Raw genomic sequence first — 57671 nt, 5'->3', positions numbered from 1 at the left:
AAAACTCTCCGGACGGTTCAGGTGTGGTGGTTGACCCCGAAGCTAAACTGGAAGAAGAGTTAATCGTTCGTCCTACCTCTGAAACCATCATTTGGAATACCTATAAAAACTGGATTCAATCCTACCGCGACCTTCCTATTCTTTGTAACCAATGGGCCAATGTGGTTCGCTGGGAAATGCGTACCCGCTTGTTCCTTCGTACCGCTGAGTTCTTGTGGCAGGAAGGTCACACGGCACATGCCACTCAGGAGGAGGCAGTAGCAGAGGCTCGTCAGATGCTTGAAGTGTATGCTAAATTCGCTGAAGAGTTTATGGCTGTACCTGTGCACAAAGGTGTAAAATCGGAAAGTGAACGTTTTGCCGGAGCAGTTGATACCTACACTATAGAAGCGATGATGCAGGATGGTAAAGCGCTTCAGTCGGGAACGTCACACTTCCTGGGGCAGAACTTTGCAAAAGCGTTTGATGTAACTTTTGCCTCTAAAGAGGGTAAACTAGACTATGTTTGGGCTACTTCATGGGGTGTTTCCACCCGTTTGATGGGTGCGTTGATTATGACACACTCGGATGATAACGGATTGGTGTTGCCTCCGAAACTCGCTCCGTTCCAGGTGGTAATTGTTCCTATCTACCGCAGTCAGGAGCAATTGGCTCAGATTGACGAGAAAGTGGTAGGCATTGTCGCTAAACTGAAAGCATTGGGTGTCAGCGTGAAATATGATAACTCTGATAATAAGAAGCCGGGCTGGAAATTTGCAGAATACGAATTGAAAGGTGTTCCGGTTCGTCTGGCAATGGGTGGCCGTGATCTGGAAAACAATACCGTAGAGGTGGCTCGTCGCGATACGCTGACCAAAGAGACCGTAACCTGCGATAATATTGAAAACTATATCAAGGATCTTTTGGTTGAAATTCAAAAGAACATTTATCAGAAAGCTTATGACTTCCGTGAAAAGACTACTCAAAAGGTAGAGACTTACGCTGAATTCAAAGAGAAGATTGAAGAAGGCGGATTCATCCTTGCACACTGGGACGGTACTGCCGAAACAGAAGCTTTGATTAAAGAAGAGACTAAAGCAACGATTCGTTGTATTCCTCTCGAAGGAGATAAAACTCCGGGCGTTTGTATGGTTACAGGTAAACCATCAGTACAACGCGTATTGTTTGCAAGAGCTTATTAATGCATAAAAGCGCATGTAGAGGAATCTATGTGCGCTTTTCCATTTGCCAACTAACAGAAAAATATTCACACACTACTAAATCACTATCTATTTATGAAAACAAAAATCTTGGTAACCGGTGGTACCGGGTACATTGGATCACACACAGTCGTTGAACTGCAAAATGCAGGTTACGATGTGGTAATCGTAGATAATCTATCCAACTCAAGCGCTGACGTGGTTGATGGAATTGAGCGCATTACCGGTATTCGTCCGGCTTTCGAGAAACTGGATTGTAATGATTTCGAAGGCATGAAAGCCATGTTTGCAAAATACGAAGGTATCAAAGGTATTATCCACTTTGCTGCAAGCAAAGCGGTAGGGGAGTCGGTGCAGAAACCGTTGCTGTACTACAGAAATAACTTTGTGTCATTGCTCAATCTGTTGGAGTTGATGCCTCAGTTTGGTGTGGAAGGTATCGTATTCTCTTCATCTTGTACTGTTTACGGTCAGCCTGATATTCTTCCTGTAACTGAGAACGCACCAATCAAACCGGCAATGTCTCCTTACGGAAATACCAAACAGGTTTGCGAGGAAATCATCAAAGATACCATCTACTCAGGAGTTCCTTACAAAAGCATCATCCTTCGTTACTTCAATCCGATCGGAGCGCACCCTTCAGTAGAAATCGGAGAGCTGCCTAACGGTGTGCCTCAAAACCTCATTCCTTTCGTAACCCAGACTGCAATCGGTGTACGTGAGAAACTGAGCGTTTACGGTGATGACTACAATACACCTGACGGTTCTTGTATCCGCGACTATATTAATGTGGTTGACTTGTCAAAAGCTCACGTAATTGCTGTTGACCGCATGTTGCAGGGTAAAACCAAACAAGACGTGGAAATCTTCAACCTGGGAACAGGTCGCGGATTGTCAGTATTGGAAATCCTAAAAACATTTGAACAGGTTAGCGGTGTTAAGCTGAACTACCAGGTCGTAGGCCGTCGTGACGGAGATATCGAACAGGTATGGGCTAACCCGGACTGGGCAAACAACGAACTGGGCTGGACTGCAAAAGAAACAGTGGAGGACACTCTGCTTTCTGCGTGGAAATGGCAATTGAAGCTCCGCGAAAAAGGAATCATGTAATTTGCCCCATTTTCTGTTATATACAAAGCTCCCGTTCATCAACTGATGTGCGGGCGTTTTTCTTTTCAGGCAACTTTATTCATCTTCAAGATGTTATAATAGAGTCATAATTTATGATAAATAGAGTTTCTACTAAATCTTTACCATTATGAAAAAGTTAAACATTACATGTCTCTTGTTATTGATTTGTGGATTTGCATTTGCTCAAAACCCATTATCCAAGGGTAAAAGCCAGCTTAATTTGGGGGTAGGGTTGTCGGAATGGAGTGTGCCTTTTTATATAGGTTTTGATTATGGAGTCGATAGAGATATTACCCTGGGGGCCGAATTGAGTTATCGACATTATGATAGATGGCCTGATAATTATTACAATCCTAATATCATTGGGATTTCAGGTAATGGAAACTATCACTTTAACCGTATTCTGAATATTCCGAGAAAGTGGGACTTATATGCCGGATTGAATCTGGGATTTTACATCTGGTCTTACCCTCATTATCATTATGCGGATAGTCATAGCTCAGGAGTGGGATTAGGTGCTCAGGTTGGCGGTAGATATTTTGTTTCTCAAAAAGTAGCTCTTAATCTTGAGTTTGGAGGCGGTAATGAGTTTAGTGGAGGTAAATTCGGCGTGACAATCAAGTTGTAATATAGGTTTGTTTTTATTGGTGAAAAATGCAAGTGTCGTCTGCTGAAACGTGGCGACACTTTTTTTATACTCCCGGAATTGAACTACTACCAGATCAAGTACCGTCCTTCCGTAAGAGTGATTAGCCTATAGCTGACAGAGGGGGGTAACAGAGTTGAAAAGAGCCTAATTAGATTAAACCCAGACAACTATTGCTGATCGGATTTGTTTAATGGTTGTTCGAAATTGAACGCAAAACAATTAACTTTGAAGGCCTATGAAAGTTACAAAAGTATGGCTCGATGAGAGTCTGGATAGTTGTATCGTGTGTGGGATGTGCGAATCTATTGCCCCCGAAGTATTTGAGGTGTCCGATAAAATGCATGTCATTGAAGGTGTTGATTACAGTTTGCATTCGGATGAAATAAAAGAGGCAGTAGATAGCTGTCCGACAAATGTAATTGCAATTGAAGAAGAGTAGGTTGAGATTCTGTTTGTGATTTAAATATATCCGACTTACTCTTTGTTGCTCGGATAAATAATATAAAAACGGTTGCGGAATCTTTATCCGCAACCGTTTTTATATTAATACGTTGCTCCTTTATGGATTAAAGATGAGGCTGGTCAACAGGATGATCATCTTCTTTCCCAAAGATATTTTCGGAGTTCAATAACAGGTCGACATATTGGGCCCTGCTGTAAACGACTGAATTATTTCCCATGGAGCTGTTCGACAGCTTACCTCTAAACTCATCAATGCTGTTGTAATTCTTTTCGTCCATCCACTCCTCCAGTTCTTTTTTGATTTTGCTGATTTGTTGGATGCCGCTTTTGTACAATGCACTTACCACCTGAATGCTGGATGCTCCGGATAAGATGAGTTTGATCATATCGGCACCAGAGAAAACTCCATGACTACAGCAAAGGTCGGCCTGGATATTATTGTACAGCAATCCTGCGAATCTTAAAGATTGTCGGTAATCACCCGTGTGGCTGAAATTAAATCTCTTGATATGCTTTTCGTTATGTATGTCAATATCAGGCTGAAAAAATGAATTGAAAAGGACAAAAGCATTTGCTCCGGCTTCGTCAAGTTTTCTGATAAAGTTTAATGCATTCGTGTAGTCCGGACTGAGTTTTACGCTCACGGGAATAGATATGTTTTGTTTGATTTTAGTAACGACCTCTATTTGTCCTTTTTCAATGTCATGGGCACTCTGGTCAAAATTACATGGTGTTTGATAGAAATCGAGTTCGATACCATCCACTCCGGTTTGAGCAATCAATTTAGCATATTCCACCCACGTAGCGGTATTTACGGCATTCAGGCTTGCAATGACAGGAATGGTTACTGCTTCTTTTGCTTTTCTCAGCATGAGCAGGTGCTCTTCCGCCCCGGCATGTTCTGCAAACGGATGAATAGTCAGCATTTCGGCATGAATGTCGTTGAATTCTGTCAGTTTCTCGTCCAGATCAAGACTTTCCAGTTGAATCTGTTCTTCAAACAGTGATTTGAAAACGATTGCTGCAGCACCTTGTTCTTCCGCTAATTTCAAATTGTCCGTTTGTAAAGACAAATTTGACGCACCTACGATTATGGGATTATTTACTTTGATCCCCATGAAATGTGTTTCCAGATTTTTCATACAAGTACGTTTAAGAAGTCCGGTAGTATAACTCATTTAAAATCATACCAATTAAACGGTTTTAGATATTCAATTGTTTTTGTGTTTTTTGTCATGCCGGATTATTTTATCACCGGATGTGACGGACGGATAGGTTTGCCGGAATCGCAGAATGATTATTAAGGGCTATTCGTAAGCAAACAAACGATACTGATCAAAACCGCTTGCAAGGTGTTTGTATGTTGTGAGAGGCTATTTATTCTTAGGCTATTGGTTTTATTGTTCAATTATGTATTTTTGCGAAAACTAATATATGTAGCGATATGAAATCTCTTTTTATACAGTATCCTAAATGCGGCACTTGCCAGAAAGCATCCAAATGGCTTAGAGCAAATCAGATTGACTTCGAACAAAGAGATATCACTGTTGAAAATCCGACCCGGGAAGAGTTGTCAACCTGGATTGATCAAAGCGGACTGCCCATTCAAAAATTCTTTAATACAAGTGGAGTGCTATACAAAGAGCTTAATCTGAAGGATAAAGTGAAAACGGCTTCGAAAGATGAACTACTTGATCTTTTGGCGTCTAATGGCAAGCTAGTTAAGCGTCCGGTGATGGTCAGGGACGATAAGGTTATTATCGGATTTAAGGAAGAGGATTGGAAAGCTTTCTTTGAATAATTCAAGCTCGGGGATATTCCCAAAGGCTGAATCTAACAGGTTTTAAAAACCTGTTAGGTTTATTATCAGCATCTTAAATGCGGGGTGATTAGTGTATCTAAAAGATCATCCTACAGTAAAAATCCGCGTCACAGCTGCATATTTTACTTCATGCGGCATTCCGTCGGCTCCAACATCTCCATAATTAAGAGTTACTGCGACCAGTAACGAATCGTTGTCACTCAGTTTACCTCCTGCTTTATCGGCCAGACATAATGTTATTTTCTGATCGGGAATAACACCTTTTGCCGGAATCCACTCTGATACAAAAGAGGTATTTAGTCCATGGCAAGATTCATTGAGAGGTACAGCTTTTTCACGTTGAGGGTCATACTTCATATCAGAAATTATCGTAAACTGCACTTTGTACTGCATCCAGCTCTTTCCGGAAAAATTATAGAGGTGATTTTCCCCGTCAGTCTCCGGTATATAGATTTGTGCGGTGACCTGCTCCCGATTCAGTTTTACTTCCGGGAGCTTTTTAACCACATTATTAAAATTATTCATCTTCCCAAAATCAAATCCGTCCAGCATTGTTCTGTTTTTTGATAAACAAATTCCCCGTTGCCCCCGATCATTCTGATCGTCTTTTTTGAGAATTTGCATCATTAACCCATTTAGCCGTCCGGAGCTATTGTAGTCCGAACTATTCGATGTGATTTGAAGGTGATAGCGGATTTCACTTCCCATTGAGCTACAGGTGGAAAATTCGGTGTTATTTTCCCGGATGCGGACGCAGCTCTCTGACTTTTTGATCATATTTTTGGTGGGACCACCTTTCCTTCGCACTATAATGTCGTCAACTCCACGCATTTTGTAGAGAGATAAATCCTCCAGTTTCCCGGTGATATTTAATATTCCTTTTAGTTTTGCCATGACCGATTATTTCTTTTTTGTAGTTATCTTCTTTCCCTGATTTCCCGTTCGGTAGTTCTTGACCAAAGGTATAGTAAAGGGTATGTAATTCATATTACAATATTACAAATAATAACGATCAAAGAGACATAAAACAGAGATAATACACATATATTGCTGTAATATCCCTGTTATATCTCTGTTTTATGTCTGTAATATCCCTGTTATATATAACCTTATCATACCCTCAGGGACTGATGTAGGTACCCTGTAAGAGGTCCTTATGCATAATCTGATAGATGTGCGAATAAAAACATCAGCCATCTAATCTCAAAAATAGCCGAAAACAACCTCTAGAGAACAAATTTTATCCCCAGACAAAACTTTTTTCCAATAACCCTTGTTTTAATTACGAAATATTCGTAATATTGCGATGTATTCGTAAATAGCTAACAGTCATGGAAAAACTAACACAACAGGAAGAAGAAGCAATGTTGATCATTTGGCAGGTGAAAGGTGGATTTATCAAGGATTTTCTTGAAAAATACGGAGATCCCCAACCTCCATATACCACATTAGCCTCAATTGTGAAGAATCTGGAACGGAAAGGTTACCTTTCGGCAAAACGGTACGGGAATACCTATGAATACACACCGATTATAGATGAGGAGGACTACAAAAAGACCTTCATGTCGGGTGTGGTGAGGAATTATTTTGCTGATTCCTACAAAGAACTGGTTTCTTTCTTTGCCCGCGAAAAGAAAATATCGAAGGAAGAACTTGAGGATATTATCCGTCTGATTGAAAAAGGGAAAGAGTAGAAGAGGCCTTTCCTCCTGCTCCCTCTCTGAAAGAGAGGGGAAAAGATAGCATGAATTACACTTGGTTTTAACTTTAATCTGACAACTTCATGACACCTTTATTCATCTATTACCTGAAAGCCACAATAGCCCTGACGCTCTTTTACGCCTTCTACAGGCTGATGTTTGACCGGGATACTTTTTTCGGTTGGAAGAGAGCGTTGCTGATAGGATGCATTGTGCTATCCATCGTCTATCCGTTCATTGATATTACCTCATGGCTCAATCATAACGAACCGGTCAAAGCGGCAGTTACCTATTATGTCAATACATTGCCGGCCTTTGTGGTAACTGCACCGCAGCAAAATAGCTGGTGGCACATTCCGGATCTGGCAACTGCCGTTTGGTTGGTCTATCTGGCCGGGGTGATCATTGCCTTGATCAGATTGCTAATACAGCTGTGTAGCATTCTCAATCTTCGGAGAAAAGGAACTGTTACTTCTATCCAGGGGATTCGGATAATAAGCTTACCGGAAAAGATAGCGCCATTCTCTTTCTTTAAATGGATATTTATTAATCCCAATCAGCATACTCCACACGAACTCAACGAGATTCTGGCACATGAGCAGGCCCACGTACGGGAAAGGCATTCGCTCGATGTCTTGTTTAGCCAATTGGCTAGTATCGCTTTTTGGTTCAATCCATTCGTATGGCTGATACAGCATGCCATACGGCAAAACCTGGAGTATCTGGCCGATCATCGCGTCATTCACTCCGGTTACGACAGCAAAGGGTACCAGTACCATTTGCTCCGACTCACACATCACACGGCTGCAGCAAACTTAGGTAATAATTTCAATGTTTCTGAACTTAAAAAACGCATTATTATGATGAACAAACAAAAGAGTACGTCACTCTCTTTGACGAAGTATATATTAGTGATTCCGTTAGTGGCTGTATTGGTAGTAACCAATCACGCGGAGGCTTTGGCGAAAAAGGTGGAAAAACTGGCTCCGGTCAACAACGTGATTCAGGCTTTAACCGAGCAGAGTGAGCTAAAAGACCGACCAGAACCTCTGGTTGCTCCTAAGCAAAAGCAAACGCAGGAAGTGATTCTGGCTTCAGTTGAAAAAGAAGCTCAAAAAACTGAATCAGAAAAGAAGAATATTGCAAATGATAATTCGGATGACGAGCCATTTGTAGTTGTTGAGCAAATGCCACAATATCCTGGTGGACAGGAAGCTATGTTTAAATTTCTGGCTCAGAATCTGAGATATCCGGTCAAGGCGCAACAGAATGGTGTTCAGGGAATGGTTATTCTCAGTTTTATCGTCACCAAAACCGGAGAAATCAACACTATTAAAATTGTACGGGGTGTTGATCCTGAATTGGATAATGAAGCTATGCGCGTGGTAAAAACAATGCCGATCTGGATTCCCGGAAAACAAAAGGGTGAAAATGTAAATGTGAAGTACACATTGCCGATCCGGTTTAATTTAACCGGAGACTCTAAAGGAAATGGTAAAGTAAGTTTGAAGATTGAGGATAATCAGCTCACTATTTCCGACAATTCAGGCTCTCTTAGTCTTCAGTTAAAGGATAAAAATTCAATGCCATTATTTATCTATGATGATGAAGTAGTAACATCAGACTTCATCGAGCAATTGAGTGCAAATTCAATAAATACAATGCAGGCTATACCACTTCCAAAAGCTATAAAACTATATGGCAAAAAGGGAGAGAATGGCGTTATAATACTTACCCCCAAAGAAGGGACTTCCAGAGCATTTAGTAAAAATGCAATGGTAATAATAGATGGAAAGGAGAGCTCTATGGAAATATTAAAAGGATTGAATCCTGATAAAATAATAAGTACGACTGTTTTGAAAGGGCAAAAGGCAATTGAATCATACGGCAATAAGGGATCAAATGGTGTCGTAATCGTTGAGCTTAAGAAAGAGTAGATCATCATCAAATTACCAATGCTGCCTCAAATCGGGGCAGCTCTTTTTTTATACGAACGAACAGATGATCATTGATTCGAAAAATAAAGATGTTTGATAATTAGTAACCTCTGATATTCCTGAATTGCTAATTATCAAACAACTAACAAGGATTTATTCCTCCTTGTTTTAAAGAGACTTATCTATACGCCACCTTCAGCACATCATCAAAATAATCGACAAAGTGAGGCGTAATGCCCTCTTTAAGATAATCGGGTAGCTCTTCGAAGTCTTTGCGATTATCAGCAGGGAATATCAGTTCAAAGACCTTTACACGTCGCGCCGCAATAGTTTTCTCGCGCAGGCCTCCAATCGGAAGAACCTTTCCGGTTAGGGAAAGTTCGCCGGTCATGGCTAGTCCTTTGCGGATCGGTTTCCCTTTAGCCAGTGAATAGAGAGCCAGGGCCATAGTGATTCCGGCAGACGGTCCATCCTTGGGAGTGGCACCGGCGGGCACGTGCAAATGGACAAAGTGCGTTTCAAAAAAGTCATTTTCAGGCTTTTCCTTCTCCATTAAAGAGCGGACATACGAATAGGCAATTTCGGAAGACTCCTGCATCACACTGCCCAACTGTCCGGTCAGTTTCAGGCCGGGTCCTTTCGAACGGATGCCTGATGCCTCAATATAGAGAGTAGCCCCACCCATCGCAGTCCAGGCAAGCCCCAGGGTAACGCCCGGGATCTGTTTTTGGTAGAGCTCTTCGGTAGAGAAGACAGGCTGACCCAGGTATTCGGTCAGGTTCTTATTGTTTACATTCACCTTCTCAATATTTTCCTCTGCAATCTTGAGCGTGGCCTTGCGCATGATTTTCTTGATCTGGTTTTCCAGCGAACGAACTCCGGCTTCACGGGCATATCCATCCACTATGGCAGTCAATGCAGAGTCGGTAATGGAAACTTCTGTTGCTTTAAGTCCGTGATCCTTGCGTTGTTTTGGCACCAGATAACGTTTCGCAATTTCCACTTTTTCCTCCAATACATAGCCGGAGAGCTTGATGATCTCCATCCGGTCAAGCAACGGGCTTGGGATGGTATCAAGCTGATTGGCGGTTGTTACGAATAATATGTTGGACAAATCAAAGCGCACATCGAGATAGTGATCAAGAAAATCCCGGTTTTGCTCCGGGTCGAGTACCTCGAGCAATGCCGATGCCGGATCGCCCTGATAGCTGGCTCCTATCTTGTCTATCTCGTCAATCATTATCACCGGATTGGCCACTTCGGTACGTTTGAGGCTTTGGATCAGTTTGCCCGGCATAGCACCGATATAAGTGCGTCGGTGACCTTTGATCTCAGCTTCGTCACGCATTCCCCCTACAGAGAAGCGAAAGAATTTGCGCCCCAGTGCATCAGCAATGGATTTTCCGATAGAGGTCTTTCCCACTCCAGGAGGGCCAACCAGACAGATGATGGAACCGGAAACTTTTCTCCGTTTGGCGATGGTACTGATAAATTCCAGAATGCGCCCTTTTACATCATCCAGCCCGTAATGCTGTTCGTCCAGTATTTTGCGGGCTTTTGCCAGATCGTAATTATCTTCGGAATAAATACCCCAGGGAAGATCGGTCAGCCAGTTGAGATATGAACGGGAAACCTGATATTCGGGCGAACCGGTTTCGAGAGTTTTGAGCTTTTCCAGCTCCTCTCTCACCACATCGGCAGCCTCTTTGGTCAGGGTCAGTTTTTTTAGTTTCTTCTGGATGGCTTCGATTTCGGAATCTTTATCTTCCTTCTCCAGTCCAAGTTCCTGTTTGATTACCTTGAGCTGTTCGCGCAGGAAAAACTCCCGCTGCTGCTTCGTAATCTTCTTCTCGATTTGCTTCTGGATATCTTTTTGCAGGCGGTTTCGTTCCACCTCCTCCTTTAGTAGAAGCAGCAGCTTCTCACTGCGCTGAAATAGATCCGAAGCATCGAGTACTTCTTGCAGGCGATGACCATCAGCAGTCAGGAAAGAGGCTACAAGGTCCATCAGCAGTCCCGGCTTGTCAATCCCCACTTGCGAAATGGCGAGCTTCATCTGCTCCTGAAACATCGGATTCAGTTTGATGAGATCTTTCACCGAATTGATGATGGCAAGGGTATAAGCCTTTAGCTCTTCGGTCAGCTCTGTCTTTTCCTCATAATCGTAGGTTACCTGCCAGTGAGGCAGATCGTATCTCATCGTCTCTTTGACAAAGTGGAAACGGGTCAGGGCCTGGGCAAAGAAGTTAATGCTATCCTCCTGTTTATCGATCACCTTGATGATCTTTACAAGTACCCCTGTATGATAGAGTCTGGAGCTCCAAAAGTCTTCCTGGTTTTGTTCCGAGATAAAGGAAACCCCAAGGAATCCGTTGTTTTTTTCTATTGTGTTTTCTACATAATCAATCGCTTTCCGGCCACCATACACTAAGGGCAATGCCAGTCCGGGGAAAATAGGACGGCTCTCCAATGGCAAAACAGCGATGTTGTCAGGGTAAATCTCCGAAACCAGTACCAGTCCGGGGATTTTGTCTTTATCATTTACAGCCATAACTATATGATTTGAAAATAAAACGTATGTAATTTGCCCAAATCACTTCAAATTGCATTCCTTTCCACTAAAAGTGGACTTTTTGGCAGGTATACTGACAATTTTACTCTTTAGGCCTAACGCTTTTATAACGCAACAAAGACTCTTTTGGATTAAATATCTCTACTTTTACTATAACAAGGAGTCACTTTGAAAGTCTCGGAGATCCGGAGGTGTTTCTCTTCTATTCAGCCTTTAATTTCAACAAATATAAAAAGTCAGACAGTCGTTCGGTGTTTTGCTGCTGCCTGCGTTGACGCTAAAAAATACAGAGACAAAAAAACTCCCGCAGAAATTTGTCCTGCGGGAGTTTTTAGATGTTATTTGATCAGATAAATGCCGTCTTCTTCGATGCGAATCAACTTCTGTTTGTAAAGAGCTCCGATGGCTTTTTTGAAAAGTTTCTTGCTCATACCCAGCTCCCGGTAGATTTGTTCCGGTTCACTTTTGTCTGATAGTGGAAGAAAGCCTTCTGCATCATTGAGCACTTCCAGTATTTTCTGCGCGTTAGGCTCTACGGCTTCATAACCGGGTTTCTCGAGGGATACATCCAATTGAAAATCTTCTCTGACCGTTTTGATGTAAGCCGTGCGTTTTTCCCCCTGGGATATATGGGTAAATATCTCGTTATGGTAAATCAGGCCTTTGTATTTATTATTGATAATTACTCTGACGCCGGGTTCGGCCACATCCCAAACCAGAATATCGACTTCTTCACCCTCTTTTAGTTTGTGGTTTGTATTGTCAAAGAATTTGTTGATTTTGCTTGAAGCAACCAGTCGGTCGGTGTTTTCGTCCAGATACATGTAAACGGTATAGAAGCGTCCGGCTTCCATCTTGCGCATTTGTTCGCGGAAAGGCACAAACAGGTCGCGCTCCATGCCCCAATCCAGAAAAGCCCCGATTTGTGTAACTTCTTTTGCTTGTAAATATCCAAACTGATTCAGTTGGATGAGAGGAGTTTCAGTAGAGGCTACCAGGCGGTCGTCGCTGTCACGATAGATAAATACATCTATATCATCACCCACGGAGATTGATTTACCGCGGACATATTTATTGGGTAGTAAGACTTCATTGCCTTCGGAATCGGCAAGATAGACTCCGTAATCCGATTCGCGGTTCACCTTTAACGTATTGAAAATACCAATTTGAATCATTATATGTACGTTTGAATAATAAGACGACAAAGGTAGCGATAATAATCGTCAATTGTTTTGAGCAAAAAAACTCAAATGCCGAAAGTCTGATAAGTAAAGTGATTTGAATAAAAGCGGATGAGAGGAGATGAACAAAAAAGAAAAGTCGCGTTGTGTGATGAAGAAACTCCGGTGACAGGTTTTGAGTGCTCGCCAACTTTGTAATCCACCGTCCGAAGGAACCCCGAAGGGTTGTGGCCCGCCATTGTCGGCTGAAGCAATGTCTCGGAATAAAGTAAAATGTTGAGTTTACCAATCAAATCCAACGCGACTAATTCCTTTTCTAAAGCAAATATACAACGCAATTTGACAAAAACCTAATTTTCGGTTCAAGATTTTTTGGCTTTAACACTCGGAATTTAGCACTGGGCCGGACTTGCGGTGGGTAAAGGGCTGGGAAGCAGGGAATGAGGGATTGAAGGATTGAGGGAGTGAGGGAAATGAATTAAAGGAATGAAGGGAATGAAAGAAATGAAGGGGGCGGTGATTAATTGACATAAAGATAAAGCCGCAAAATCAAAACGTAGGAGAAAATCGTTTATATTTGAAGTAGAAATACAAAATCAAAAAGCTATGGAAATATTTCCTTTGGTAGATGAGGATGGATACGTGATTGGCAAAGCTGACCGCGCCACTTGCCACAACGGTTCAAAATTGCTGCACCCCGTAGTGCATCTGCATATATTCAATAGTAAGGGCGAATTATATCTTCAAAAGCGTCCGATGCACAAAGATATTCAACCCGGGAAATGGGATACGGCTGTCGGCGGGCATATCGATTACGGGGAGTCGGTGGCTGATGCTCTTTTTCGTGAGGTGAAGGAGGAGCTGGGAATTACGAATTTTGCCCCTGAGTTTTTGACGAAATATATCTTTGAGTCGGATGTGGAACGTGAGTTTGTCAACTCCTATTCGACGGTGTATGATGGTGAAATTACCCCGGATGAACATGAACTGGATGGCGGACGCTTTTGGTCTATTGACGAAATCCGAAGCCAGATAGGGAAAGATGTATTTACCCCAAACTTTGAGGGTGAATTTTTGAAGATTGAGAAAATATTAAAGCTATAGGCTCCTGACCATGAATGCACAAAGAATAGAGAGCTTACACCGGGAGATTACTGAATTAATCGACCGGAAAGAGTTGAAAAAAGCCATTGCCCGTTTATTGTCCATGATTCGTCAGGGACAAGACTGGCTGGCGGATGAGGAGTTGAAGCGCTGGGAGACGACATACAAATATATGTTGCTTTACTTTGCGCAGGGAAATCCAGACCCGGAGCGGGAAAAGGTGTATGATGACCTGATTGCCCACCTCTACAGACTCGTAGATATAACGGCGGATGCCATGCTGCTGAAGGAATCACCATCCTATTTCTTTGATCGGAAACGTTATCTGAGTTATTCGGTGCAGATTTCACCCGAACAGTTGCAGAAGCAGATAGAGAAGCTGGTGAGTGATATGGCATTGACCGAACTGATTGATGACGATAAAGCCAAAGCGCAAAAGGTGAGTACCATTTCCCATTCGTTTGACAATGATTTGTCGGTGCTTTTCCTGCAAGTCTGGTTGGCTGATAGGTTTAAAGAGTCGGATATAGAGCATTATCGCAAACAGATTGAATCGGATATTTTTCCTGTCGAAGGGCTTTGTCTGTTGGTTTCGTCGCTTACTCTCAGCCTATTCCGTCGTTTTGATGAATCCAAATGTATTCTATTGATTGATGCGTGTCAGCACAATGATGAGGATGTGCGTCAGCGGGCTTTGGTGGGACTATTGCTGGTATTATATATTCACCAGAAACGTATCAGTAGTTTCCCGGAGTTAGAGCATCATTTTGAAGTGTTGGCAGAACGTCCAGGGCTGATTACTGATTTGCGGAATATTATCCTGCACTTTATCCGGAGCCGGGAGACGGAGAAGATTTCCCGGAAAATGACTGATGAAATTCTGCCGGAAATGATGAAAATCAGTCCGATCCTTCGTAAGAAAATGAATCTGGAAGAGTGGAAGCAGGATGGAAGTGATGAGGATAAAAACCCAGATTGGCAGGAGGTTTTTGAGCAAACCGGCCTTGAAGAGAAGATGAAAGAGATGGGGCGCCTGCAAATGGAGGGCTCGGATATTTTCATGACCACATTTGCCGGACTGAAGAGCTTTCCCTTCTTTTACAACATCAGCAACTGGTTTTTGCCGTTCAATACCCATCATTCCGCCTTTCTGGATATGTTTTCACAACATTCGGGAGTCGATACCGGAATGCTGGGGATTATCATGAAGTCCGGTATTCTTTGTAATTCAGATAAATACTCTCTGTGTCTGAGTCTGATGCAGATGCCGGCTGCCCAGCGGGATATGGTGGCGAATCAGTTCCTGAGCGAAAATCAGGAGATTGACCAGATGCAGGCCGAGGAGGCATTGTTGCAGGATAACAAGAAAGGCGATACTATTGCCAAACAGTATATTCAGGATTTGTACCGTTTCTTCAAACTGCACCCGCATCGTTCCGATTTCTTTGATGTGTTTAGTCAACCGATGCATTTGCATAAATTACCATTGATAAAGCCACTGCTTTCCGATACAGAGAGTCTGCGCATCATAGCTGAATTCTTTTTCCGGAAAGAGTTTTACGCTGATGCCGTTGAGGTGTTTGGTGAGTTGGCCGAATCGGATGCCGAGAATAGCGAGATTTACCAGAAAATCGGCTATTGCCACCAAATGATGGACGATGATAAATCGGCATTGATGGCCTATCTACGTGCAGATATGATTTTCCCGGACAGTGCGTGGACCATTCGTCGTATTGCCCAGTGTTACCGCCGGTTGAAACAACCGGAACTGGCTTTGGAATATTACATGCGATTCGATAAAATGAGTCCGGATAATCTGAATGTGATTCTCAATATTGGCCATTGCTATCTGGAGAAGAAAGATTACAACGAAGCGCTGAAGTATTATTTCAAGGCGGACTATATCGATAACAGTACTTCGAAATCGTGGCGACCGATTGCCTGGTGTTCGTTCCTTGCCGGAAAATTCGAACAGGCGGAACGTTATTATCAGAAGATAGTGGAGCAATCGCCTTCCGCTCAGGACTGGATGAATACGGGTCACGTGGCCTGGTGTCTTCAACAGCCGGCAAACGCATTGGAACATTACCTGAAAAGCCTTAACCTGATTCAAGGTGGCTGGGAAAAATTTCGGGAGAACTTTGCTGAAGATGAAGATGAACTGGAGATGGCGGGTATATCTTTACAAGACCAGCATATGATGTTGGACCAGATTCAATACCGTTTAGAAGGGGAATCCTGACCTGAATCGAGGAGAAATAACAACAGAAAATGGTTTGTGCCTTAATTGTAATTTACAGTTATGCACAAATCATTTTCGTTTTTGATAGATACAACGATTTAAGCCGCGTTGATTTTTATACTTGTCAGGAAATCAATGGTTTTTAATGATTTTGGAGCACCGGGTTGCGTGCGAAAGGATAGAAACACGCTCATTTATACAGGCGCACCGCGATTTTTTTTGTACTTTTGCCGAGTTTTGAATTATTTCGAATAATATGAGCATATTAGAACTAAGCGAACAGGAAATTATCAGACGAAACAGTTTGGCCGAGTTGAGAAATCTGGGTATTGACCCTTACCCGGCTGAAGAGTATGTTGTAACCGGATATACCAACGAGATAAAGGAGAATTTTAAGGACGACGCAGCAGAGACTCGTCAGGTGTCAATCGCGGGGCGTATCATGAGCCGCCGCATCATGGGTAAAGCCTCTTTTGTTGAGTTGAAGGACTCTGTTGGCCGTATTCAGGTGTATCTTAACCGTGACGAAATATGTCCGGGTGAGGATAAAGAACTGTACAATACTGTTTTCAAACGCCTGCTCGATATTGGTGACTTCATCGGTGTGAAAGGATATGTATTTCGTACTCAAACCGGTGAGATTTCTGTACATGCTCAGGAATTTATCGTTCTTTCCAAATCGCTTCGTCCCCTTCCAATCGTGAAAGTGAAAGACGGAGTAACCTACGATGCATTTACTGACCCCGAATTGCGCTATCGTCAACGTTATGTTGACCTTGTGGTTAACGAAGATGTAAAAGAAATTTTCGTGAAACGTACCAAGGTGTTTAACACCATGCGTGACTATATCAACTCATTCGGTTATCTGGAGGTAGATACCCCTGTCCTTCAGTCCATCCCAGGTGGAGCGGCGGCTCGTCCGTTTATCACTCACCACAATGCCCTGGATATGCCTTTGTATCTGCGTATCGCGAATGAGCTTTACCTGAAACGCCTTATTGTTGGTGGTTTCGAAGGTGTTTACGAGTTTTCCCGTAACTTCCGTAACGAAGGTATGGATCGTACGCACAATCCGGAATTTACCGTAATGGAGCTGTATGTTTCCTATAAGGACTACAACTGGATGATGACCTTTACCGAAAACATGATCGAAAAGATCTGTCTGGCTACCAACGGTACTACAGATGTAAAGGTCGGTGAAAATACCATCAGCTTTAAAGCTCCTTACAAACGTATCTCTATCCTTGACTCTATCAAAGAATTTACCGGTTTTGACCTGCATGGAATGTCGGAAGAAGAAATTCGTGAAGTTTGTAAAAAACTGGAGATCGAAGCTGATGAGACCATGGGTAAGGGTAAAATGATTGATGAAATCTTCGGCGAAAAGTGCGAAGGAAACTATATTCAGCCAACATTTATCACAGACTATCCTGTGGAAATGTCTCCACTGACTAAAAAACACAGAAGCAAAGAGGGATTGACCGAGCGTTTCGAGTTGATGATTAACGGTAAAGAGATCGCAAACTCTTACTCAGAGTTGAACGATCCGATTGACCAGCGTGAACGTTTCGAAGAACAGCTTCGTCTTTCAGAAAAAGGAGACGATGAGGCGATGTTCATCGACCAGGACTTCCTTCGTGCCATGGAGTACGGTATGCCTCCAATGGGTGGTATCGGTATCGGTATGGACCGCTTGGTGATGCTGATGACAAACCAGACTACCATTCAGGAAGTGTTGCTGTTTCCACAAATGAAACTGGAAAAAACACAGAAGAAAGATTCTGTATCAAAATATACCGCACTCGAAATCTCTGAAGAGTGGGTACCAGCCATTCAAAAAGCAGGTTACCTGACTATTGAAGACTTGAGTGAAGCAAATCCCGGCAAATTGCATCAGGAACTTTGCGGCCTAAACAAAAAGTACAAACTTGAATTGCAAAATCCGACCGGAGATTTAGTATCTACCTGGATTACCAATGCTCAAAATTCATTGAAATAACCTATGAATTTCCAGGGGAAAGTTGCTATCATGGGCGGTGGTAGTTGGGCGACAGCTATTGCCAAGATGGTGCTGAATAATACAAAGGAGATCAACTGGTATATGCGCCGGAAAGACCGTATCGAGGATTTTAAACGCCTTGGTCACAATCCGGCTTATCTTACCGGGATTAACTTTGATATTAACCGGATTAATTTTTATTCCAATATCAATGCGGCAATAAAAAATTCGGACGTCATCATCTTCGTTACGCCTTCGCCATACATGAAGCAGCATTTGAAGAAGTTGAAAACAGATATGTCGGGAAAATTGGTGGTGTCAGCCATCAAAGGGATTGTTCCGGATGAAAACCTGATTGTCTCTGAGTATTTTTCTAAATTCTATAACGTTCCGTTTGACCAGATTGCGGTGATTGGCGGTCCTTGTCACGCTGAAGAGGTGGCATTGGAGAGGCTTTCTTATCTGACCATTGCCTGTAACAATATTGATCGCGCCCAGCAGGTGGCACATTTATTGGCTTGCCGCTATGTTAAGACGACTACTTCAAACGATGTATTCGGACTTGAATATTCTTCCGTGTTGAAGAACGTTTATGCCATTGCATCCGGTATTTGTTACGGATTAAAATATGGTGATAACTTCCAGGCAGTATTGGTATCCAATGCTATTCAGGAGATGGCGCGCTTTGTTGAGGCGGTTAGTCCTGACCACCGTAGCATTTGCGACTCGGCTTATCTGGGTGACCTGTTGGTGACGGCCTATTCGCATTTTAGTCGTAACCATACTTTCGGAACCATGATTGGAAAAGGTTATTCAGTCAAATCGGCCCAGATTGAAATGGAAATGGTGGCAGAAGGCTTTTATGGAACCAAGTGTATCCATGAAATCAATCAGCGCTACAAAGTGAACATGCCGATACTGGATGCGGTTTATAATATCCTGTATGACAAGAAAATGCCTTTGATTGAGATTCGAAATCTTAAGGATACATTCAGATAAATAAATTTGTGGGTTAAAAACACGAATCAGATAACTACTTTACATACACTACTATACACACTTTATTATGGAAAATATTTCATTGCAAATTGAAAAAGCTTTAGGCTTTGTTGCTGCTGAAAAAGTGGCTGCTTACGAAGCTGATGTAAAAAAGTACAGCCAGGATCTGCACAACGGTACCGGTAAAGGAAACGACTTTTTGGGTTGGTTGAATTTACCATCTTCTATTACCGATGCGGTTTTGTCTGAAATCGAAGAGACAGCTCAGAAACTTCGTGCACGTTGCGAAGTGGTTGTGGTTGTCGGAATCGGTGGAAGCTACCTCGGTGCAAAAGCGGTTATCGATGCTGTCTCAAACACATTCGATTGGTTGCAAACCGAGCGTAAAAATCCGGTAGTTGTATATGCCGGACAAAATATCGGTGAAGACTATTTATATGAATTGAGCCAGTTCCTGAACGGCAAACAATTCGGTATCATCAATATCTCTAAATCAGGTACTACTACCGAGCCTGCATTGGCTTTCCGCATTTTGAAAAAACAACTTGAAGATGCTGTGGGTAAAGCGGAAGCGAAAGAGCGTATCGTGGCTGTAACTGATGCTGCCCGTGGAGCATTGCGTACCCTGGCTAATCAGGAAGGATACAAAACATTTGTAATTCCTGACAACGTTGGCGGTCGTTTCTCTGTATTGACTCCGGTAGGTTTGTTGCCAATTGCAGTTGCAGGATGTGACATTCGTCAGTTGGTAGCCGGTGCTGTGAAAATGGAAGGCGTTTGCGGATTGGATACAGCTTATGCTGAAAACCCTGCTGCACAATACGCTGCTGTTCGTAACGAACTTTACAAAAGCGGTAAGAAAACTGAAATCCTCGTAAACTACCACCCTAAACTTCACTTCTTTGCTGAATGGTGGAAACAACTTTACGGAGAAAGCGAAGGTAAAGAAGGTAAAGGTATTTTCCCGGCTGCGGTTGACTTTACTACTGACCTGCACTCTATGGGACAATGGATTCAGGAAGGTGAGCGCACCATTTTCGAAACTGTAATCTCTGTAAAAACGCCAAACTACCAAGTAGAAGTTCCTGCTGATGCAGCTGACCTCGACGGTTTGAACTTCTTAGCCGGTAAACGTGTGGATTACGTAAATAAAATGGCTGAATTGGGAACTCAAATCGCGCACATTGACGGTGGCGTTCCTAACCTCAAAATCGAAGTACCTCAATTGAACGAATACTACCTCGGCCAGTTGATCTATTTCTTCGAAAAAGCTTGCGGTATCAGCGGTTATATCCTAGAGGTGAATCCGTTCGACCAACCGGGTGTTGAGGCTTACAAAAAGAATATGTTTGCATTGCTGGAGAAACCGGGCTTCGAAGAAGCAACCAAGGCTATCAAAGCAAGACTGTAATTAAAACGGTAATCCCGAAATATTCGAAACGCTGATATACTTCGTATATTAGCGTTTCTTTTTGAAGACCTCCCCTCCCGATAATTATCGGGACCCTCCAAAGGAGGGGCTTTAGGGCTTCTTTATTGATAACTAAATATAACTCAGCCTACATGGCACTTCTTTTCCCTCCCCTTCGGGGAGGATTAGGGAGGGGTTTCTGATATTATGATAAAAAACGCAATAGAAAAGTACCAGCAGGAAAAAGGCAAGAAGATTCAGCTGAAAGCAGTCCTGTTTGATATGGACGGTGTCCTGTTTGATTCCATGCCCAATCATACGCAGGCCTGGCACCAGACCATGACGGAGCTGGGTTTCCGTTGTTCGCGCGATGAGTTTTACCTTTACGAAGGTGCGACAAGCAGTTATACCATCAACCGATACTATCATCGAGTGCATGGTCGCAATGTTTCGGAAGAGGAGCGTAAAACCATCTATCACCGCAAAACGCTTCACTTTAATGCATTGCCCATTGCAGATCCCATGCCTTATGCGTTGGAGGTATTGAACAGTGTCAAAGCAGCCGGTTTGATTCCGGTATTGGTCACCGGATCCGGGCAAAAGAGTTTGCTTGACCGGTTAAATAAGCATTTCCCCGGCATATTTGAGCAGGAATTAATGGTGACGGCTTATGACGTTCATCACGGAAAACCGCATCCCGAACCGTATCTTCTGGGCTTAAAGAAAGCGGGCGTGGAGCCGCACGAAGCGATTGTGGTGGAGAATGCTCCCCTGGGAGTACAGGCTGCCGTAGCGGCCGGTATTTTTACCGTTGCAGTAAATACCGGACCGATTGAAGATGCTATTTTGTTGAAAGATGGAGCCAATCTGTTGTTGCAGTCGATGGAGGAGTTGTATCGGAATTGGGAAGATATATTTAGTACCATCAAATAGAAATACAAAAACGGGGTTCAGTATCAATGTGTACCGAACCCCGTTTTTGAATTATATAGAAATAGAATTCTATCCAATAATCGCTTCAATTACCTCTTCCAGCGTACTCAGTTTCTGTTCGCCGGTAATCATATTCTTGAGCATGATTTTATTTTCGTTCATTTCGTTTCCACCGACAAGGGCAACGAAAGGAATCTTTTTAGAATCGGCATAACTCATCTGCTTTTTCATTTTAGCCGATTCCGGATAAATCTCGGCTCGGATGTTTTGCTTGCGGAGTCGAGATAACAATTGCAGGCAGTGTGACTCTTCGTTCTCTCCGAAGTTTACAAACATGACCTGAGTAGCCTGGATTGAATCTTGCGGGTAGAGGTTAAGTTGATTCAGAACATCATAAATACGGTCAGCTCCGAAAGAGATACCGACTCCGGATACTCCCGGTAGGCCAAATACTCCGGTCAGATTGTCGTAACGGCCACCGCCTGTAATACTGCCAATTTCCACATCCAACGCTTTTACTTCAAAAATAGCACCGGTATAGTAGTTGAGACCACGAGCCAGTGTCAGATCAAGGTCTAGTTGGCAACGGATACCGAGCATGTCTGTTTTCCGGAGGATATATTCGAGCTCTTCCACGCCTTTGAGTCCTTCTTCCGAAGCTTCCAATACGTTTTTCAGTACGCCGATTTTTTCATAATTAGTACCTTCCAACTGGATAATCGGTTGTATCAGGGCAATCGCCTCCGCAGGAATACCTTTTGACGCTAACTCTTCGTTCACCTTTTCCAATCCGATTTTATCCAGTTTGTCGATGGCAACGGTAATATCAACGATCTTATCGTGAGCGCCAATCACATCGGCGATACCGCTCAGGATTTTACGGTTATTGATTTTGATGGCCACATTGATGCCAAAGCGGCTGTACACCTCGTCCATGATTTGGATCAGTTCGACTTCGTTCAATAACGAGTCAGAACCTACCACATCCGCATCGCACTGGAAAAATTCACGGTAACGACCTTTCTGTGGACGGTCAGCGCGCCATACCGGCTGGATTTGGTAACGTTTAAAAGGGAAGCTCAGGCTGTTGCGATTCATCACCACGAAGCGAGCAAAAGGAACGGTCAGGTCATAACGAAGCCCTTTTTCGCACATCTGCATCGCCAGTTTGTTACTGCCGGTCGAAAGGTCGGTTTCTTTTACATCCGACATAAAGTTACCGGAGTTCAATATTTTGAAAAGGAGTTTATCTCCCTCTTCGCCGTATTTCCCCATCAATGTGGAAAGATTTTCCATGGCAGGAGTCTCAATCTGCTGGAATCCAAATAAATGGTAAACGTCCCGGATCGTGTTGAAGATATAATTCCGTTTCGCCATTTCTTCCGGAGTGAAATCGCGCGTGCCCTTGGGTATGGATGGTTTTTGCATTCTGTTTGTAAGTTGAAATTCAGGGTGCAAAAGTATAAATAAACGGCGAAAGAGACAAATGAAGGTTCTGTAGTTTCGGGCGTTTGTCGCTATATCTCAACGCTTTCTTATAGATGAATTTAAGGACGTAAACTGAACAGCCTTTAGTGGGAGACTGTTTATATTGATAGAGAACATTATTCAATTCATAACTTTAAAATCTTACTACTATGCTTAAAAAGAGAGTCGAAAAGGCGTTGAATACACAAGCCAATGCCGAATTGTGGTCAGCACATCTATATCTTTCCATGTCACTCCAGTTTTCATCAGAAGGATTAAATGGTTTTGCTGCATGGATGCGTGGTCAGTATTCGGAAGAGGTTCAACATGCCTTCAAAATCATGCGTTTTATGGTAGAACGCGGAGCCAAACCGACATTGTCTGAAATCAAAGATATTCCCGTTGATTTTGGTAGTCCGGTGGAAGTTTTCGAGTTTGCTCTGGAACATGAAACCAAAGTGACTGATAATATAGACAAACTGGTTGACCTGATACGGGAAGAAAATGATAAAGCGACCGAATATGCCCTGCAATGGTTTGTTACCGAGCAGGTAGAAGAGGAGTCAACCCTGGTGGGCATTATCGAAAAACTGAAACGGATTGGGGATGGTGCCGGTCTCTATTTATTGGATAAAGAATTGGCTGCCAGACAGTGATACTAATTTGAAAAAAAAGCTGCTTAGGAAATTCTTCTTAAGCAGCTTTTTTTTGAGTTTATACGAAGAGGTTTAAATCCATCTGACGTAGCAGAAATCCTGACGGTGAGGAAGATCCGGGTGTTTTGGGTACATACGGAATGCGTATTTATATGCCCCTGAGCTTTGCATTTTGTTAGAAAGGTGATAATGATGAAGCGTTCCTTCCACTTTTACAAGATGCAGGTCTTTGATGAAGAAGATTTTCTGATGTCCTTCTTCCATTTCGGTGATAACGACTTCCACGCCAATGTGATTACCCAGACCTTTCAGGTCAAGGACAACATCAACTGTACAAGGGTCATTTACAGCGTTAGCCCGGCAAAGCTCATCAGCCGAAGTCATAGATACAACTTCGATGTCGTCCCATTTTGCTGCCACCACTTCTTTCCACGCCGCAATCTCTTTGGCTTTGGCAAAATTGCTTTCACGCAGGAATTTAGAACGTGAAGAAAGTTTGGTGTAGAAACGGTCGATATAATCATCCAGCATTCGCTTCGTTGTGTAGAACGGTGCGATTTGAATGAATGAGTTACGGATGTATTGAATCCACTCCGGTGAAAAACCTTTGCTGTTTTTCGCATAGTAAAGTGGGATAATATCGGTTTCAAGCATTCCATAAATAGTTGCAGCATCCAGCTGGTCCTGATGTTGAGGATTTGGATAGGTATTATGCTCCGTCAATGCCCATCCGGCTTCCGGACGATAACCTTCGTACCACCAGCCGTCTTTTACTGAGAAGTTAAGTACACCGTTCATCTCTGCTTTTTCACCCGATGTTCCCGATGCTTCAAGCGGACGGGTAGGAGTATTCAACCAGATATCCACTCCGGAAATCAGACGTTTTGCCAATTGCATGTCGTAATTTTCAAGGAAAATGATTTTTCCCAAAAATTCAGGACGGCGTGAAATCTCCACAATGTGTCTGATTAATCCCTGACCACCGCCATCAGCAGGGTGCGCTTTTCCTGTGAAGAAGAAGAGTACGGGATATTTTTCGTTATTTACGATACGGGACAGGCGTTCCAGGTCTGTGAACAACAGGTGGGCGCGTTTATATGTCGCGAAACGACGACCGAAGCCAATGATTAGCGCATTCGGGTTGATTTTTTCAAGAACAGAAACAACCTTAGATGGGTCTCCCTGGTTTTTAAGCCATTGGCCTTCAAATTCTTCACGAATGTATTTAACCAGTTTCTCTTTCAGGGCACGGCGAATTTTCCAGATTTTCTCATCCGATACTTTCTGGATCGGTTCCCACATTTTGGGATTGGATTGATCTTCCCAAAACTCTTTAGGGAATTCCTGCTGGAAGAATACCTGCCATTCGGCAGATGACCAGGTTGGCAGGTGTACGCCGTTCGTTACGTAGCTGACATGTAGTTCTTCGGGGAAATACCCTTTCCAGATTGGGCTAAACATATCCTGCGAAACCTTTCCATGGAGCCAACTTACCCCGTTGACTTCCTGACAAGTATTGCAGGCAAATACACTCATTGAGAATTTATCATTTGTGCCCGGATGTTCACGGCCGAGGTCAATGAAATCCTGCCAGGTAATACCTAGTTTAGCAGGGAACTTATGCATGTATTTGCTGAACAGCCCTTCATCAAAGCTGTCGTGACCGGCAGGAACCGGAGTGTGGACGGTATATAAGGATGACGAACGTACCAATTCCAGGGCTACTGAGAATTCTAGTCCATCTTTTTCGATTAAATCAGCCAAACGTTGAGCATTGATCAGCGCAGCGTGTCCTTCGTTACAGTGGTAAACTTCTTTCTTGATACCAAGTCTGTTGAGGAGCAGGATACCACCCACGCCCAACAGGTATTCCTGTTTCATACGGTTTTCCCAGTCACCGCCATAGAGTTGGTGGGTGATCGGGCGATCCCATTCGCTATTCAACTCGATATCGGTATCCATCAGGTAGAGTGGAATACGGCCCACGGCTACTTTCCAGACGTTACAATAAACAGTATGGTCAGCGTAAGGGACCTCCAGTATCATTGGCATTCCATTTTCATCATTCACCTGTTCGATGGGTAAATGGGTGAAGTTCTGAGCTTCATAGTTAGCCACTTGCTGCCCTTCCATAGAGAGGGTTTGCGTGAAGTAACCATAACGATACATAAAGCCCACCGCAGTCATGTCGATGCGACAGTCACTAGCTTCTTTCAGGTAGTCGCCAGCCAATACACCCAAACCACCGGAATATATTTTCAGAATGTTGGTCAACCCATACTCCATACTGAAGTAGGCAACAGAGGGTTTGCTGTGGTCGTACTCTGACTTGATATATTGCTGGAATTCAGTGTAAACTTCATCGAGTTTTTCGAGGAATGAGGCGTCTTTGCGTAGTTCTGATAAGCGTTCGTAGCTTACCATTTCCAGTAATAGTACCGGATTGTGCGCTGTTTTGGTCCACAGCTTTGGGTCTATGGAGCCAAACAAACGTTTAGCTTCAAAATTCCATACCCACCAGAGGTTTTTAGCAATTTCAGATAACTTCTGGAGCTCAGCTGGTAATTTCGATGTTACCGTAATATCTCTCCAGATGGGAGAGTTTGCATTACTGACTTGTACTTTCATAATGTCTGATTTTTAAATTATGCCAGCTCAGGCGTCAATTTTCTCTTAATGTTTTTTGTAGTGCAATGGAGTAAGCCTCCTGATAATATTTGATAAAGTGTGCCCAATCCGCTTCTGCAGAGAGCTGGAGCGCATTATTGCGTATTTCGTTTATTTTCTTGTCCGGCAAGTTAATCAATTTTTTGAGATTCTCGCATATTAACCGGGAAACTTCTGTCTGATTGTGATCGGACCGTTTGATTACCGCTACTCCACTTTCTATATCAGATGATCCGGTTTGTTTCTCTGCCCAGATACCAAATCCAGCCAAAGAGGTGGTGATCGTCGGAATGGAAAATGCGATACTTTCGAGAGGTGTGTATCCCCACGGTTCGTAATACGATGGGAATACGGTGGTATCCATTCCGATGAGCAGGTCGTAGTATGTTTCGTGGAAGATAGAATCCTGACCGGTCAGATAGATTGGGACAAAAATAATTTTCACCTTATCTGTCGGTCCGTTTTTCAGTCCCAGCCATTTCATCTGATTGATGATTGGATCGTTCCCCGGATAGTGCAGCCAGTGGGTGATAAAAGGCTCGTGCAGAGGATTTGTGGATTTGTCGGTTCCGTTAAGTCTGTCAGCCAGTTCCTTGCGGGGTGCATACATGTGCGCCGGTACGAGTATAAATGCGCAGACTTCCCTTTTATTTTCACGATCCTCTTTTAACCGGGCTAAAGAATCCACAAAAAGGTCAATCCCTTTGTTCTTAAATTCGTAACGTCCACCAGTGGCGACAAAAAAAGCATTTTCCTTAGGTCGGGATCCTGTCAGTTTTTCGACAACGTTGGCCAATACATTTCTGGCATGGTCTCGTTTCGACCGATAATGCCCTGTTTTAGGCACAAAGTCGTGCTCAAAACCGTTCGGGGTGACAATGTCAACGGCTTTGTCAAGCAATTCTTCACACTCAATGGCCGTAATATCACTGACTGTGGTAAAACAATCAATATGATGAGCTGTTTGCTTTTCCAATGAATGTTTGGCCCGCATATTGAGTTCCCATGACATCTGGTCGCCATTGTAATGCTTCAGATCATCGTATAGAGGACGGTTGTTTCCGGCTATGGAACGGCCAATAGAGGTAGCGTGTGTCGTAAATACAGTCGCTATTTTAGGCAGGTTCTTTTTGATATATAGAGCGCCCATGCCTGTTGTCCACTCGTTGAAATGGGCAACCACTTTTTTGTTCTCGCCATTTATGTAGCGATACAAACTTTCAATGACCAAAGCGGAGGCATAAGCGAAAATGCAGGATTCGTCGTAATCACCGAAAGCCTGATCTGACTCCACTTTATACCATTCCCATATTTTAGTGTAGAGGTAATTTTTTTTTTCAAATAACGGTTGGAAGTTCACCAGAACTGCCACTGGTTGACCGGGGATATCCCATCTACCGATGCGGACTTTTAATCCTTCGTGTTCTGCAATCTGTTGCCAATGGGTTAAGGGTGTTTTGGTTTCAATAAAGAAGGGACATTCGTTTTCTGTCCAGACATCCGGTCCGATAAAGATTAATCTATCGTCCACCAGATTTTGCAGCGTTTTTGCCCGTGTGGAGAGTACCGTATAGATACCTCCGATTTTGTTACAAACTTCCCAGCTAACTTCAAAAATATAATCCGGTGTAATATATGTCATGCTGTATCTTATTAAGTAAGAAGTAGAATAAGACATCCTTATCAAGCTGCAAATTTATTTGAAAAAATTTCTCAGGCACACAAAAGAGCCGGCTATTTTTATATCGTGAAAATAAAAACAGAAAGAATAGGCCTTTTGTTGTGTTTAATATATTTAATATCAGTGTTTTGTTGGTTGGTTTTGTGCGATTCTAAATTAGGAGGGTCATGTTTGGACTTTAACATATTTGTAATTTCAATGTAGCCTGGTTTTAAGATGAAAAAGTAAATACCAGGTGCATTTTGATGGGTAAATGGTTGAATTGGATTGTTTGTTTTGTTGTATAGTGAAGCCAATTAGGATTGCGACAATTCCGAAACAGAAACCCTTCTAACTCTAACGTTTTGGGATAATTTATTCGCAATTCAAAACGGCTTGACTATAATGAAATCAGAGGGGTTAATAATGGTGGCAAAAAGAAAAACTCCTGAGCGTCTTTTTTTAGCAAAGGCATACAGGAGTTCTATTTGATAAAATTCCCAAACTATATTGGGGGTGTCCAGGGATTGTCCGCGTGTTTCTTAGGGAAAAAGCTTAATATTGAACGGAATTTCACATGCTAATTTGAGTTTTGGAGTTTGTTCCGTCAGCATAGTTTCCGGAGTAAGCAGGAATTGAAGCTCGTTGGCCTCTTCAACTTTCACATTGGCATGGCCGGATGAAATCATTCCTATTTTTTCAGCTGCGGCATATGAAATATCTATCACACGGGTGTGCGAAAACGGGCCGCGGTCAGTGACCTTAACTACAACAAACTTTCCATTATCCAGATTAGTCACTTTGAGTAAAGTGCCTAGGGGATAGTTGCGGTGAGCAGCTACAAAATCGCAGGCATTATACTTATCGCCGTTGGTCATTTTCTTTCCAATCAACTTGTGCGAGTAGTATGAAACCCGGCCTGTTTCCTGTGCGGAAATGTGATGCCAAAGAGACAAAAAAAGGAACAAAACAGCGTTGTGTAATCTCATGCAAAAGGGATTAGTTTTTGCAAAGATATGACTTTTAATGAATTACACAATACCTTGCTCCATCATTGCGTGTGCAACCTTCATAAATCCGGCGATATTTGCTCCTTTCATATAGTTGATATAACCATCCGGTTGGGTACCGTATTTCACACATTGGTCATGGATATTTGACATGATCTGGTGGAGCCGGTTGTCCACTTCGGTAGCCGGCCAGGAGAGGTGCATGGCATTTTGTGTCATCTCCAGTCCGGAGGTGCTTACGCCACCGGCATTGACCGCTTTGCCGGGGCCATACAGAATTTTATGTTCAATAAACAGGTCAATGGCCCCGGGAGTGCAACCCATGTTAGAAATTTCTGCTACGCACAGGACATTATTCCCGATTAAGGCAAGTGCATCCTTTCTGTCCAGTTCATTTTGTGTGGCGCAGGGTAGTGCAATGTCCACTTTTTGTTCCCACGGCCTTTTGCCTTCAAAGAATTCTACTCCAAACTGTTCGGCATAGGGACTGACCTCGTCATTTCCGGTGGCACGAAGTTCAAGCATGTAGTCGATTTTCTCTCCGGAAACGCCATCCGGGTCATAGATATAACCATCCGGTCCGGAAAGGGTGACGACTTTGGCTCCCATCTGATTGGCCTTTAAAGCTGCGCCCCACGCCACGTTCCCAAAACCGGAAATGGCAATCGTCTTTCCTTTGATGTCATGACCATGCGTGTGTAGCATTCGGTCCACAAAATAGAGTCCGCCGTAACCTGTAGCTTCAGGGCGGATGAGTGAGCCGCCGTATTCGAGGCCTTTACCGGTAATGGTTCCGGTATGTTCGCGTATCAGCTTCTTATACATGCCATAAAGGTATCCGACCTCGCGGGCTCCCACGCCAATATCTCCGGCAGGAACGTCCATGTTGGGGCCGATATTGTGCCAGAGTTCGAGCATAAACGCCTGACAGAATCTCATCACTTCGGCGTCCGATTTTCCTTTGATATAAAAGTCGCTTCCGCCTTTAGCTCCGCCCATGGGCAATGTGGTCAGAGCGTTTTTGAAGATTTGTTCAAAACCCAGAAATTTCAGTATTGACAGGTTGACTGAGGGGTGAAAGCGTAACCCGCCTTTGTACGGGCCAATAGCATTGTTAAACTGAATGCGGTAGCCAAGATTGACCTGAACTTCACCGTGATCATCCACCCAGGGAACCCGGAAGGTAAAAATGCGGTCCGGCTCTACCAGTCGTTCGATGATTTTGGCTTTTTCGAATTCTGGATGCTGATTATAGACCTCTTCGATGGAGATGAGAACCTCTTTAACCGCTTGCAAATACTCTGTTTCGCCCGGATGCCTGGCTTCCAGATCGAACATCAGTTTGTCAATTGTCATACAACTATCTCATTATTTGTTTGCTATTTTCGTTTCGGGGAAACTGTTTGAAGAACTTTGTTGTTTTGCTCATAGAGGCTTGTTTTCAGTTATATAACAATTGAGAAGGCTCTGTTGTACCCACTTTTAGCGGAAAATTTAAACCAACCACAACTTTCTATTGCCGTGAAACCAAAAGATATCGATCATTTTTTGCTCAAGGACACTTCATTTGCCAATCTGATGCAAATGCGCATTTATAATGTCTTGCTGATTGCCCGCAAGTACGAAGCCTTTATGCTGGAGGATGACAGCCGGATTGATGAGAAGATTTTCATGGAATACGTCTCACTCAACCTGCGTTATCCACCCCGGTTTACGTTGGTGGTGGATGAAAATGAGGCATTGGTAGAGCTCAATGCACGAAACTATGACCTGGTGATTGTGATGCCGGGCAGCGATAATTTTGATATTTTTTCCGGAGCAAAACGAATCAAAGAGCAATTCTCCCGCATTCCCATAGTCGTACTTACTCCGTTTTCCCGGGAGGTGACTATCCGGCTTTCGAAGGAGGATTTGTCAGCCATTGATTATGTATTCAGTTGGTTGGGAAATGCCGATTTGTTGTTGGCAATTATTAAGTTGCTGGAAGATAAGATGAATGCCGAAGCAGATATGTGCTCAGTAGGGGTGCAGGCTATTCTGGTTGTGGAAGATAATATCCGGTTTTACTCTTCGATGTTGCCGCATTTGTACAAAATTATCCTCAAACAATCCCAGGAATTCTCGAAAGAAGCACTCAATGAACACGAGATGATGCTCCGGATGCGCGGTCGTCCTAAAATCCTCCTTGCCCGTACTTACGAAGAGGCGCTTTCCATTTATCAGACCTGTAAGCATAATCTGCTCGGGGTGATTTCCGATATCAGCTTTATGCACAATCAGGTGAAAGACAAGCAGGCGGGCATACAATTGTGCAGTTATATCCGGAAACAAGATCCCTTTTTGCCCATTATCATGGAATCGTCAGATGCGCAGAACCGGCCTTATGCCGACCAGTTACAGGCGGCTTTTCTGGATAAAAATGCGAAGTCTTTTCCTTATGAACTGGAGAGCGCTGTAATCCGGAATTTCGGTTTTGGTGAATTTGAATTTATTAATTCCGAAACCCAAGAGGTTCTGCTTAGAATAAAGGATTTGAATGAGTTACAGCACCGGTTGCATGAGATTCCCCAGGAGTCGTTGCTTTATCATGCCTCCCACAATCACATTTCCCGCTGGTTGTACTCCCGGGCGATATTTCCTTTGGCCGAATATATCCGACATCATAATTTTTCGGATTTTGGAACTTTTGAGGCTGGGAGAGAGGCGCTTTACAATGCCATTGTCAGCTATCGTCAAATGCGAAATCAAGGTGTAGTGGCCATTTTCAGGAAAGAGCGTTTTGACCGGTACAGCCATTTTACCCGCATCGGAAACGGCTCGTTAGGCGGTAAAGGACGTGGTCTCGCTTTTATTGATAACCTGATAAAACGCCATCAGGAATTTGAATCTCAGTTTGACGTGCCCATCCGGATTCCGAAAACCCTGGTGTTGTGTAGTGACCTTTTCGAAGAATTTATGGAAAATAACGGCCTCTATTCGTTGGCGCTTGGTAATCTATCGGACGAAGAGATTTTGCAGCACTTTTTGCAGGCACAGTTGCCCGATTCGCTTCATGAAGATTGCAAGGCTTTTGCCGAGGTGGTGAAAACACCCATCGCCATCCGCTCTTCCAGTACGTTGGAAGACTCGCATTACCAGCCCTTTGCCGGAGTGTACAAGACCTATATGATTCCGCAGAGTGAGGATATGGAGACGACCTTGAGCATGATTAGTGTTGGCGTTAAGTCGGTTTACGCTTCCGTCTTTTATAAGGAGAGCAAGGCGTACCTGCAAGCCACGCAAAATATGGTGGACGAGGAGAAGATGTCTATCATATTGCAGGAGGTGATCGGAAAAGATTTCGGAGATCGCTATTATCCGTCGTTTTCCGGTGTAGCCCAGTCGATTAATTACTATCCCATCAATGGCGAAAAGATAGAGGAGGGGGTAGCCAACATTGCGTTGGGATTAGGTAAATATATAGTGGATGGCGGTGTTACCTTACGCTTTTCGCCGAGCCATCCGCAGCATGTACTCCAACTCAGTACTCCAGCGATGGCATTGAGGGAGACACAGATGAAGTTTTATGCACTGGATAAACATATTCCGGAAATTCCATTTCCGGTCAATGACGGGTTTAATCTCTTGTCCCTCAGTTTGAAGGAGGCTGAAAAAGACCAGACACTGCAACCGCTGGCGTCCACTTTTGAACTGCAAAATCAAATCATCCGGGATAGCTGGTATGAAGGGGGGCGTAAACTGGTTACTTTCAGCTCTATTTTAAAATACAATGCTTTTCCTCTGGCTGAAATGCTCCGGCAAATCCTGAAAGTTGCTCAGGAGGAGATGGGGTGTCCGGTCGAAATAGAGTTTGCCGTAAATCTCAATGAGCCGGAAAATTCGAAAGGTGCTTTTTACTGGTTGCAGATTCGTCCTATAGTCAATCCCAATAAATCGGTGTCGGCCGATTTTAGCGACCTCTCTTCAACCGGGGCGTTAATTTATTCAGAAAAAGCACTGGGGCATATGGTGATTACGGATGTTGCTGATATTATCTATGTGAAAAGTGCGGGATTTCGTCCGCAAAACAATCCGGTAATCGCCCGAGAGATCGAACGGCTCAACCAACAGTTTATCGAAAGCGGACGCGGGTACATCCTTGTCGGTCCAGGGCGGTGGGGCACAGCCGATCCGGCACTGGGTATTCAGGTAAAATGGGCGCAGATTTCGTCAGCCCGCTTAATCGTGGAGACGGTTTTGGATAAATACCGGATAGATCCCAGCCAGGGGACCCACTTTTTCCAAAACCTGACCTCATTCGGGGTAGGGTATTTTACGGTAAATCCTTTCCTGAAGACCGGATTTTTCGATGAGCAATATCTGAATGAACAAGAGGCCGTTTATGAAACTGAATTTGTACGGCATGTCCGTCTTGAAAAACCGGTTCTTATTAAGATTAATGGGAAAAAGGGAGAAGGAGTAGTGCGGGTAGAAAGGGAGTAATATTAAGAACGGGTTGAAGTTTTTGGCTTCAACCCGTTGCATTTTATTTATCACCATTCTCAAGCAATCCCAGCAGATACTGTCCGTAAGCTGTTTTGTCTAAAGCTTTACCCAGCTTGGAGAGTTGAGCATTGTCAATCCATTTGTTTCTCCAGGCAATTTCCTCGATGCAGGAAACATAAAAGCCCTGGCGGTTTTGGATCGTCTCAACGAAGTTACCCGCTTCGAGCAAGCTGTCGCAGTTTCCGGTATCCAACCAGGCAAATCCGCGTCCGAAAAGCTGAACCTTGAGTGAGCCTTCTTCCAGATAGAGGCGGTTCAGGTCGGTAATCTCCAATTCACCACGAACCGATGGTTTCAGGCTTTTGGCTTTTGCCACCACGTTTGAATCGTAAAAATAGAGCCCCGGTACTGCATAATGAGATTTCGGATGCTCCGGTTTTTCTTCCAGGCTAACCACATTATTGTCCGCATCAAATTCAACCACACCATAAGCACGTGGATCTTTTACTGCATAACCGAAAATACAGGCTCCTTTGTCCATGGTCGCAGCCTTTTTAAGCATGCTTGAAAATCCTTGTCCGTAAAACATGTTGTCCCCCAAAATCAGGCATCCCGCTTCTCCATTAAGGAATTCTTCCCCTAAAAGAAACGCTTCTGCCAGTCCATTCGGCTTCTCCTGAATCTTATAAGAAAAACTCATGCCCAGCTCTTCACCCGTTCCCAACAGGTCTCTGAACATCGGCAGGTCACGTGGAGTAGAGATGACCAATACCTCGCGGATACCGGCAAGCATCAGGGTGGATAACGGGTAATAAATCATCGGTTTGTCATAAACCGGCATGATTTGTTTGGAGATAGCTTTAGAAAGCGGGTACAAGCGTGTGGCACTTCCTCCGGCAAGGATAATTCCCTTCATAGTTATTTTCTGATTTAGACTGTTAGCAATATTCCGGGCAGGACATATCTGAAATCCTGCGGCAATTGCGGCAAAGATAACACATTGCGATGTACGATTTATGAAGAAAATAAAAAAACCCACAAAAAACACCCCTGAGCAGATTCTGTTTCAAAATTGTTTTATCTTTGTACCGATTTACACCGAAAGCGCTATCCTTGCGCACCGACACAATAAATCCAAGATTTTTTTTATCGCATTACTTTTAGCTGATACCGATAGCGCGTCTCGTCGCTTTTCTTTATCGTTTTCTCCAAAAAAGAATATACTGTAACACCCATGTTTACATCTGAAGAATTAAACTCCAAGGTTTTAACCGAGCTTAAGACCATTGCAAAAGGAATGGGACTGAAGCGTGTTGATACGCTCAAGAAAGATGAACTCATCAATAGAATAATAGAGAATCAAAAGGTTGAAATACCGGCTGTTGAGCCCGTTATAGAAAAAGTACCCGAAACTGCATCCGCAGGTGAGGACAAGAAACGCCGAACCCGGATTAAGCAATCGGCAACGCCTGATACAGAAGCCCCAAAGGCTAATGTCGAAACGGCACCACAGGTTCAGGAGCAACCACGTAAAGTGGTTACGCCTTCGAGTGAGGATAAACCTTCCGAGGCCGCAGCTCAACGTCCGCAACAGCAAGATTCCCGCCAATTTGCTGCGCCCAAACTATCCCAGTATTTTCATGGCAAAAAAAATATTGTCGTGCATCGTTCCTTTAAAAATGAGGAGGAGGAAAAACCTATCTTGCCGGATATTCCGGTTGATGCCGATGAGCCGGAAGAAGAGCCAATCGTAGCACAGGAGCAGGTTGCTGCTGTTGAAACTGAAGTAATTGCTGATGTACCGCAAGAACCACAACCTCAGGTTGGACAAGATACCCGGATGAACCGTCCGCGTTTCGGAAATGGTAAACACCATGAAAAACCGTACGAATTTGAAGGTATCCTCATTGGTAACGGTGTCCTCGAAATTATGCCTGACGGATACGGTTTCCTTCGTTCCGCAGATTATAACTTCCTCACTTCTCCCGATGATATCTACGTTTCTCAGTCGCAAATCCGTCTTTTCGGATTAAAAACCGGTGACCTGGTCGAAGGAGCTATTCGTCCCCCGAAAGAAGGCGAAAAGTACTTCCCGTTGGTAAAAGTGGAAAAAATCAACGGACGTTCACCTGAATATGTGCGTGACCGCATTCCGTTTGACTTCCTTACCCCGCTTTTTCCGGATGAGAAATTCAATCTTTGCCGCGGTAAAAATGACAGTCTGTCCATGCGTGTGGTAGATATGTTTTCTCCTATCGGAAAAGGACAGCGTGGTCTTATCGTCGCTCAGCCCAAGACGGGTAAAACTATGTTGCTGAAGGAAATTGCCAATTCAATTGCGGCAAACCATCCTGAGGTTTATATGATTATCCTGCTGATTGACGAGCGTCCTGAAGAGGTTACCGATATGGCCCGCAGCGTACGTGCCGAGGTGATTTCATCTACATTCGATGAACCGGCTGAACGTCACGTGAAAATTGCCAGCATCGTATTGGAAAAGGCGAAACGTATGGTAGAGTGTGGTCATGATGTCGTGATATTGCTGGATTCAATCACTCGTTTGGCGCGTGCCTACAATACGGTATCACCTGCATCCGGTAAAGTGCTTTCCGGTGGTGTGGATGCCAATGCACTTCATAAACCAAAACGTTTCTTCGGTGCTGCCCGCAACATTGAAAACGGAGGTAGTCTTACCATCATTGCAACGGCTCTGACCGAAACCGGCTCTAAAATGGATGAGGTAATCTTCGAAGAGTTCAAAGGTACCGGTAACATGGAGCTTCAGCTTGACCGTAAACTGTCTAACCGTCGTATCTTCCCGGCTGTGGATATTACCGCTTCCAGTACACGTCGCGACGATTTGCTGCTTGACCGTGATACGTTGAACCGTATGTGGATTATGCGTAGCTATCTGTCGGATATGAACTCGGTTGAGGCAATGCAGTTTATCTCTGACCGGATGAATAAAACGATCAATAACGAGGAGCTACTGCTTTCGATGAACGATTAATCAAGGGCTTGACATACACCTGCTTTTATACGGAGCGGTACTGAAAAATGGTCAGGAGTCACTCTCCCTCGCATTTTTCAGTGCCGCTCTCTCGTTTTTCAGTGCCGTTATTGCATTTCGGAGTGACTCCAGGGCATTTTTCAGTGCCTCCCATGCACTTTTCAGCGCCGTTGACGCACTTTTCAGCGCCGTTGACGCATTTTTCAGTGCCGCTTTTGCATTTCGGGGTGACTCCGGACCATTTTTCAGTGACTCCCATGCGTTTTTCAGTGCCTTACAGTCTGGAGCAGGTTCTTTTCCGGGGAATATTTGCTCCATGTTAACATTCAAATCCTTTGATACGTTGACGAAATAATTATCTTTGCTATTCAAACTAAAACGAAATAATAATGGCTAACAAAAGAAATCTGAAGAAAGCGATTCACCAGGTGACCGCTGCTCTGTTTTCGGAGTGTATAATTTTCAAAGAGTTTATTCCAGGTGTAGATGCTGATAAGGCCGATAAAGCATTGGATAAAATACTTGACTTTCAGAGCGAATACCTGAGCCGTGTAAACAAATATGGTGGAAAAGAGGATGCTAAGCTTGTAAAAGCTTACTTCAAAAAGTTGACTGCAGATATTACGACTGATGCACAAAATCTATTCAAAGAGATTAACGAGCTGAATAAATGAGGCGATATCTAAGCCGTGCTATTTATAAAACGATAGGATGGCGTCACAATATGACCGTGGATATCCCTGATAAATGCGTGATTTGTGTCGCTCCTCATACCAGTAACTGGGATTTTGTACTGGGTAAACTGTTTTATTCTTCTATCGGCAAAACGGCTTCATTTCTGATGAAAGATAGCTGGTTCTTTTTTCCCGTTGGACTACTTCTGAAATCCATTGGAGGTGTCCCTGTAAACCGGAAGCAGACAGAAGGTCTTCGTGAACAACTGGCAGAGGAATTTAAACGCCGGGAACGGTTTCAGCTGGCCATCACACCCGAAGGTACCCGCAAGCTTAATCCGGTCTGGAAAAAAGGCTTTTACCATATCGCATCGATGGCTGAAGTTCCCATTGTCCTGATTTATATGGATTACGGGAAAAAGGAGATCGGTACGATAGGTGTTTTTCATCCGACAGGAAATGAAGATATGGATATTCGTCAGATTAAGCTTCAGTTTAAAGATATAAAAGCCCGATATCCGGAGAAATTTTCAATTGGGTAACAGGTCCTAAAAGTGTTGATTATTCTATCGGGTAATCAGCACTTTTTGATTTATATCGGGTTATATTGTTGGCTTTCATTAAATCAGCAGAGTAACCACCAAGACTTTCGGGAATACACCAAAACCACTCCACCTAATCTTATTGACAAACAAGTTTTTCACCATTTAAAACAGGGTCTATTTATATTGGGGGAAGAAGCTGTTAAGGCATTTCTCCTGTATAGTAGCCATTTTGTGTTTTATACGTGTTTTTGTGTTGATCCAGGTATATCTCTTCATAGTCGCGTGAGTCTCCATATCCGGAGAGTGGAACTACATTGACATCAAACCGACACTCCAGCATACCATTAGGAATTATATTGCCATATATTCGGATTTGATGTTCTACATAACCGGTATTTAATTCACTATTGTAAGTGATATTGATATATTGCGTTTTTCCCGGCATAATCATTGTTTTTTCATGTTTTTTGACCACCACGCAACCACAGGAGGTTAGGATGTCGTTGATTATCAAAGGGTCCTTGCCTTTATTGATGACCGGGAAGACCATTTTGAGCATCTCACCCTGGCGTATAGGATAATAGTGCCGGATGGAATCTTTCACTTCAGCCTGAGTTGGATTTATCTTTTTACTGCATGATATACAGCCAAACATAGAAATAATAGTGAATACACTTATGATAAGTCTATACATTGTGAATTTATTTATTTTGAGGAGTTAGTCTGATTTCGTCTAAGGCTAATTTTGTGCCAGTTGTTTTTTGGGGGATTATCCGTATTGTAAAATTATCCGTATCGGATATATTGATATTTCCTTCAAAAGCTATGACCCGGGGATTTTCATCGGAATCAGATACTGAATAGGATGAAGGCGAAAGTTTTTTATAAAGTTTCCCGTTTTTATACAGTTCTACCTGCTCCGGAATGCTTATGTGTAAATGATCCTGCTTCAAAAAGGTGAGGCTGATTTTATTTTTGGAAGAATTCTTTATCTGAGGGATGGCGATTTCAAGATTTCCCTGTGAATGTAACAGCCATCCGCAGTGGTAATTATCCGGCAATCCTGATAATCCATCGCAAAGTATAGATAAGTCAGTATAGTCTTCGTCTAAAGGAGTTAATGCCTTCAATGGTTGGTTAAGTAACAAATTTGTTTTTCCCGCTGAAGGTAGAAGTACCGTTCTCCATTCATTAAGATAGGTCGTAATTTCTCCACCGGATTCACGGTAGCGTTTACATCCCGGTATATCCGGGTGTTGTTCCAGTTGTTTCAACCAGCCATCAGTTTCCCTGCGTATCATAATCCGGTTTTTTTCCGGGTATGCCAGGCCGTATTCGAGGGAGCCGTTGCTTCTGGCTATTTCAAGTCGGGTAAATGATAATGCAATGCGCAGTTCGTTCAGTCGTTTTTTTTCTTCCGGTGTTGTTATGTCCGGAGCTTCTTGTAACAGATTGTAAAAGTGAACGAAGTCAGATGTATGTAAGAACGTATGCTTACTCTCAGATATTCCGCCATAAATATTTAAAGGCAATGGAGAGCGAATAGCTTTGTTTTCCATTCCCAGATAGAAGGGAATAAGTTGATTGTAGAAATGAGGGTAGGCTTGTTTGAAATAATTACTGACCAATTGATCGACAGATAGATCCGGATTGATTAACAAGGCCGAAAGCACGAACGATTGCATGTCGCTCAGTGTCGAATAATCATACCCACTGCCATTGAGAAAGATTCCCTTTACGCCCTTCTGTTGATAAAAATGAAGTCGTTGTTGTATTATCTTCAGTACAGGAAATGGGGTCAGGTAGTCATCGTAATTATTGATATAATCCCACACCAGAATATTGGAAGTTATCTTATGGCAATCGGTCAAACGTTTGGCAACACGAACAGGCATTTCCCCATCAGGTTGATAGCGAAGAGGAAAATCAATTGCACTGACAATAATACCAGTATTGATGGGGAGGACTTGTTGAGGAAGCTCTTGGGTGCTAAGGTAAGCGGATGTGAAAAACTGGTGTTTGGGAAAGCGATTGGCCAGGTGTATAATTAATCGCGTAACAGCCGGAGATGCTGAGTTTAAAGAGTTTCCGGCCTTTTTGCACTCTGCGCAATTGCATACTATTTTATTATCAGCGGGAAAAATCGCAAAACGCATGGACTGTTTTTCGCCTTCTCCAAAATTATCAAGGATGTAATGCTCAATGCAGCGATAGGTTTCCGGGGAAGAAAAGCAGAATTGCTCCTCTTTTTTTATACCGTCAACAGTTGCATATACTGATTCGGGTGAATTTTTACCCAGTATTTTCACCAGACCATGCCCCCATATTCCCCAGTCGGCATCAAAACCGGAATTTCCTAAAACAGGAGGCATGTCACTATTCAGGCATGTGATAGGGGTATAAAGGCTCCGGTACTCAAAGGCGAAGGTGCCACAGGTGTCAGATAAGTGAATAAGAGCCGGTGGCAGATCCGGAGTATTGATGTGTGAGTTTTCGATGGAGATGTATTTCATTACCTGGTACATGAGCCAAAGCAAGCCTGTTTTGTTTCTGGCTGTGAGTTTTGCTCCGTTTTGAATTGAGTGGATAGCAAAATCGATTTTAAGTGTATCGTTAATGGAGACAGAGATCTCATAATATCCGGAGATATGGCGATTGTAAACGATCCGGTCAGGTAGATCGGAGCGACGTTTGATGTGTTGATAAAAATATTCGCTCCACCTTACATTTTCCTCCGTTGAGTTTTCGGGGATAATTGCCCATCCTTTTGGGGTAGGAATGCTTTTGTGTCCGGTTGATGCGTTGATTGTCCCGGTAAATATCAGCGCGATGAGTAACACAAAATATAATAAAGTCGGATGTTTATAAGGCGACGCTAAGCTGTACATAGACATTATAGAGGTTCTTATAAGATGTATTGGTAGCTGTTTGATTATAATAGGTGTACCAGGTGCCGGTCAATCCTGCTGTAAGATTATGTGACAGCAGATATTGTCCGCCCAAACCTACCATCGTATTCATGTGGGAAAATGTACTCGGTAGTGCATTGTTCAGGATAGATATTTCAGGCGCAGATCCTATGCCTGTGATCATTGACAGATTGCTGTGTTTGTTATTACCGACGTATAAACGACTTTGCAAACTGGCATTGTAATAGAAAGATGATTGCATGCGGTATATCTCCAATTTTGTATTGGCCCAGATCTTTTCCCAATTCTTGGAAATAGTCGGGCCTGCGATCCAAAGATTTTCGTCGGAAGCTAGTCGTTTATAGCCGATGTGGATTCCCACTTCCATGTCCGCTTGCAATGATTTGCTGAATGTGGAATTGAATGAACAGGTCGGAAAAAAACGATTGGCCCAGGCTGCGTTTAATGTCAGGTTGTAGCTTTTGCTTAATTGGTGTGCCCATTCAGCTTGTAGCTGGATACCTGTACCTCCCTGTGAAATGGAATCGCTTAGTAAATAGTTTTCTTCAACGCCTTTACGTCCTGTGTAATTCGCTGTAAATGTATATGAATCATGTTGTTTTTTATGAGAAAACTCAGCCGTTGCGACAGACATTATTTCGTATGAGTCATTATAGTGTGATTGCATGTAGCTAAACCGGGCTTCATTCTGAGATGAAGAGTATTGTAATTCGCGCAAATGGCCTGAAAACTGAGCTTGTTCAGCAAAAGCGGGAATATAGAATTTCTGATAGTAATAGGCCGAATCGTATTGACGCATTTTCTCAAATATCAGACCTTTATTGTATCTTAATTCTTTGTCTCCGGGATTGTAAAGTAATGCAGTATCGAGTATGGCTATGGCCTCATTGCGATTTTGTTTCCCGGATAATTGCTGAGCATACAAAATACTACTTTGGGTAAACATTCCGATTACCTCTTTATTGTTTCTGTAATAGCCAATGTCATTGTGAAGCAACTCCCGGGCCGCTTGATATTGTGTGTTTTGGTTTAGCCAGAAGGCTTGTTTGATTCTAAAGAACAGGTCAGACGGATATAGTATGCGTCCCGTATTGATATAATGCTGCATGATATCGTATCGGCCGAGTGTTGCAGTTGCATTAACAATATAATGCAGTCCGGGATTACTATGGGGGGATACTTGTAATAACCGTTGCGCTTCCCTTTGCACGGCTAATGTAGCCCCATTTTCTGTCAGGTGTTTTATATAAGGAATGGAGATCTCCTCATAACTGTCAGCGTATTTGGACGCCTTTTCTTGTGGTGAATTTTGAATGCTATTGTATAGTAATTCGAGCGCCTCGGGTGTCCGGTCCATTTTGTCCAGTATCAACGCCTCCTTTTCGATTAGTGAAGGGTGATCGGGGTAATCTCTTGATAATATTTTCAGGGTTGACAGTGCTTCTTCATAGCGGGAAAGTGCCTGATAGCAGGTAATAGAGTACTCCAGTGCTTTTTCTGTCATTTCATCATTTCCTTTGCGATGCAGAATAATCCGGATGTATTCAAGAGCTTCGGTATAATCGCTTTTGGCCATCAGTTGAGAAGCTCGTTTTAGACAGCTTTCCTGCATCAGGTCGGAAATGTCCTGGTCTTGTGGAAATGAGTTGTAAAGCGTTTGTAGTATTGAATAAGAGCGGCTTTCATCGCCCATACGGCTATATAATTGATACTCTTTGTATAGGAGCGTTTTCGTTTTACCGTACCTTTTCCTGGCTTCACGCAGATAGTAGATGGCATCGTCTGTATAACCCCGGGTAAGCGCCGTATTTAGCAGGTAGTTGAGAGTTTCTTCACTTTTGTTCCTATTCTCATAAGCAATTCCATAGAGTGTGTATGGATCGTTCTTCTGATTAAATTGGGCTGCTTCCACAATCAGGACGTTATAAAGAGTCCTGAGTTTTGGGTTTCGGGGGAGCTTTTCTTTTAGCAAAGTTATCGCTTCGGAATAGCGGGATAGTTTTGTTAATACCTCAATCTTTCTTTTTAAAAGGAGGCAGCTGTTGGGGAAGTATCCCAGTCCCATATTGGCAATTGTAATGGCGCGATCGTTATTCCCTTCTTTCAGGTACAGCCCGGTTAGATCTGCAAAATAGCATTCTTTTTTATTGATTGTCAGAAGATTCTCTATTGTAGAGATGGCTGATGGCCGTTTGTCTCTTTTGATTTCTTCCTGGTACTGCTCTTCATAGACCTGGCTAGCCCGGGTGTTCAGGGACTGGTTATTGGGGAAAATCGTTCTTAGCCGTTTTAGCATTCTGATGGCTTCTTCTGTATTTCCCTGCTTTCGGTACATCTCTATTTTTCGTATCCAGAGCGGATACGAGTAAGGCTGTTCTTCGAGTAATTCGTTGATGTAACAAATTGCACTTGAGTAATTGTGGGTTTCCTCTTCAATGTTTACCAGTATCTGGCGGGCTGCATTATTAGACCGATCCTCTATCAACGCTTTGCCCAACTGATATCTGGCCTTTTCGTAATCTTTACGGTGATACCAGTATTGACCACATAATCCAAGTAATTGAGAGTTTGAGTCATATAGCCTCGAAGCTTCGTCTAATTTAGCTTTACCTCTTTCCCACAGTTGTTTGCGAAATAGCGTTTTTATCTCTTTTACGTATTCCTTAATACTAACGTCATCCGGCTGTGTCGCCAATATCCTAAATGTCCCGATAATTAAAAAGGCCAATAAAAATGCAACTCTTGCTCTTTGTTTTTTCATACTGTGCTCTTTCTGTGCGCAATGCTTTGTTGAATCTCTGCAATTTTACGAGATTCGTTTCTGTTATGCTTTTGCTGGTTGTGTGGTCTTCTGAAATCCTTTTCGGGTCATATTTCCCCACTTAAATTCTCTCTGAGTTAGGTAATTGAAATAACCTTTTAATGAGAAAAACGAACAGATCGGATGGTAGATGACAGGTTCGATAAGGGCAACCAGAAATAACCTGAAGTAATTAAATCTGCCTTTGTAAGGCGTCCCGATGTATATGTCATAGCGGAAGACAAAAATCCCAACGGTCTGAGCATATAGATAGGTAAACAGCAGGATTATCCAGGCTGTGCTCCAGTTTAGTCCGGTTGCAAAATAGAGATAGATTATGATTAGTAGTCCAATAACTTCTATGATAGGCGCAATGAGTTCAAATACAAATAGATAAGGCAATGTGAGCATGGATAGCTGTTTGTATCTGGGGTTAAACATTAGTTTGTAGTGACTGGAAAAGAGTTGCAACAACCCTCTGGCCCAACGGGTACGTTGTCTGTTAAGGATACTTAGAGAATACGGGCCTTCGGTCCAGCAACAGGTATAGGGAATCTGGACTACTCGATAGGACTGTGCATTGTCACACATGTATGAGATCATTCGAATAACCAGATCCATATCTTCGGCAAATGAGTTGGGGTCGTATCCTCCGGCATTGATCACGACAGAGCGGTCAAATAGTCCAAATCCTCCGCTCACATTGGGCATAGCATTGATGGTACTCCAGCCCTGTTTTCCCATCAGGAACGAGCGTAAATATTCATTTTCCTGAAACAGCGGGATAAGCGTTTTTGGGGGATATACTGATTTTATCACTCCGTTTGCCATTTCGCATCCGTTTGCCATGCGCATAACAGCGCTGACCGCAATCACTTTATGTGGAGAGTTGAGTACCGGATGAATAACCCGGTACAGAGCGTCTTTTGCCAATATACAATCTACATCTGTGCAGACAAAATAATCATAGGAGGCCGCATTGATTCCTGCATTGGAGGCATCAGCCTTGGTGCCTCCGTTTTCTTTGTCTACAACGACCAGATTTTTATAAGCCGGATTCGTAGATTTTAGTATTTTCCGAAAAGGAGCCTTAGTCTTGATTCGTTCGATGTATAACACCGGTTCCTCTTTTAGCTCAAAGTGTTCGATTAGTTTCTCGAGCGTTTTGTCCTTGCTTCCATCATTGACCAGTACCACTTCATAGCAAGGATAGTCCAGACTGAGCAGCGAGTTTACATTGTCAATTACAGTTTTTTCTTCATTATAGGCCGGTGCGACTATAGAAATACCGGGGGTATATACTGAGTGGCGGATAATGCTGTTTTCATACAACGGTACCCTATAGCATTTTGACCGCCAGATCGAGAAAAAAGCGGAAATAGTCAAAAATAAGTAACTGGAGAATATAGCCAGAGAGTAGAAGTAAACAGTGTATTCAAAGAATGTTTGTAGCATTGAGGTCATACGGCAGATTGTGAATAAGTATAATAGACATCAGTGAATATATTTTGATCAAGGTAGTTTGCTTTATGTGCCATTTGTCCAAAGATTCGTCGGCCATCTTCGCTGTAATTAAAGAGAACTTTAAGAGCGATTCGTTTCGTTTCTATATCATTGGCACTGGAGAATGCTTGTTTCAGAAAAGGAGTTCTGTTTTTCTCTTTTATATGGAGTAACCCGGATAGGATAGATTGTTTAATTACTTCGGGTTGAGTCGGGTATTCATCAACAAGCCGTTGTTCGATTGCGGTATATTTTAATTCACAAAGAGTTTGAATAATCTCTTTCCGTAGTTTCAAATTGTCAGTGTCTAGTAACGGTATCAGATATTCACAGTTTTCAGTCTGTTCAAAATAGCGGATCTCACCAATCAGAAACGTACGCAATTCGTCATTTTGTGTTCGGATTACCCAGGGGAGGAAATTTGGAATCAGATTACCCTGATTTTTTCTTTGAAGGAATATATTGTGCATTTCCAGTTTATCGTATTCGCTGAAGTGTGTATCAATGTCTTCATCCAGAAACCGGAAGGGGTCGTTTTGAGAAAGCCACATGTAAGCTATGCGCGTAGCTTTTCTGAGTTCCCATTTTCTATGGTATAACATAGACGAAAGAACCGATTCGCCTACTGTTTCATTGATGCTTTGTAATGATTTTAATAACCTTATCACCCGGTACGCTTTGCCATATCGTATTTCATGTTCAAAAAAGTGCGGTAATCCGAATGCGATGACCATCTGATGCAGATTGTATTGATTGATAGTCTCGTTTTCTTCCTTTAATCTTACCAATAGAAAAACGATATAGCGTTTATCTTCAGTTATAAGTCGTCTCTTTTTTAATGCCAAAGCTTTGGAAATCTGATCAGAGGTTAGCTTCTCGTTTTGTGTAGCTATAAGAATCATTTTCTTATAATACAATGCAACTAACTTTTGGTGCCGGAAAGAGCGATAAGTGGATTTTAGTCGTGCAATCAGGATATAGGTCCACAGATATATCCAGACGCATATCAGTGATAGTATAATGAATACACTAAAACGAATTACCCAGGGGTATTCTAAGAAGCGATCATAGTATAGATAGAAGTAATACGTATAGTAATCTATCCAGTTTAATATTAATACTCCGCTATTTTCCATTTATATCTTGATATTTAGATGGTTGCAATGAATAAATAATCAGAAATCAGCTTGCTGATTATTCAAATGAAATAGGAATGGAGAATGTTGCTCTTATGTTGTTTATGTCTTGTATAGCCCTGATTTAGTTACAATAACAATCAGGAAACATGTGCGATATTTTTTTTGATGAAACAATCATTGTTTTAGATAGAGCTATAGAGTATAGTTGTTTATCCGTTTCTATGATTGTTATATCTCTGTTTTTTAATGTTTAGATAATGCAACGAATAGATTCAGCAGTTAGTGCGTTGATTGTCTATGTGCAGTGGTACTAAGAGCCTGTTTAAATTTTACCGAAATCTTTTTATAAGCAGGTAAATCGTCTTTCCTTGCTCTATATTTAGTCTTTTCCCAGTCTGTTTTTTACTTTTTCCCCTTGATTTAGCCTGCTAAATTAAGGGGGGAGTGAAAAATCTACTTCGAAATAGTTCTAAAAAAGTCGAGTGAAAAAATTAAAAACAGACTCTAAATGAATGAGTGTTTTTTACTACCCCTGGTTCCCTTTCTCTCTTGTCTTTTTACTCTTTTGCAGTTATTGCTAAGTTACATAAGCTTCGTTGTTTCTTTATATTATTCAAATTTCAATTTTTAAATAATTCAGATGCAAACTTACTTAGTTTATTTTTGCGGTGCAAAGATATGGTATTGATGTGTTTGTAATATTTAATGAAGCATAATAAGTATTTACTTGAATGTTTTTACGCCTTCGCTGTGCTTTTATTGATGAAGTTTAATCTAAAGAGTCGCTGGGTATTGAGTCGATTGGGTATATTTGTCAAGCAGATATTATTTCTTTAATAAATAAGATATTATTCACTATGAACGAACTCCGCATCACCCTGTACCAAAGCGATATTGTCTGGGAGGATAAAAAATCAAATCTGGAAAACCTCTCCGAAAAACTGAAACAACTTTCCGGTATAACAGACCTTGTTGTGCTTCCTGAGATGTTTTCTACCGGCTTTTCTATGAAGTCAAAGGAAATGGCAGAGAGCATGGATGGCTACACAATTCGTTCTTTACGGGAATTGGCCCGACATAATGATGTTGCCTTGTGCGGAAGCATGATTGCCCTGGATGCCGGACGTTATTATAACCGCGGTTTTTTCATTCATCCGGATGGATGTGTGGAGCATTACGACAAACGACACTTGTTCCGTATGGGCGATGAGCCAAATCATTACAGCAGTGGTCTGGAACGTCTGATTGTCAATTACAAGGAGTGGAAGATTTGTCTGTTGATATGTTATGACCTGCGCTTCCCGGTGTGGGCGCGCAATGTGCAGAATGAGTATGACTTACTGATCTATGTAGCCAACTGGCCGGCTTCCCGTTCAAAAGTCTGGAATCTGTTATTACCGGCGCGTGCGGTGGAGAATATGGCCTATGTGTGTGGTGTGAACCGTGTGGGAACAGATGGGCTTGGTTTGAAATATAGCGGGGATTCTACGCTGATTGATGCCCGCGGTCAAACGGTTGTTTCCTGTACACCGGGTGTTGAGGAGTGCCTGACGGCTGTTGTCTCGATGGATTCGTTGGAAGATTTCCGTAAGAAATTTCCGGTATGGATGGATGGAGATCGGTTTGAGATAATTTGAGAATTAGCAAATTAGCAAATTCGAAGATGTGAAGATTAATTCCCGAATTTGTACATCCTGGAATTATGTTATTTGTGCCTGATTGGCATTTTTCAGAATAAAGGGCAATTTGAGATCATTTGAAAACTTGCAGATGTGATAATTAGCGAATTAGCAAATTTGAAGATGTTTTGAAGATATGAGAATGTGAAGATGTGGAAATTATTTTCCTAATCTCCACATTTTCAAATCTGCTAATTCTCAAATTGACACATCCTCAAATTTGCTAATCTGCTAATTTACTATTTTTTCAAATTAGCAATAATCGCTTTCGCAGCGTGTTCCGGTGCGCCTGGTTCGCCAAGTAAACGGTCTATTTCCTGGTAGCCGGTTTTTATCTCTTCCCGATAGTTTGTGTTGGTCAGAAGCAGATTCAGCTCTTCTGTCAGGTTTTCTACCGATGCCTTGTAGCCCAATAGTTCCTTAACCACTGTACGGTTGGCTATCAGATTGACCAACGAGACATAAGGCACTTTCAGAATCTTTTCCACGACATAATAAAGTATCTTTCCTCCGCTCTGGTAATAGCAAACCGCTTGAGGTACGTCAAAGAGGGCTGTTTCCAATGTGGCTGTTCCGGATGTTACCAGGGCTGCATACGCATTGCTCAGTAGAGGGTAGGTCTGTCCGAAGACAATCTTAGCTTCTGTGTCCTGAATGTAAGTGGCATAATATTCCCGGTCAATGCCCGGAGCGCCCGCAATGATAAACTGGTATCCGGGGAAATCCTTTGCTGCATCCAGCATCAGTGGCAGATTCTTGTCAATCTCCTGTTTGCGGCTACCGGCGAGCAGTGCAACAATGGGTTTTTCGCTTAATTTATTGGTGCTTCGGAATGAAGCAACCTCTGCCTGTTGTGTGGTTTTATAATGGTGAATCTCGTCCAGAGAAGGATTTCCCACATATTGGATGGGGTAATCATGCTTTTGATAAAACGGCACTTCGAAGGGTAAAATCGAAAACATCTTATCCACATATCGCTTGATATCCTTGATGCGATACTCTTTCCATGCCCAGATTTTAGGGGAAATGTAGTAGTGAACGGGGATGCCCAATTCTGTCTTTACAAATTTAGCAATCTTGAGGTTGAAGCCCGGATAGTCGATGAGAATCACCACGTCAGGCGCAAAAGACTTGATTTCCTGCTTACAGACCGCCATGTTGCGCATGATGGTCTTCAGATTCATCAAGACGGGGATGAATCCCATAAAGGCCATTTCCCGGTAATGTTTAATCAATGTTCCTCCCTGAGCCAGCATCAGGTCTCCGCCCAGAAAACGGAATTCAGCTTGTGTATCTTCTTTTTTCAGGGTAGCCATCAGGTTGGCAGCGTGCAGGTCGCCCGATGCTTCACCGGCAATTAGAAAGTATCTCATTCCAGACGGTTTTTCAGGTGGTCAATATAGTGGTGAGCAGTCAAATCGACTTTGCAGGGAACGACCGAAACATAATCATTGGCCAGTGCCCATTCACAGGTATCTTTCGCATCAGGTTCGCGGTTGTACATCGAACCTGTGAGCCAGTAGTATTCCCGGCCGTGTGGGTCGGTGCGTTTCATAAACTCTTCCTGCCATACCGCATCGGTTTGTCTGGAGACCCGGATACCTTTCACATCAGGAGTGTAAGGTACATTTACATTCAGGCAAATACCGGGAGAAATGCCATTGGCTAATATATCGGTAGCTATACGTCGGACGTAGATCTGACTTACGGAGAAGTCTGCATTGCTTAGAAAACTACACAAAGAAAATCCCACAGAGGGGACTCCGGCAATACATCCTTCGATTACTGCACCCATCGTCCCTGAATAGTGAATACTTACAGCAGAGTTGGAGCCATGATTAATTCCGGAAACCAGCAGGTCCGGTTTGCGTTCCAGTAGTTGGTTGAATGCCAGTTTTACGCAATCTACAGGGGTTCCGTTACATTGGTAAACTTCCAGGTCGTTTTCTTCTTTGATTTTATGAAAACGGAGCGGTGTGTTAGGTGTAATTGCACTCGATTGACCGGAACGGGCAGAATCGGGAGCCATTACGATAATCTGTCCCAATCCGCGCAGAGCTTCGATCAGCGAGGCAATGCCTTTTGCGTGAACGCCATCATCATTGGTGACAAGGATGAGCGGTTTGTTGCTATGTTGGATGTCCATGTTGTTGTCTTTTGTTGTTACAAATTTAGCCAAATATTCGCTGAGAAGGAAATAATGAAGTTTAGATTGATTACCGCATCAGTTTTTCCATCACCTCTTCGTAATCGTATTGTAAATCTTCATGAAGCGTTGCCAACGCTTTGTGTATGCGGGTTAGCTGGCGCATGTAGATGTTTTGCAGCGTTGCATTTTTATCCAAAGGAAGCCCGGATTCCCGTAGCTTTAAGCAGAAATAGATGTGTAAATCGGCATCGGTGCGTTTTGAGCCGGAATATTTGGCATAGCGGTTGATTTGACGAAGGATTTTTTGAAGCGTTTTCTTGCTCAGGGTGAGATTCCGTCGGTTTACCTCTTTGAACAGTATGTCCATCTCCTTCTTAATCCCATCGACATAACCGGTTTCGTCGTCAGCTTCATACAACAGGTAGGAGAGGAACTCCTTATTTTCCTTTTTGTATTTAATCAGTCGGATGCAAAGTTCGGACAAAACTTCCGGTGGAAGGTGGTTTAGTGTAGTTCGGATTTCACTGAGAGAAGCGGCTTTCATTCGAAGGTCTTTGGGTAAATATTCGACTGTAAAGGTATTCAATTTTTTAGAAGTAAAAGGGAGTTATAAGGAGTAAAAGGGTGTAGGGGGAGCCCTTGTAGTTCCCGTATATTGAAATCAAAGGTGTTTCAGTCATAGTAATCCTCGCCGTTCTCAGTCATAATAAAAGGAGTTTTATCCATCCGGCAAGCGGCTTTGAGCCGCTGCACGGTGTGGGGCGCTGGCATTCAGCGGCTTCAGGCCGCTTGATGCGTATCAATATTTCCAATATAACTGAATGTTAATTGGATTTATAGAGGAGGGAGGTGTGTGTAAGGCTAAGGCTAAGGAAATGCTTGAAAGGTTGGGTATTTACTGGATTGAAGCCCCGGGTTGGCCGTAGCCATTTACCCGGGACTTTTCCCAACACCAAATCCCAACATGAAAGCAAACGCAACGGATTGCATTTGTCATAGCTAAATGACGATTTGACAAGATGCAAATTACGGAATATTTCCATCTTTTGGAAATCCCATAATCAGGCCATTTTTACTACCTAAAACGGGGTATATTGGGCGGTCGTACCCGGATTGTGAAGGTTGGGGGTATTGTCTTGTTTGAAAATGTTGTAGCTTTGTGTATTGACTCATTAATTTGAAATACAATAATTATGACAGACCTGAAGAAAAAAATCCGTTCCATACCCGATTTCCCGATTAAGAACGTGACTTTTCGTGATATAACCACCCTGATGCAGGATGGAGAGGCATTTCATGCCGCCTGTGATCTTTTTTATGAGCGGTACAAAGACCGGAAGATTGATAAGATTGTGGGGATAGATGCCCGCGGATTTGTCTTTGGGGCAGTATTGGCTTATCGTTTGGGGATTGGTTTTGTCCCGGTCCGCAAAAAAGGGAAACTTCCTTACAAGACCATCAGCGAGAAGTATAATCTGGAGTATGGTTCCGCCGAAATGGAGATTCATGCTGACGCTATCGGTAGAGGGGAGCGTATTGTTGTGATCGATGACCTCATTGCTACCGGCGGCACAATTGCTGCTACCGTAAAGCTGGTCGAAAAGCTGGGTGGAAAAGTCGTAGAATGTGCTTTTCTGGTCGAGTTGCCTGATTTGAAAGGACGCGAGGCAATTAAAGACCACGATGTCTTTTCGGCCATGACATTTGAAGGGGAATGAACCGTGTTTACGGCTGTATCTCAAAAGTCTTAATTGAAAACGAAGGCGCAAAAACGCGAAAAAGTATATTTGAGAATAAAATACTTTGCGTTTTAGCGCCTTTGCATTTGGTTTTATTCTTGCTTTTCGGACACCTTCTAATTTGTATGAGTTTGGGGTAGGTAAAGTTCCTCGGTTTACCTATCGAAAGACTCTCTATTAGAGGCTGTGTGATAAACCCGCTGTTCTCAAGTGCTGTTGTTTTTTTTTCTTATACTGATAGAATTCGGGACCCCTAAAGGACTTATGAAGCCCCAAAATAGAGAATCAGCACATTCAGGTAAAGCTACCTGGGATTGCGACAATAGATATACAAATATTTTTCAACGGCGGTATCTGATTTAAGTGATAATCTTACGGGTGCAGCGGTTTTTAACCGCTGATTCTCCACGAATATTATCGCGGTTAAAAACCACGACACCCGTAACGTACTGCTATTAAATCACGGTTACTTCCGTTTTTCCCCTGGTAAGAAATATACTACTCTATGTCTCCAATAGGGGCGGGTATTAAAACCTGATTTCTGAAATACATCTTCAAGAGACGCGGCAGGCCACGTCTCTACGGTTATGTTAAAACCGGATTCCTGAAATACGTCTATCTCTTATTGTGGTAATCGCCTATCTATCTTTAGATTCGTGATAATTCGTGCAGATTCGTGGACAAAAAGCTGAGAAACAACAACGGCCTTACCCCGAAGGGTAAAGCCGTGTTTGAAATTGAAATTGAAAATTGAAATTGGATTTCTTTCAGATCATCCGCACTTAGAGTTACCGCAAGAGGTACAGATGAGGCATCCTTCCTGGTAAACCAGAGTCTCGTTACCGCAGCTCGGGCAGGTTTGTCCCTGTGCCACAGTTCCGTTAGGAAGATATTTTTTGAGGGCGCGTTCTACGCCGTTTTTCCATGTGTTGATCGATTCGCTATCGAGCTCCAGACCCGATACCAGTTTCATTGCCTGGTCAATTGGCATACCGTAACGCAATACCCCGGAGATCAGTTTCGCGTAGTTCCAGAATTCAGGGTTGAATTTATCTGAAAGACCTTCGATGGTTGTCTTGTATCCGCGACGGTTTGAGTATTGGAAGTCATAGCGTTTGTTGCCGTGCTCATCCACGTTCTTGATAATCTTTCCGTGCGTAACGTTTTTCGGCAATAGGATACCGTCTTCGTCATCGGCAAGTCCGGTGAAGATTTCGTAAGGACGGCCTTCAAGCAAACCGACAAAAGCAATCCATTTTTCCTTCTTGTTCTGGAATTTCACTACATCGGCTTCCAGCTCTTTCGGACGGGATTCTACGATTTCATGTGCGTGTTGTGGTTTTTGCGCTTCCACCTCTTCTTTTGCAGCCACAAGTACTCCGGCACGTGAACCGTCACGGTAAACGGTACATCCTTTACAGCCAGATTTCCATGCCTCGATGTATAGCTGGCCAACCAGCTCTTCCGATACATCGTGAGGAAGATTGATGGTCACGCTGATTGAGTGGTCCACCCATTTCTGGATACGGCCCTGCATGCGTACTTTTTGCATCCAGTCCACGTCATTCGATGTCGCTTTGAAATAAGGCGATTTAGCAACCAGTTCATCAATTTCGGCAGAAGTATATTTTTTAGTTGTAGAATATCCGTTGGCTTCCATCCAGGTCACAAACTTGTGGTGGAATACGATATACTCTTCGAATGAGTCACCCACTTCGTCCACGAAATCCACACGTACCTGTGTGTCATTCGGATTTACCTTACGGCGGCGTTTGTACACCGGAAGGAATACCGGCTCGATACCCGAAGTGGTCTGGGTCATAAGGCTGGTAGTTCCGGTCGGAGCGATGGTCAGGCAGGCGATGTTACGACGGCCGTGTTTTTTCATCTCTTCGTACAGTGCAGGATCAGCTTCTTTCAGACGGTTGATGAATGGGTTGTTTGCTTCGCGTTTGATGTCGAAGATGTCGAATGCGCCACGCTCTTTCGCCATGATGACTGACGAACGATAAGCTTCAACCGCCAGCGTTTTATGTATGTTTTCTGAAAAATCAGTAGCTTCCGGGGTGCCATAGCGTAAACCAAGGGCAGCCAGCATATCTCCCTCCGCAGTAGTACCTACTCCGGTACGACGGCCACGAACGGTTTTGCTTTGTATTTTAAGCCATAGGTTGCGTTCTGCTTGTTTTACCTCTTCGCTTTCCGGGTCTGAATCGATTTTATCGAGGATTTTCTCGATTTTCTCCATTTCGAGATCGATGATGTCATCCATGATGCGCTGTGCCAGTTGCACATGCTTTCTGAACAGCTCATAGTCGAAGCTGGCCTCTTTGGTAAATGGATTTACCACATACGAGTAGAGGTTGATCGCCAACAGACGGCAGCTATCGTAAGGACACAACGGGATTTCACCGCATGGGTTGGTCGATACGGTTCTGTAACCCAGGTCAGCGTAGCAATCAGGTACTGATTCACGGATGATGGTATCCCAGAAGAGTACGCCCGGTTCGGCAGAACGCCATGCGTTGTGTACGATTTTTTTCCAGATTTCTGATGCGTTAACCTGTTTCGTGAACATTGGTTCATCAGAGTAAACCGGGTATTTCTGGATATATGGAGTGCCTTCAACAACCGATTTCATGAAATCGTCGTCGATTTTCACCGATACGTTTGCGCCGGTCACTTTGCCTTCGGTCATTTTGGCATCGATGAAGCTTTCTGAATCCGGATGTTTGATGGAAACGCTAAGCATCAGTGCTCCGCGACGTCCATCCTGAGCTACCTCGCGGGTAGAGTTGGAGTAACGTTCCATGAACGGTACGATACCGGTAGAGGTCAATGCCGAGTTTTTCACCGGTGAGCCTTTCGGGCGGATGTGTGACAGGTCATGACCTACACCACCGCGGCGTTTCATTAGTTGTACCTGCTCTTCGTCGATGCGGATTACGGCACCGTAAGAGTCTGCAGGGCCGTCCATACCGATTACAAAGCAGTTTGATAAAGAAGCCACCTGGAAATTGTTTCCAATTCCGGTCATCGGGCTTCCCTGTGGAACAATATAACGGAAGTCACGCAGCAGATCCAGCAAATCATCTTTGCTTAAACCGTTGGGGTATTTAGCTTCCACTCTGGCGATTTCGTTGGCCAGGCGGTGGTGCATGTCTTCGGGCGATTTTTCGTAAATCTTACCGAATGAATCCTTTAGGGCATACTTGTTGACCCATACTCTTGCAGCCAGTTCATCTCCTTTGAAATATTCTAAGGACGCCTGGAATGCTTCATCATAAGTGTAAGTTTGTTGTTCCACGATTAATTGTTTTACAGTTTGTATTTATATTAGATTTGAAGGGAATGCATTACCTGAAAATCTGTTTTTCGTTTTGTTTTGCAAATAAAGAGAGAATATTTTGTTTGACAAAATCTGAAATCTTAAAAGTGTAGTTTTGTTGAAAAGTTTTCCGTTTTGATTTTTAAATAGCTGATAATCAGGTGTTGTTTTGGATTTTGCGGTTGAAAAGTTTTCCAAAATGAAAATGTATTGATGCTATTTGGTTGAGTTTGTGGTAGTTGTGTGGTGTTGAAAAGTTGATGGTGTTGGTTTGAGGAAAGATGTCGCACTACCTACCCGTAAATAGGGTGAGATAGGTGGAAATATCACTGGATTCTGGTTGGTGAGGGGGATTGATTATACTGAATTTGGGATATAGATTTGCCTGGTGGTGTCTGGGGGTAACAATGGATGGTGGCGGGGGCGATAAGAGAGACGCGGCGGGCCACGTCTCTGTGGGGGGATGTAGATATTGTGGCGTTTTGGTGGGTCGGGATTGGTTGTTTGTGGTTGTTGGGAGAGAGACGCGGCGGGCCACGTCTCTACGCGGGGGGGGCAGAAAATTGCAATGCGATTAGGGCTGTTTGCCGAAACTTTTATACTTTTGGATGACGAACTACAAATACAAATGATTTATGTTAGATGTTTTGAAAAATCGCAGGACTGTTAGGAAATATACCGCTGAACCGATCAGCGAATCGTTATTGAATGAATTGCTGGAATCGGCTTGCCGGGCTTCCACCACCGGGAATATGCAGTTGTATAGTATTATTGCTACAACTTCTGATGAGGTAAAGGCGGAACTGTCGCCGTTGCACTTCAATCAGCCGATGATTAAACAGGCGCCGCTGGTGTTGACCTTTTGTGCTGACTTTAACCGTTTCGTGAAATGGTGCGAGGCACGTAACGCTGTACCTGGATATGATAACTTCCAGGGGTTTGTTACTGCTGCGATTGATGCATTATTGGTTGCACAGACATTTTGTGTGGCTGCTGAAGCCAAAGGGTTGGGCGTTTGCTATATCGGTACGGTAGCCTATACCACGAAAGCGATCAATAAGGTGCTGAACCTGCCGAAGCTGGTGGTGCCGTTGGCAACTATCACGGTGGGGTATCCGGATGGTGAGCCTGCACAGGTGGAGCGTTTGCCACTGGCGGCTGTTTTACATAAAGACAGATATGTGGATTATACACCTGAGGATATTGAGCGCTACTACAAGGATAAAGAGGCTTTACCGGCCAATCAGAAATTTGTAGAAGAGAATAAAAAAGAAAATCTGGCACAGGTATTTACCGATGTGCGTTATACCAAAGATACCTTTGATAAATTCTCGAAAGAGCTGCTCGAAGCGGTGCGGGAGCAGGGGTATAATTTTTAAGAAAATCCGCACTTTTGGGTACTGTCCGTCCCTATCCTGATAACGATCGGGGTAGGGACGATTTTTTATGGGTTTTATCTACTCGCCTGCCGCGAGCCATACTTTTTGGCGCAAAAAGTATGCAAAAAACATAGCCCCAATAAAATTCGGAATTGACAATTTATTCATTTACCATTTACTATTTAGAGTGTTACGTGTTCTAAATTGTCAATGGTAAATTTCTAAATTGTAAATAACATAGGCTCCTCCCTCGGCAGTTTTTAGGCGGTTTGGAATTTGTGTTTGACCTTCGGGGTGGGGAGAGTTGCGTTCTGTGGCTCTATTTATGAAGTGCCTATCGGACAGGGTAGGCACTAGTGGGTGCAGTGTCCCGAATAGCTATCGGGATTTAACCGCTGGCTCTAATCAGGATGTTGTCTATTTTAATGCGGTTACAAACCGCATCACCTGCCGTCACTACGTCTTCAGGATATAATACCGTAGAAAATGATGTAACTGAAGGGGAAGAGAAATTGTCAATTGTAAATCCTTCAATACAAAATTAATAGCTATCTTTTTCCCTATGATTGACTATAGGTTTATTATAGGTTGACTTTAGGATAACATAGAGATAAAATAGTGGTAAAATAGTGATGTGATAGAGATAAAATACTCTTTATAAAGACTATTTTATCTCTATGTTGTCTGTGTGTTACTTTTCTTTTAGTATAAACTAAACCTAAAATGAACCTATACTCAACTTATATTGAACCTTGTTGCAAAATGAAGGCAGAAGTGAACCCGAAAAGCCAGATGTGATTTCTCGAACAATATCGGACCAGTATCGGACCAGTATCGGAGGAGTATCGACTAATATCGGAGAAATATCGGATCGTCACTCCGATTTGCTATGACTCTAATTTGACCTATGTGCAATGTGGTTAATGTGTGATGATGAGAATGGTTGTTGTTTTTTTGAAAATGCTGGCGCCCCACCCCGGGCAGCGGCTTAATGCCGCTTGCCGGATTGTTTAAAATAATGAGTTTGACAGCCAGACCTCCTTATAGGAGCGAGGTAGGTGTTCGATTTTAAATAAAATAACCGGGAGGTGCTCTTAGCTGTATCATTTGTTCTTTTCTCTTTACTTTTTTGGCGCAAAAATGTGACAAAAAACACCTTGTGGATTTACCATTTAGTCATTTACAATTTGCTTTCAGGATACAGTGTCTTCAAAATTGTCAATGGTAAATAGTTCAATTGTAAATCATTTTGGCTCCTCACTCGGCAGTTTTTAGGCGGTTTGGAATTTGTGTTTGTCCTCCCGAATAGCTATCGGGACGGGGTGGGTTTAGGGGATTTGTTACATTACGCATCAAGTGTATTAGGTTGCTGAACGCTGGCGCTCCACCCCGGGCAGCGGCTTAATGCCGCTTGCCGGATTGTTTAAGATAAAGAGCTTAGAGCCAGACCTCCTTAACGAGCAAAGTTGGTTCCCGATTCATAATCAATTATTACGCGTCAAGCGGCATG

41 protein-coding genes (1 of these 41 only partly in view) are annotated in these 57671 nt (G+C 43.1%); 21 read left to right on the top strand and 20 right to left on the bottom strand.

Features of this window, described 5'->3' with window-relative positions:
* The 4 genes from proS to MLE17_RS15860 form a co-directional block, all read left to right on the top strand.
* Positions 1-1181: the 3' portion of a proline--tRNA ligase gene (proS, locus tag MLE17_RS15875; RefSeq protein WP_243349707.1), read on the top strand. It extends 301 nt beyond the left edge of the window; the window shows 1181 of its 1482 coding nt (coding positions 302-1482); its start codon lies off the left edge, out of view; the stop codon is at positions 1179-1181.
* A gap of 93 nt (positions 1182-1274) precedes the next feature.
* Positions 1275-2309, top strand: coding sequence for a UDP-glucose 4-epimerase GalE (gene galE / locus MLE17_RS15870; protein WP_243349706.1), 1035 nt, complete (start codon positions 1275-1277; stop codon positions 2307-2309).
* A 148-nt stretch (positions 2310-2457) separates the two neighbouring features.
* Entirely contained in the window at positions 2458-2958 is a 501-nt protein-coding gene (locus MLE17_RS15865) for an outer membrane beta-barrel protein (protein ID WP_243349705.1), read from the top strand.
* A 256-nt stretch (positions 2959-3214) separates the two neighbouring features.
* Positions 3215-3418, top strand: coding sequence for a ferredoxin (locus tag MLE17_RS15860; protein WP_243349704.1), 204 nt, complete (start codon positions 3215-3217; stop codon positions 3416-3418).
* A gap of 127 nt (positions 3419-3545) precedes the next feature.
* Here the strand turns inward: MLE17_RS15860 and MLE17_RS15855 are convergent, their stop codons facing one another.
* Positions 3546-4583 carry a dihydroorotate dehydrogenase-like protein gene (locus MLE17_RS15855; protein ID WP_243349703.1) on the bottom strand — a complete coding sequence of 346 codons (1038 nt, stop codon included), beginning with the start codon at positions 4581-4583 and terminating at the stop codon, positions 3546-3548.
* A 302-nt stretch (positions 4584-4885) separates the two neighbouring features.
* On the opposite strand from MLE17_RS15855, the gene MLE17_RS15850 reads away from it, so the two are divergent.
* Complete coding sequence (locus MLE17_RS15850; protein WP_243349702.1) at positions 4886-5242, top strand: arsenate reductase family protein; 357 nt, start codon at positions 4886-4888, stop codon at positions 5240-5242.
* 105 nt (positions 5243-5347) lie between these two features.
* Here MLE17_RS15850 and MLE17_RS15845 read toward each other — a convergent pair whose 3' ends face one another.
* Positions 5348-6157: a hypothetical protein gene (locus MLE17_RS15845; protein WP_243349701.1), complete on the bottom strand. Its 810-nt coding sequence runs from the start codon at positions 6155-6157 to the stop codon at positions 5348-5350.
* A 437-nt stretch (positions 6158-6594) separates the two neighbouring features.
* Between MLE17_RS15845 and MLE17_RS15840 the strand changes: the two genes are divergently transcribed.
* Together MLE17_RS15840 and MLE17_RS15835 are read left to right on the top strand one after the other, a co-directional pair.
* Positions 6595-6957, top strand: coding sequence for a BlaI/MecI/CopY family transcriptional regulator (locus tag MLE17_RS15840; RefSeq protein WP_243349700.1), 363 nt, complete (start codon positions 6595-6597; stop codon positions 6955-6957).
* Between the two features lie 89 nt (positions 6958-7046).
* The gene (locus MLE17_RS15835; protein ID WP_243349699.1) at positions 7047-8900 is read left to right on the top strand and encodes a M56 family metallopeptidase; all 1854 of its coding nucleotides are present in this window, start codon (positions 7047-7049) and stop codon (positions 8898-8900) included.
* A 178-nt stretch (positions 8901-9078) separates the two neighbouring features.
* On the opposite strand, the gene lon is transcribed toward MLE17_RS15835, so the two are convergent.
* Both lon and MLE17_RS15825 read right to left on the bottom strand, forming a co-directional pair.
* Complete coding sequence (gene lon / locus MLE17_RS15830) at positions 9079-11451, bottom strand: endopeptidase La (protein ID WP_243349698.1); 2373 nt, start codon at positions 11449-11451, stop codon at positions 9079-9081.
* 359 nt (positions 11452-11810) lie between these two features.
* Positions 11811-12647 (bottom strand): S1 RNA-binding domain-containing protein, encoded by an 837-nt coding sequence (locus MLE17_RS15825; RefSeq protein ID WP_243349697.1) that lies wholly within the window; start codon positions 12645-12647, stop codon positions 11811-11813.
* 612 nt (positions 12648-13259) lie between these two features.
* Between MLE17_RS15825 and MLE17_RS15820 the strand changes: the two genes are divergently transcribed.
* From MLE17_RS15820 to MLE17_RS15795, 6 genes are all read left to right on the top strand, one after another.
* Complete coding sequence (locus MLE17_RS15820; protein ID WP_243349696.1) at positions 13260-13757, top strand: NUDIX hydrolase; 498 nt, start codon at positions 13260-13262, stop codon at positions 13755-13757.
* Positions 13758-13767: 10 nt separating this feature from the next.
* Positions 13768-15999, top strand: a complete 2232-nt coding sequence (locus MLE17_RS15815; RefSeq protein ID WP_243349695.1) for a tetratricopeptide repeat protein — start codon at positions 13768-13770, stop codon at positions 15997-15999.
* A 256-nt stretch (positions 16000-16255) separates the two neighbouring features.
* A complete protein-coding gene (lysS, locus tag MLE17_RS15810; RefSeq protein ID WP_243349694.1) occupies positions 16256-17998 on the top strand; it encodes a lysine--tRNA ligase in 1743 nt (580 codons plus the stop codon).
* A 3-nt stretch (positions 17999-18001) separates the two neighbouring features.
* Positions 18002-18997, top strand: a complete 996-nt coding sequence (locus MLE17_RS15805) for an NAD(P)H-dependent glycerol-3-phosphate dehydrogenase (RefSeq protein WP_243349693.1) — start codon at positions 18002-18004, stop codon at positions 18995-18997.
* 67 nt (positions 18998-19064) lie between these two features.
* Positions 19065-20408, top strand: a complete 1344-nt coding sequence (locus tag MLE17_RS15800) for a glucose-6-phosphate isomerase (protein WP_243349692.1) — start codon at positions 19065-19067, stop codon at positions 20406-20408.
* Positions 20409-20615: 207 nt separating this feature from the next.
* Positions 20616-21341: an HAD family hydrolase gene (locus MLE17_RS15795; RefSeq protein WP_243349691.1), complete on the top strand. Its 726-nt coding sequence runs from the start codon at positions 20616-20618 to the stop codon at positions 21339-21341.
* A 69-nt stretch (positions 21342-21410) separates the two neighbouring features.
* Here MLE17_RS15795 and hisS read toward each other — a convergent pair whose 3' ends face one another.
* Entirely contained in the window at positions 21411-22769 is a 1359-nt protein-coding gene (gene hisS, locus MLE17_RS15790) for a histidine--tRNA ligase (RefSeq protein WP_243349690.1), read from the bottom strand.
* Between the two features lie 209 nt (positions 22770-22978).
* Between hisS and MLE17_RS15785 the strand changes: the two genes are divergently transcribed.
* On the top strand, positions 22979-23464 hold the full coding sequence (locus MLE17_RS15785; protein ID WP_243349689.1) for a ferritin: 486 nt from the start codon (positions 22979-22981) through the stop codon (positions 23462-23464).
* Between the two features lie 72 nt (positions 23465-23536).
* Here the strand turns inward: MLE17_RS15785 and glgP are convergent, their stop codons facing one another.
* The 4 genes from glgP to gdhA form a co-directional block, all read right to left on the bottom strand.
* Positions 23537-26092: an alpha-glucan family phosphorylase gene (gene glgP / locus MLE17_RS15780; protein WP_243349688.1), complete on the bottom strand. Its 2556-nt coding sequence runs from the start codon at positions 26090-26092 to the stop codon at positions 23537-23539.
* Between the two features lie 34 nt (positions 26093-26126).
* Positions 26127-27773 carry a glycogen/starch synthase gene (locus tag MLE17_RS15775; protein ID WP_243349687.1) on the bottom strand — a complete coding sequence of 549 codons (1647 nt, stop codon included), beginning with the start codon at positions 27771-27773 and terminating at the stop codon, positions 26127-26129.
* A gap of 560 nt (positions 27774-28333) precedes the next feature.
* Positions 28334-28780, bottom strand: coding sequence for a septal ring lytic transglycosylase RlpA family protein (locus MLE17_RS15770; RefSeq protein ID WP_243349686.1), 447 nt, complete (start codon positions 28778-28780; stop codon positions 28334-28336).
* Positions 28781-28822: 42 nt separating this feature from the next.
* Positions 28823-30157: an NADP-specific glutamate dehydrogenase gene (gdhA, locus tag MLE17_RS15765; protein WP_243349685.1), complete on the bottom strand. Its 1335-nt coding sequence runs from the start codon at positions 30155-30157 to the stop codon at positions 28823-28825.
* Between the two features lie 222 nt (positions 30158-30379).
* On the opposite strand from gdhA, the gene MLE17_RS15760 reads away from it, so the two are divergent.
* Positions 30380-33283 carry a PEP/pyruvate-binding domain-containing protein gene (locus MLE17_RS15760; RefSeq protein ID WP_243349723.1) on the top strand — a complete coding sequence of 968 codons (2904 nt, stop codon included), beginning with the start codon at positions 30380-30382 and terminating at the stop codon, positions 33281-33283.
* Between the two features lie 43 nt (positions 33284-33326).
* Here the strand turns inward: MLE17_RS15760 and rfbA are convergent, their stop codons facing one another.
* A complete protein-coding gene (rfbA, locus tag MLE17_RS15755) occupies positions 33327-34202 on the bottom strand; it encodes a glucose-1-phosphate thymidylyltransferase RfbA (protein WP_243349684.1) in 876 nt (291 codons plus the stop codon).
* Positions 34203-34520: 318 nt separating this feature from the next.
* Here rfbA and rho point away from each other — a divergent pair, with 318 nt between their 5' ends.
* A complete protein-coding gene (rho, locus tag MLE17_RS15750; protein ID WP_243349683.1) occupies positions 34521-36296 on the top strand; it encodes a transcription termination factor Rho in 1776 nt (591 codons plus the stop codon).
* A 51-nt stretch (positions 36297-36347) separates the two neighbouring features.
* Here rho and MLE17_RS15745 read toward each other — a convergent pair whose 3' ends face one another.
* Positions 36348-36614, bottom strand: coding sequence for a hypothetical protein (locus tag MLE17_RS15745; protein WP_243349682.1), 267 nt, complete (start codon positions 36612-36614; stop codon positions 36348-36350).
* A gap of 71 nt (positions 36615-36685) precedes the next feature.
* On the opposite strand from MLE17_RS15745, the gene MLE17_RS15740 reads away from it, so the two are divergent.
* Both MLE17_RS15740 and MLE17_RS15735 read left to right on the top strand, forming a co-directional pair.
* On the top strand, positions 36686-36970 hold the full coding sequence (locus MLE17_RS15740) for a hypothetical protein (protein WP_243349681.1): 285 nt from the start codon (positions 36686-36688) through the stop codon (positions 36968-36970).
* Entirely contained in the window at positions 36967-37512 is a 546-nt protein-coding gene (locus tag MLE17_RS15735) for a 1-acyl-sn-glycerol-3-phosphate acyltransferase (RefSeq protein ID WP_243349680.1), read from the top strand. The genes MLE17_RS15740 and MLE17_RS15735 overlap by 4 nt, the downstream gene beginning before the upstream one ends.
* 202 nt (positions 37513-37714) lie before the next feature.
* Here the strand turns inward: MLE17_RS15735 and MLE17_RS15730 are convergent, their stop codons facing one another.
* The 5 genes from MLE17_RS15730 to MLE17_RS15710 all read right to left on the bottom strand — a co-directional run bounded on the left by MLE17_RS15730 (position 37715) and on the right by MLE17_RS15710 (position 45884).
* Complete coding sequence (locus MLE17_RS15730) at positions 37715-38209, bottom strand: DUF1573 domain-containing protein (protein ID WP_243349679.1); 495 nt, start codon at positions 38207-38209, stop codon at positions 37715-37717.
* Positions 38210-38216: 7 nt separating this feature from the next.
* Positions 38217-40403 (bottom strand): DUF4838 domain-containing protein, encoded by a 2187-nt coding sequence (locus MLE17_RS15725; protein ID WP_243349678.1) that lies wholly within the window; start codon positions 40401-40403, stop codon positions 38217-38219.
* Positions 40378-43206, bottom strand: a complete 2829-nt coding sequence (locus MLE17_RS15720) for a tetratricopeptide repeat protein (RefSeq protein WP_243349677.1) — start codon at positions 43204-43206, stop codon at positions 40378-40380. The genes MLE17_RS15725 and MLE17_RS15720 overlap by 26 nt, the downstream gene beginning before the upstream one ends.
* A gap of 63 nt (positions 43207-43269) precedes the next feature.
* Positions 43270-44709, bottom strand: a complete 1440-nt coding sequence (locus tag MLE17_RS15715; RefSeq protein ID WP_243349676.1) for a glycosyltransferase family 2 protein — start codon at positions 44707-44709, stop codon at positions 43270-43272.
* The gene (locus tag MLE17_RS15710) at positions 44706-45884 is read right to left on the bottom strand and encodes a hypothetical protein (RefSeq protein ID WP_243349675.1); all 1179 of its coding nucleotides are present in this window, start codon (positions 45882-45884) and stop codon (positions 44706-44708) included. The genes MLE17_RS15715 and MLE17_RS15710 overlap by 4 nt, the downstream gene beginning before the upstream one ends.
* An 860-nt stretch (positions 45885-46744) precedes the next feature.
* Between MLE17_RS15710 and MLE17_RS15705 the strand changes: the two genes are divergently transcribed.
* Entirely contained in the window at positions 46745-47524 is a 780-nt protein-coding gene (locus tag MLE17_RS15705) for an amidohydrolase (protein WP_243349674.1), read from the top strand.
* A gap of 281 nt (positions 47525-47805) precedes the next feature.
* Here the strand turns inward: MLE17_RS15705 and lpxB are convergent, their stop codons facing one another.
* The 3 genes from lpxB to MLE17_RS15690 all read right to left on the bottom strand — a co-directional run bounded on the left by lpxB (position 47806) and on the right by MLE17_RS15690 (position 50259).
* Positions 47806-48939: a lipid-A-disaccharide synthase gene (gene lpxB, locus MLE17_RS15700; protein WP_243349673.1), complete on the bottom strand. Its 1134-nt coding sequence runs from the start codon at positions 48937-48939 to the stop codon at positions 47806-47808.
* Positions 48936-49712 (bottom strand): 5'/3'-nucleotidase SurE, encoded by a 777-nt coding sequence (surE, locus tag MLE17_RS15695; protein WP_243349672.1) that lies wholly within the window; start codon positions 49710-49712, stop codon positions 48936-48938. The genes lpxB and surE overlap by 4 nt, the downstream gene beginning before the upstream one ends.
* Before the next feature lie 70 nt (positions 49713-49782).
* A complete protein-coding gene (locus tag MLE17_RS15690) occupies positions 49783-50259 on the bottom strand; it encodes a hypothetical protein (RefSeq protein WP_243349671.1) in 477 nt (158 codons plus the stop codon).
* Between the two features lie 649 nt (positions 50260-50908).
* Here MLE17_RS15690 and MLE17_RS15685 point away from each other — a divergent pair.
* Positions 50909-51433, top strand: a complete 525-nt coding sequence (locus MLE17_RS15685) for an adenine phosphoribosyltransferase (protein ID WP_243349670.1) — start codon at positions 50909-50911, stop codon at positions 51431-51433.
* 793 nt (positions 51434-52226) lie between these two features.
* On the opposite strand, the gene MLE17_RS15680 is transcribed toward MLE17_RS15685, so the two are convergent.
* Positions 52227-54761: an adenosylcobalamin-dependent ribonucleoside-diphosphate reductase gene (locus tag MLE17_RS15680; protein ID WP_243349669.1), complete on the bottom strand. Its 2535-nt coding sequence runs from the start codon at positions 54759-54761 to the stop codon at positions 52227-52229.
* A 656-nt stretch (positions 54762-55417) separates the two neighbouring features.
* On the opposite strand from MLE17_RS15680, the gene MLE17_RS15675 reads away from it, so the two are divergent.
* Positions 55418-56161 (top strand): NADPH-dependent oxidoreductase, encoded by a 744-nt coding sequence (locus MLE17_RS15675; protein ID WP_243349668.1) that lies wholly within the window; start codon positions 55418-55420, stop codon positions 56159-56161.
* Positions 56162-57671: the final 1510 nt, after the last annotated feature.

Origin of the sequence: Parabacteroides sp. FAFU027 (genome assembly GCF_022808675.1) — a bacterium.
Taxonomy (GTDB): Bacteria; Bacteroidota; Bacteroidia; order Bacteroidales; family UBA7332; genus CAXXIC01.
The sequence above is the reverse complement of the archived record's forward strand: the minus strand, read 5'-3'. Positions and strand labels throughout refer to the sequence as shown.

Excerpts from the sequence above, each read along its gene's own strand:
- galE (WP_243349706.1), top strand. The coding sequence starts at position 1,275 with ATGAAAACAAAAATCTTGGTAACCGGTGGTACCGGGTACATTGGATCA.
- MLE17_RS15865 (WP_243349705.1), top strand. The coding sequence starts at position 2,458 with ATGAAAAAGTTAAACATTACATGTCTCTTGTTATTGATTTGTGGATTT.
- MLE17_RS15860 (WP_243349704.1), top strand. The coding sequence starts at position 3,215 with ATGAAAGTTACAAAAGTATGGCTCGATGAGAGTCTGGATAGTTGTATC.
- MLE17_RS15855 (WP_243349703.1), bottom strand. The coding sequence starts at position 4,583 with ATGAAAAATCTGGAAACACATTTCATGGGGATCAAAGTAAATAATCCC.
- MLE17_RS15850 (WP_243349702.1), top strand. The coding sequence starts at position 4,886 with ATGAAATCTCTTTTTATACAGTATCCTAAATGCGGCACTTGCCAGAAA.
- MLE17_RS15845 (WP_243349701.1), bottom strand. The coding sequence starts at position 6,157 with ATGGCAAAACTAAAAGGAATATTAAATATCACCGGGAAACTGGAGGAT.
- MLE17_RS15840 (WP_243349700.1), top strand. The coding sequence starts at position 6,595 with ATGGAAAAACTAACACAACAGGAAGAAGAAGCAATGTTGATCATTTGG.
- MLE17_RS15835 (WP_243349699.1), top strand. The coding sequence starts at position 7,047 with ATGACACCTTTATTCATCTATTACCTGAAAGCCACAATAGCCCTGACG.
- lon (WP_243349698.1), bottom strand. The coding sequence starts at position 11,451 with ATGGCTGTAAATGATAAAGACAAAATCCCCGGACTGGTACTGGTTTCG.
- MLE17_RS15825 (WP_243349697.1), bottom strand. The coding sequence starts at position 12,647 with ATGATTCAAATTGGTATTTTCAATACGTTAAAGGTGAACCGCGAATCG.
- MLE17_RS15820 (WP_243349696.1), top strand. The coding sequence starts at position 13,260 with ATGGAAATATTTCCTTTGGTAGATGAGGATGGATACGTGATTGGCAAA.
- MLE17_RS15815 (WP_243349695.1), top strand. The coding sequence starts at position 13,768 with ATGAATGCACAAAGAATAGAGAGCTTACACCGGGAGATTACTGAATTA.
- lysS (WP_243349694.1), top strand. The coding sequence starts at position 16,256 with ATGAGCATATTAGAACTAAGCGAACAGGAAATTATCAGACGAAACAGT.
- MLE17_RS15805 (WP_243349693.1), top strand. The coding sequence starts at position 18,002 with ATGAATTTCCAGGGGAAAGTTGCTATCATGGGCGGTGGTAGTTGGGCG.
- MLE17_RS15800 (WP_243349692.1), top strand. The coding sequence starts at position 19,065 with ATGGAAAATATTTCATTGCAAATTGAAAAAGCTTTAGGCTTTGTTGCT.
- MLE17_RS15795 (WP_243349691.1), top strand. The coding sequence starts at position 20,616 with ATGATAAAAAACGCAATAGAAAAGTACCAGCAGGAAAAAGGCAAGAAG.
- hisS (WP_243349690.1), bottom strand. The coding sequence starts at position 22,769 with ATGCAAAAACCATCCATACCCAAGGGCACGCGCGATTTCACTCCGGAA.
- MLE17_RS15785 (WP_243349689.1), top strand. The coding sequence starts at position 22,979 with ATGCTTAAAAAGAGAGTCGAAAAGGCGTTGAATACACAAGCCAATGCC.
- glgP (WP_243349688.1), bottom strand. The coding sequence starts at position 26,092 with ATGAAAGTACAAGTCAGTAATGCAAACTCTCCCATCTGGAGAGATATT.
- MLE17_RS15775 (WP_243349687.1), bottom strand. The coding sequence starts at position 27,773 with ATGACATATATTACACCGGATTATATTTTTGAAGTTAGCTGGGAAGTT.
- MLE17_RS15770 (WP_243349686.1), bottom strand. The coding sequence starts at position 28,780 with ATGAGATTACACAACGCTGTTTTGTTCCTTTTTTTGTCTCTTTGGCAT.
- gdhA (WP_243349685.1), bottom strand. The coding sequence starts at position 30,157 with ATGACAATTGACAAACTGATGTTCGATCTGGAAGCCAGGCATCCGGGC.
- MLE17_RS15760 (WP_243349723.1), top strand. The coding sequence starts at position 30,380 with ATGCAAATGCGCATTTATAATGTCTTGCTGATTGCCCGCAAGTACGAA.
- rfbA (WP_243349684.1), bottom strand. The coding sequence starts at position 34,202 with ATGAAGGGAATTATCCTTGCCGGAGGAAGTGCCACACGCTTGTACCCG.
- rho (WP_243349683.1), top strand. The coding sequence starts at position 34,521 with ATGTTTACATCTGAAGAATTAAACTCCAAGGTTTTAACCGAGCTTAAG.
- MLE17_RS15745 (WP_243349682.1), bottom strand. The coding sequence starts at position 36,614 with ATGGAGCAAATATTCCCCGGAAAAGAACCTGCTCCAGACTGTAAGGCA.
- MLE17_RS15740 (WP_243349681.1), top strand. The coding sequence starts at position 36,686 with ATGGCTAACAAAAGAAATCTGAAGAAAGCGATTCACCAGGTGACCGCT.
- MLE17_RS15735 (WP_243349680.1), top strand. The coding sequence starts at position 36,967 with ATGAGGCGATATCTAAGCCGTGCTATTTATAAAACGATAGGATGGCGT.
- MLE17_RS15730 (WP_243349679.1), bottom strand. The coding sequence starts at position 38,209 with ATGTATAGACTTATCATAAGTGTATTCACTATTATTTCTATGTTTGGC.
- MLE17_RS15725 (WP_243349678.1), bottom strand. The coding sequence starts at position 40,403 with ATGTACAGCTTAGCGTCGCCTTATAAACATCCGACTTTATTATATTTT.
- MLE17_RS15720 (WP_243349677.1), bottom strand. The coding sequence starts at position 43,206 with ATGAAAAAACAAAGAGCAAGAGTTGCATTTTTATTGGCCTTTTTAATT.
- MLE17_RS15715 (WP_243349676.1), bottom strand. The coding sequence starts at position 44,709 with ATGACCTCAATGCTACAAACATTCTTTGAATACACTGTTTACTTCTAC.
- MLE17_RS15710 (WP_243349675.1), bottom strand. The coding sequence starts at position 45,884 with ATGGAAAATAGCGGAGTATTAATATTAAACTGGATAGATTACTATACG.
- MLE17_RS15705 (WP_243349674.1), top strand. The coding sequence starts at position 46,745 with ATGAACGAACTCCGCATCACCCTGTACCAAAGCGATATTGTCTGGGAG.
- lpxB (WP_243349673.1), bottom strand. The coding sequence starts at position 48,939 with ATGAGATACTTTCTAATTGCCGGTGAAGCATCGGGCGACCTGCACGCT.
- surE (WP_243349672.1), bottom strand. The coding sequence starts at position 49,712 with ATGGACATCCAACATAGCAACAAACCGCTCATCCTTGTCACCAATGAT.
- MLE17_RS15690 (WP_243349671.1), bottom strand. The coding sequence starts at position 50,259 with ATGAAAGCCGCTTCTCTCAGTGAAATCCGAACTACACTAAACCACCTT.
- MLE17_RS15685 (WP_243349670.1), top strand. The coding sequence starts at position 50,909 with ATGACAGACCTGAAGAAAAAAATCCGTTCCATACCCGATTTCCCGATT.
- MLE17_RS15675 (WP_243349668.1), top strand. The coding sequence starts at position 55,418 with ATGTTAGATGTTTTGAAAAATCGCAGGACTGTTAGGAAATATACCGCT.